Source organism: Stenotrophomonas sp. GD03958 (assembly GCF_029839005.1).
GTDB lineage: Bacteria > Pseudomonadota > Gammaproteobacteria > Xanthomonadales > Xanthomonadaceae > Stenotrophomonas > Stenotrophomonas hibiscicola.
This window is the reverse complement of the sequence record NZ_JAOBZT010000003.1, coordinates 1-57,671: the sequence shown is the minus strand read 5'-3', so window position 1 is coordinate 57,671 and position 57,671 is coordinate 1. Positions and strand designations below refer to the sequence as shown.

Annotated in this window: 46 protein-coding genes and 1 pseudogene; 24 read left to right on the top strand and 23 right to left on the bottom strand. The window is 67.4% G+C overall.

Features of this window, described 5'->3' with window-relative positions; translation table 11 throughout:
- Positions 1-150 precede the first annotated feature (150 nt).
- The 6 genes and pseudogenes from N5C25_RS01505 to N5C25_RS01480 form a co-directional block, all read right to left on the bottom strand.
- Positions 151-2,020: pseudogene (locus N5C25_RS01505) on the bottom strand (RHS repeat-associated core domain-containing protein); the annotation flags it as partial.
- 164 nt (positions 2,021-2,184) lie between these two features.
- On the bottom strand, positions 2,185-2,523 hold the full coding sequence (locus N5C25_RS01500) for a hypothetical protein (RefSeq protein ID WP_049451185.1): 339 nt from the start codon (positions 2,521-2,523) through the stop codon (positions 2,185-2,187).
- A gap of 56 nt (positions 2,524-2,579) precedes the next feature.
- Positions 2,580-7,268 carry an RHS repeat-associated core domain-containing protein gene (locus tag N5C25_RS01495; protein ID WP_279936200.1) on the bottom strand — a complete coding sequence of 1,563 codons (4,689 nt, stop codon included), beginning with the start codon at positions 7,266-7,268 and terminating at the stop codon, positions 2,580-2,582.
- 315 nt (positions 7,269-7,583) lie between these two features.
- Positions 7,584-8,939 carry a Gfo/Idh/MocA family oxidoreductase gene (locus N5C25_RS01490; RefSeq protein ID WP_279936199.1) on the bottom strand — a complete coding sequence of 452 codons (1,356 nt, stop codon included), beginning with the start codon at positions 8,937-8,939 and terminating at the stop codon, positions 7,584-7,586.
- Between the two features lie 65 nt (positions 8,940-9,004).
- A complete protein-coding gene (locus N5C25_RS01485) occupies positions 9,005-11,980 on the bottom strand; it encodes a TonB-dependent receptor (RefSeq protein ID WP_279936198.1) in 2,976 nt (991 codons plus the stop codon).
- A 133-nt stretch (positions 11,981-12,113) separates the two neighbouring features.
- Positions 12,114-15,473 carry a TIM-barrel domain-containing protein gene (locus N5C25_RS01480; protein WP_279936197.1) on the bottom strand — a complete coding sequence of 1,120 codons (3,360 nt, stop codon included), beginning with the start codon at positions 15,471-15,473 and terminating at the stop codon, positions 12,114-12,116.
- 322 nt (positions 15,474-15,795) lie between these two features.
- Between N5C25_RS01480 and N5C25_RS01475 the strand changes: the two genes are divergently transcribed.
- The 6 genes from N5C25_RS01475 (at position 15,796) to N5C25_RS01450 (ending at position 23,126) form a co-directional block, all read left to right on the top strand.
- Complete coding sequence (locus tag N5C25_RS01475; RefSeq protein WP_279936196.1) at positions 15,796-16,950, top strand: SIS domain-containing protein; 1,155 nt, start codon at positions 15,796-15,798, stop codon at positions 16,948-16,950.
- A complete protein-coding gene (locus N5C25_RS01470; protein ID WP_058979032.1) occupies positions 16,943-17,881 on the top strand; it encodes an ROK family protein in 939 nt (312 codons plus the stop codon). Before N5C25_RS01475 ends, N5C25_RS01470 begins: the two co-directional genes overlap by 8 nt.
- Before the next feature lie 17 nt (positions 17,882-17,898).
- A complete protein-coding gene (locus N5C25_RS01465; RefSeq protein ID WP_058979034.1) occupies positions 17,899-19,233 on the top strand; it encodes a D-tagatose-bisphosphate aldolase, class II, non-catalytic subunit in 1,335 nt (444 codons plus the stop codon).
- Positions 19,234-19,266: 33 nt separating this feature from the next.
- Positions 19,267-20,043 (top strand): DeoR family transcriptional regulator, encoded by a 777-nt coding sequence (locus tag N5C25_RS01460; protein ID WP_031270180.1) that lies wholly within the window; start codon positions 19,267-19,269, stop codon positions 20,041-20,043.
- Complete coding sequence (gene nagA, locus N5C25_RS01455) at positions 20,040-21,155, top strand: N-acetylglucosamine-6-phosphate deacetylase (protein ID WP_279936195.1); 1,116 nt, start codon at positions 20,040-20,042, stop codon at positions 21,153-21,155. Before N5C25_RS01460 ends, nagA begins: the two co-directional genes overlap by 4 nt.
- 192 nt (positions 21,156-21,347) lie before the next feature.
- On the top strand, positions 21,348-23,126 hold the full coding sequence (locus tag N5C25_RS01450) for an MFS transporter (protein ID WP_279936194.1): 1,779 nt from the start codon (positions 21,348-21,350) through the stop codon (positions 23,124-23,126).
- A gap of 51 nt (positions 23,127-23,177) precedes the next feature.
- On the opposite strand, the gene N5C25_RS01445 is transcribed toward N5C25_RS01450, so the two are convergent.
- The 5 genes from N5C25_RS01445 to N5C25_RS01425 form a co-directional block, all read right to left on the bottom strand.
- Positions 23,178-23,648, bottom strand: a complete 471-nt coding sequence (locus N5C25_RS01445) for a hypothetical protein (RefSeq protein WP_279936193.1) — start codon at positions 23,646-23,648, stop codon at positions 23,178-23,180.
- A complete protein-coding gene (locus N5C25_RS01440) occupies positions 23,645-24,196 on the bottom strand; it encodes an HdeD family acid-resistance protein (RefSeq protein WP_021203354.1) in 552 nt (183 codons plus the stop codon). Before N5C25_RS01440 ends, N5C25_RS01445 begins: the two co-directional genes overlap by 4 nt.
- 58 nt (positions 24,197-24,254) lie before the next feature.
- Positions 24,255-24,950: a ComF family protein gene (locus N5C25_RS01435; RefSeq protein ID WP_251102182.1), complete on the bottom strand. Its 696-nt coding sequence runs from the start codon at positions 24,948-24,950 to the stop codon at positions 24,255-24,257.
- A gap of 97 nt (positions 24,951-25,047) precedes the next feature.
- Positions 25,048-26,388 (bottom strand): chloride channel protein, encoded by a 1,341-nt coding sequence (locus N5C25_RS01430; protein ID WP_251102183.1) that lies wholly within the window; start codon positions 26,386-26,388, stop codon positions 25,048-25,050.
- 142 nt (positions 26,389-26,530) lie between these two features.
- Complete coding sequence (locus tag N5C25_RS01425) at positions 26,531-26,848, bottom strand: hypothetical protein (RefSeq protein ID WP_111098629.1); 318 nt, start codon at positions 26,846-26,848, stop codon at positions 26,531-26,533.
- Between the two features lie 299 nt (positions 26,849-27,147).
- Here N5C25_RS01425 and bioB point away from each other — a divergent pair, with 299 nt between their 5' ends.
- From bioB to bioC, 5 genes are all read left to right on the top strand, one after another.
- Complete coding sequence (bioB, locus tag N5C25_RS01420) at positions 27,148-28,191, top strand: biotin synthase BioB (protein ID WP_251102184.1); 1,044 nt, start codon at positions 27,148-27,150, stop codon at positions 28,189-28,191.
- A gap of 67 nt (positions 28,192-28,258) precedes the next feature.
- Positions 28,259-29,482, top strand: a complete 1,224-nt coding sequence (bioF, locus tag N5C25_RS01415; protein WP_279936192.1) for an 8-amino-7-oxononanoate synthase — start codon at positions 28,259-28,261, stop codon at positions 29,480-29,482.
- A gap of 18 nt (positions 29,483-29,500) precedes the next feature.
- A complete protein-coding gene (gene bioH / locus N5C25_RS01410) occupies positions 29,501-30,280 on the top strand; it encodes a pimeloyl-ACP methyl ester esterase BioH (protein ID WP_279936191.1) in 780 nt (259 codons plus the stop codon).
- Between the two features lie 29 nt (positions 30,281-30,309).
- Positions 30,310-31,089, top strand: a complete 780-nt coding sequence (locus tag N5C25_RS01405; protein WP_279936190.1) for an SDR family oxidoreductase — start codon at positions 30,310-30,312, stop codon at positions 31,087-31,089.
- A gap of 11 nt (positions 31,090-31,100) precedes the next feature.
- Positions 31,101-31,985, top strand: coding sequence for a malonyl-ACP O-methyltransferase BioC (gene bioC / locus N5C25_RS01400; protein ID WP_134735739.1), 885 nt, complete (start codon positions 31,101-31,103; stop codon positions 31,983-31,985).
- 114 nt (positions 31,986-32,099) lie between these two features.
- Here the strand turns inward: bioC and N5C25_RS01395 are convergent, their stop codons facing one another.
- Positions 32,100-32,744, bottom strand: a complete 645-nt coding sequence (locus N5C25_RS01395; RefSeq protein WP_058979308.1) for a YdcF family protein — start codon at positions 32,742-32,744, stop codon at positions 32,100-32,102.
- Complete coding sequence (locus N5C25_RS01390) at positions 32,729-33,691, bottom strand: pyridoxal-phosphate dependent enzyme (RefSeq protein WP_058979056.1); 963 nt, start codon at positions 33,689-33,691, stop codon at positions 32,729-32,731. The genes N5C25_RS01395 and N5C25_RS01390 overlap by 16 nt, the downstream gene beginning before the upstream one ends.
- Positions 33,692-33,850: 159 nt before the next feature.
- Here N5C25_RS01390 and N5C25_RS01385 point away from each other — a divergent pair, with 159 nt between their 5' ends.
- From N5C25_RS01385 to N5C25_RS01345, 9 genes are all read left to right on the top strand, one after another.
- Positions 33,851-34,327 (top strand): hypothetical protein, encoded by a 477-nt coding sequence (locus N5C25_RS01385; protein ID WP_279936189.1) that lies wholly within the window; start codon positions 33,851-33,853, stop codon positions 34,325-34,327.
- A 548-nt stretch (positions 34,328-34,875) separates the two neighbouring features.
- A complete protein-coding gene (gene mnmG, locus N5C25_RS01380) occupies positions 34,876-36,765 on the top strand; it encodes a tRNA uridine-5-carboxymethylaminomethyl(34) synthesis enzyme MnmG (RefSeq protein WP_058979060.1) in 1,890 nt (629 codons plus the stop codon).
- A 168-nt stretch (positions 36,766-36,933) separates the two neighbouring features.
- A complete protein-coding gene (locus tag N5C25_RS01375) occupies positions 36,934-37,464 on the top strand; it encodes a gamma carbonic anhydrase family protein (protein ID WP_019661650.1) in 531 nt (176 codons plus the stop codon).
- A 123-nt stretch (positions 37,465-37,587) separates the two neighbouring features.
- The gene (locus N5C25_RS01370) at positions 37,588-38,277 is read left to right on the top strand and encodes an RDD family protein (RefSeq protein WP_019661651.1); all 690 of its coding nucleotides are present in this window, start codon (positions 37,588-37,590) and stop codon (positions 38,275-38,277) included.
- Positions 38,274-39,266 carry a stage II sporulation protein M gene (locus N5C25_RS01365; protein ID WP_251102189.1) on the top strand — a complete coding sequence of 331 codons (993 nt, stop codon included), beginning with the start codon at positions 38,274-38,276 and terminating at the stop codon, positions 39,264-39,266. Before N5C25_RS01370 ends, N5C25_RS01365 begins: the two co-directional genes overlap by 4 nt.
- The gene (locus tag N5C25_RS01360; protein WP_279936188.1) at positions 39,256-40,878 is read left to right on the top strand and encodes a DUF4129 domain-containing protein; all 1,623 of its coding nucleotides are present in this window, start codon (positions 39,256-39,258) and stop codon (positions 40,876-40,878) included. The genes N5C25_RS01365 and N5C25_RS01360 overlap by 11 nt, the downstream gene beginning before the upstream one ends.
- Positions 40,875-42,059 (top strand): DUF4350 domain-containing protein, encoded by a 1,185-nt coding sequence (locus N5C25_RS01355; protein ID WP_279936187.1) that lies wholly within the window; start codon positions 40,875-40,877, stop codon positions 42,057-42,059. Before N5C25_RS01360 ends, N5C25_RS01355 begins: the two co-directional genes overlap by 4 nt.
- Positions 42,056-43,042 carry a MoxR family ATPase gene (locus tag N5C25_RS01350; RefSeq protein ID WP_014648782.1) on the top strand — a complete coding sequence of 329 codons (987 nt, stop codon included), beginning with the start codon at positions 42,056-42,058 and terminating at the stop codon, positions 43,040-43,042. The genes N5C25_RS01355 and N5C25_RS01350 overlap by 4 nt, the downstream gene beginning before the upstream one ends.
- Entirely contained in the window at positions 43,039-44,337 is a 1,299-nt protein-coding gene (locus N5C25_RS01345) for a DUF58 domain-containing protein (RefSeq protein WP_279936186.1), read from the top strand. The genes N5C25_RS01350 and N5C25_RS01345 overlap by 4 nt, the downstream gene beginning before the upstream one ends.
- Positions 44,338-44,422: 85 nt before the next feature.
- Here the strand turns inward: N5C25_RS01345 and N5C25_RS01340 are convergent, their stop codons facing one another.
- Genes N5C25_RS01340 through N5C25_RS01330 form a run of 3 tightly spaced genes read right to left on the bottom strand, consistent with a single transcriptional unit; the run spans position 44,423 to position 46,828 of the window.
- Positions 44,423-45,070 carry a hypothetical protein gene (locus N5C25_RS01340; RefSeq protein ID WP_058979069.1) on the bottom strand — a complete coding sequence of 216 codons (648 nt, stop codon included), beginning with the start codon at positions 45,068-45,070 and terminating at the stop codon, positions 44,423-44,425.
- The gene (locus tag N5C25_RS01335; protein ID WP_279936185.1) at positions 45,070-46,248 is read right to left on the bottom strand and encodes a glutathionylspermidine synthase family protein; all 1,179 of its coding nucleotides are present in this window, start codon (positions 46,246-46,248) and stop codon (positions 45,070-45,072) included. The genes N5C25_RS01340 and N5C25_RS01335 overlap by 1 nt, the downstream gene beginning before the upstream one ends.
- 7 nt (positions 46,249-46,255) lie before the next feature.
- Positions 46,256-46,828, bottom strand: a complete 573-nt coding sequence (locus tag N5C25_RS01330) for a DUF1190 domain-containing protein (protein WP_021203331.1) — start codon at positions 46,826-46,828, stop codon at positions 46,256-46,258.
- 446 nt (positions 46,829-47,274) lie between these two features.
- Here N5C25_RS01330 and ilvD point away from each other — a divergent pair, with 446 nt between their 5' ends.
- A complete protein-coding gene (ilvD, locus tag N5C25_RS01325) occupies positions 47,275-49,113 on the top strand; it encodes a dihydroxy-acid dehydratase (RefSeq protein WP_251102194.1) in 1,839 nt (612 codons plus the stop codon).
- Positions 49,114-49,126: 13 nt separating this feature from the next.
- Positions 49,127-49,861 carry a hypothetical protein gene (locus N5C25_RS01320; protein ID WP_345781903.1) on the top strand — a complete coding sequence of 245 codons (735 nt, stop codon included), beginning with the start codon at positions 49,127-49,129 and terminating at the stop codon, positions 49,859-49,861.
- A gap of 57 nt (positions 49,862-49,918) precedes the next feature.
- On the opposite strand, the gene dinG is transcribed toward N5C25_RS01320, so the two are convergent.
- From dinG to aroE, 3 genes are all read right to left on the bottom strand, one after another.
- Positions 49,919-51,994, bottom strand: coding sequence for an ATP-dependent DNA helicase DinG (dinG, locus tag N5C25_RS01315; RefSeq protein ID WP_251102197.1), 2,076 nt, complete (start codon positions 51,992-51,994; stop codon positions 49,919-49,921).
- A 182-nt stretch (positions 51,995-52,176) separates the two neighbouring features.
- The gene (locus tag N5C25_RS01310; protein WP_058979078.1) at positions 52,177-52,530 is read right to left on the bottom strand and encodes a hypothetical protein; all 354 of its coding nucleotides are present in this window, start codon (positions 52,528-52,530) and stop codon (positions 52,177-52,179) included.
- A 3-nt stretch (positions 52,531-52,533) separates the two neighbouring features.
- Positions 52,534-53,379, bottom strand: coding sequence for a shikimate dehydrogenase (aroE, locus tag N5C25_RS01305; RefSeq protein WP_019661661.1), 846 nt, complete (start codon positions 53,377-53,379; stop codon positions 52,534-52,536).
- Between the two features lie 48 nt (positions 53,380-53,427).
- Here aroE and N5C25_RS01300 point away from each other — a divergent pair, with 48 nt between their 5' ends.
- Entirely contained in the window at positions 53,428-54,291 is an 864-nt protein-coding gene (locus N5C25_RS01300; protein ID WP_058979080.1) for a PD40 domain-containing protein, read from the top strand.
- 118 nt (positions 54,292-54,409) lie between these two features.
- Here the strand turns inward: N5C25_RS01300 and N5C25_RS01295 are convergent, their stop codons facing one another.
- The 4 genes from N5C25_RS01295 to N5C25_RS01280 form a co-directional block, all read right to left on the bottom strand.
- Positions 54,410-54,679, bottom strand: coding sequence for a hypothetical protein (locus N5C25_RS01295; RefSeq protein ID WP_019661663.1), 270 nt, complete (start codon positions 54,677-54,679; stop codon positions 54,410-54,412).
- Positions 54,680-54,711: 32 nt separating this feature from the next.
- Positions 54,712-55,701 (bottom strand): porphobilinogen synthase, encoded by a 990-nt coding sequence (gene hemB / locus N5C25_RS01290; protein ID WP_058979084.1) that lies wholly within the window; start codon positions 55,699-55,701, stop codon positions 54,712-54,714.
- Positions 55,702-55,720: 19 nt separating this feature from the next.
- A complete protein-coding gene (locus N5C25_RS01285) occupies positions 55,721-56,638 on the bottom strand; it encodes a bestrophin family ion channel (RefSeq protein WP_019661664.1) in 918 nt (305 codons plus the stop codon).
- Positions 56,639-56,760: 122 nt separating this feature from the next.
- Positions 56,761-57,009 carry a hypothetical protein gene (locus N5C25_RS01280; protein ID WP_006475755.1) on the bottom strand — a complete coding sequence of 83 codons (249 nt, stop codon included), beginning with the start codon at positions 57,007-57,009 and terminating at the stop codon, positions 56,761-56,763.
- A 184-nt stretch (positions 57,010-57,193) separates the two neighbouring features.
- Between N5C25_RS01280 and N5C25_RS01275 the strand changes: the two genes are divergently transcribed.
- Positions 57,194-57,658, top strand: a complete 465-nt coding sequence (locus N5C25_RS01275) for a hypothetical protein (protein WP_014038879.1) — start codon at positions 57,194-57,196, stop codon at positions 57,656-57,658.
- The last annotated feature ends 13 nt before the right edge of the window (positions 57,659-57,671 follow it).

Sequence of the window (57,671 nt, the reverse complement as noted above, 5' to 3'; positions counted from 1 at the left end):
GATCACTCCGAAGTGTCGTGGAGTTCCCAGGAATGATCTCATCCGATGAAACATCCACCCAATCTGAACTCCATTCAGCGTGTTTGAACTGACTAGTGCTACAGCCTCCTAGCAATGGAAGAAGGAGCGCAGCCACGCGTAGATTCCCTATCATTTGCACCTCAATCTCTTCTTGATAGCGTCCCGAACCCTAGCGTCTGGAACGCCCAGATGCTCTGCCATGATGTTCCCCTCCCACCCCGGAACGGGCTTAGTAGAACGAGAGGGCGCCTGTGACACCACATCGTACATATCAAAACGACCATCGTACTTGAATTTCATCAAATGCTCTGCCTCGTGCGCAGCTGTCCACTCAGTGTTTCCTGCATACCATTTACCGACACTGCCTCCGGTTACAGTCGATACCCCCTTCCCCAGCGGAACCTCAACACGGTTTAACCGCCCTTTCTCCGGCTGGCTAACAGTGACTGTAAATCCGGGCGCAGACCAGGTCGATTCAATTGCATTTATTATTTTACTCAGAGTCTCAGGAGTAGCTCCCTCACCACCGAAACGAATAGGGATGTCGATCTGAACTCCGCCGTCCACACAAGTGCAATTGGCCAGCAGTCCGAGCGGATCAGCTGCCCGCACTGGATCAGCTGATACATAGGAGAAGGTGGACACTCCCCCATCCAACCCAATCGGATCACTCTGCGAATAACGGCCCACCGCCGGGTCGTATTCCCGCTGGTAGTTGTAGAACAACCCACTCGCATCCGTCGCCTGCTGGCCCGGGAATCGCAGCGCCAGTTCAAACGCCACGCCATCGCCGTCCGGATCGGCACTCGGAATCTGGTTGCCGAACACCTCGCTCTTGTTGCTCCACTCCCAGATCGAGACATTCCGTACCGGATCGATCACCCCGTACCGGATCGATCACCACGCGCGGCGTACCTAGGTGATCCGGCTGGACGTAGGCCAGTTCCGGCACGCCGGTACTCGGCACATTGATCAGCGCCACCGGGTAGTTGTCCAGCCAGATGGCCTGCTGCTGCGCCTGGCCCGTGGCCGAGTAGTTGCCCAGCCACTGCCCAGCCTCGTCGTACAACGTGATCTGCGCTGCGCCACCGGCCGGGGTACGCAGCACGCGCTCGCCGCGGTGGTTGTAACCGTAGCTCTCCAGTGGGGCGTTACCCTGCTTCACCGCGTTCATGCGATTGGCATCGCTGTAGGTGAACGTCTTGCTGCCGATACTGGTGGTATTGCCCACCGCGTCATGGTTGCGCGCCTCGCCATCCACTGCGGTCAGCCGGTGGCTGGTTGCGGGATAGGTGTAGTTGGCGGTGCTTGCCGAGGTGGTCAGCGCGGTGCGATTGCCGGTGGCGTCATAGGCATAGGTTTCGATCGGCGTGCCCGTCGTACCGTCCTGGGTCTGGGTCAGGCGGCCCAGCGTGTCGTAGGCGTACTTGGCCTGCACCGTCGAGCCCGCGCCGTTCTTCAGCTCGGTGATCGAACCGACCGGGTCGTAGCCGTAGCCCAATGGCAGGCCGCCCGCAGCCGGGTCGTGCACCGCCTGCGGGCGATAGTCCAAGTCCAGCGGACGCCGCAGCTGGCGGCCGTTGCCATAGGCCCAGCCGGTGGCCGGGCCGAAGGCCGCGTAGGTCACGTTGTTCACCACGATCTGGCGTGCCTGGCCGGGCCGGGTCAGGCCGATCTGGCTGACGCGCCCCTGGCTATCGCGTACATAGTCGGCCACACTGCCGTCGGGGTAGGTCAACGCAGTCAGGCGACCCGACTTGCTGTAGGCATAGCGCAGTGTGCTGGCCACACCATTGACGGTCTGCACCTTGCCGGTGACCTGGCCGAAACGGTCATGGCAGTACTGGGTGCTGCCATTGGCGTGCAGCACCTGCCCGAGGCGCCCCTTGGCAAAGCGCTCGTCGGCGGCACAGGCAGCCGGCGCCACATCATAGCTGTAGCCCACATCCAGATTGAGGTCCGGATAGGCGATGCCGATCAGGCGGTTCAGCGGATCGTACTGCTCGCTGGTCATCAGCCGCGGGGAGACGGTTACCTTCATGCGGGCCGACGCATGAACGGCGATTCTCTCAAGCCGTTCTATTCTTCCAACCCCTGAAGGAGCATTCCGGCAAGGCATTGCATTCATATAATCCCACAGGATCACCGCCTGCTTTGACTTATTCACCTCCCGCCTTGGTCCTCCATCCGCCTCGCAACAGCCAGATTCATGATCTTGGCGGGAACGACAAGAAGGAATAAATAGCCGCAGACAAGAAATGGAACAACCTGCCTATCAAGAAGACCCTGGAATCCCGAAAAGAGTACGGCCACCGTCCCTAGAAATCCGATCACCATTGTCCAGCGCTTGGAAAGGGCCACATCACTCAGGTGCTCGACCTCATTCATCATTGGCTTCACACCGCGCAGCAAACGCCAAGCCGAGATCAAATTAAGAAGAATCCCAGAAGTTACCAATAGGTATATCTCGCCGCCCGCAAGCCTCGGGATCATCAGAACCATGAAGTTAAGCGAAGCGACAGTAAAGCACGCTGTCAATCTACGCCTTGTATCTCTAATTATTTCGCTTTGCACATGCACTCCTCAGCTGCTTGAGAGAATTTTATGGTCTCAACGCCCACACTCAACAATCCCAAATTTCGACCAACCACACGCAAGAGTTGGTTTAGACCCTTGTTGGCCTGGATAGCTGTCCTCAGCGAAGCTTGCTCCTTGCGATTTCTCCCCCAGCGATTAAGCTCCTGAATCCTCGCATTTGAGGCCGCATCCGCCCTTTGCGTGTGCACTTCAGTTGCGGCAGCCGTCGTGCTCATCACTGCGGACATCGAATCCAGAGAGCTGGCGCCTTCAGTGAAGGCTTTGAGCGTCCCGACGCCGGGTGTCAAATTCAACGCAGAATCCAGAATCGCAGCATCCATGCACGCGTCTGAAGCCCAAGGCTCCCCTCCTATGTAAGCACCAGTGGGGCCAACGCTTTGAAGCCCCAAAGGGTCAACATAGCTCAGCGGATCTCCTTCTGCATAGGCATAGGTATTAATGCCCCCGTCCAACCCAATCGGATCACTCTGCGAGTACCGCCCCACCGCCGGGTCATACTCGCGCTGGTAGTTGTAGAACAACCCACTCGCAGCCGTCGCCTGCTGACCCGGGAAGCGCAGTGCCAGCTCGAATGCCACACCATCGCCATCCGGGTCGGCACTTGGAATCTGGTTGCCGAACACTTCGCTCTTGTTGCTCCACTCCCAGATCGCGACATCACGCACCGGATCGATCACCACGCGCGGTGTGCCCAGGTGATCCGGCTGCACGTAGGCCAGTTCCGGCACGCCGGTGGCCGGCATGTTGATCAACGCCACCGGGTAGTTGTCCAGCCAGATGGCCTGCTGTTGCGCCTGGCCCGTGGCCGAGTAATTGCCCAGCCACTGCCCTGCTTCGTCATACAGGGTGATCTGAGCCGCGCCACTGGCCGGGGTACGCAGCACGCGCTCACCGCGATGGTTGTAGGCGTAGCTTTCCAGTACAGCATCGCCCTGCTTCACTGCGTTCATGCGGTTGGCATCGTTGTAGGTGAACGTTTTGCCGCCGATGCTGGTGGTGTTGCCCACCGCGTCATGGTTGCGCGCCTCGCCATCCACGGCGGTCAGCCGGTGGCTGGTTGCGGGATAGGTGTAGCTGGCGGCGCCTGCTGAGGTAGTCAGCGCGGTGCGATTACCGGTGGCGTCATAGGCATAGGTTTCAATCGGGGTGCCGGTCGTGCCGTCCTGGGTCTGGGTCAGGCGACCCAGCGTGTCGTAGGCGTACTTGGCCAGCACCGACGAGCCTGCGCCGTTCTTCAGCTCGGTAATTGAACCGACCGGGTCGTAGCCGTAGCCCAGCGACAGGCCGCCTGCAGCCGGGTCGTGCACCGCCTGCGGGCGATGATCCAGATCCAACGGGCGCTGCAGCTGGCGACCATTGCCATAGGCCCAGCCGGTGGCCGGGCCGAAGGCCGCGTAGGTCACGTTGTTCACCACGATCTGGCGCGCCTGGCCGGGGCGGGTCAGGCCGATCTGGCTGATGCGGCCCTGGGTATCGCGCACGTAGTCGGCCACGCTGCCGTCGGGGTAGGTCAACGCAGTCAGGCGACCCGACTTGCTGTAGGCATAGCGCAGCGTGCTGGCGACACCGTTGACGGTCTGCACCTTGCGGGTGACCTGGCCGAAGCGGTCATGGCAGTACTGGGTGCTGGCATTGGCGTGCAGCACCTGCCCCAGGCGGCCCTTGGCGAAGCGCTCGTCGGCGGCACAGGCGGCCGGCGCCACGTCATAGCTGTAGCCCACGTCCAGATTGGGGTCCGGATAGGCAATGCCGATCAGGCGGTTGAGTGCATCGTAGTGATAGGTGGCGGTGACGCCGCGTGCATCGGTGGCCGTCTTGCGATTGCCGGCGGCATCCACGGTGAAGCTGCTGGCGCCACTGTCCGGGCTGACTTGCCCGGTCAGGTCACCGAACCCGTTGTAAGCATAGGTCGTATGCAGACCCTTCGGGTCGGTAACCTGGGTGACCTGGTCCAGCGCGTTGTACTGGCTGCGGATCTCCGCCGCAACGCCGCCGACGTCCTGCAGGGTCTGGGCCAGGCGGTTCAGCGGGTCGTACTGCTGGCTGGTCACGCGCTGCAGGGCGTCGGTGACCGTCTGCGGGTTGCCGTTGGCATCGTAGGCAAAGCCGGTAGCATGGTTGCCTGCGTCCTTCAATGCGGTCAGCTGGCCGAGCGTGTTGAACGTCCGTGCCAGGGTGCGGCGCAGGGTGCCGCCTGCATCCAGCGTGTCTTCCTTGAGGCGATTGCCGGCGTTGTCCAGCGTGTAGTGGATGGTGTTGCCAGCGCTGTCGGCGATGTCCGTCAGCCGCTGGGCGGCGTCGTAGACATAGGTAACGCTGCTGCCGTCAGGCTCGGTGACCTGTTGCACCTGGCCGGTCGGCCAGTAGCTGATCTGGGTCGCCCGATCCTCGGCTGTGGTGGCACCGCGCACGGTGACCGAGGTCGGCCAGCCGCGCGCATGGTAGGTGTAATCGGTGACCACGCCGTTGGCATCCTTGACCGACAACGGCCGCCCGAACGCGTCGTAGGCCAAGGTCTCGACCGTCTGGCCCAGCGCATTGGTCACGCTGCGCAGGTCGCCCTTGCGATAACTGCAGGCACCACTGGTCGCGCATCCCGCGTCGTCCGCGGTGTAGTAGGCATAGGTGGAGACATCCGCCACATCACTGCGTGGGCCATCCACGCTACGCAGCAGTCCCACCAGCGGGCACTCCGGCCCTTCGGCCTCACAGTAGGTCTGCGTGGTGATGCGGGTATCACCGGTCACCCTGTCGCGTACGGTGATGGTGGTCGGCTGGAGGCGTGCATTGCGTGCGATGCGGATCTCACGGTTACCGACGGTCTGCTGCACCAGCCGATTGCTGTCCATGGCCACGCGCGTTTCGCTGACGCGCTGATCCGGAGTACCGGCCGCTTCGGTGGTGGTGGTCACGCTGACGGCGCCTACGGCAGCATCGCTGGCCTCGGCATAGACGTAGCTGGTGACGACACCACGGCGATCGGTCACCGACTGCAGCCGACGCCGGAAATCGGTGCCCTCGGGCAGATAGGCGCGAGTGATGCTGCCGTTGCTTTCGGTGATGCCATTGACCTTGCGCGGAAGGCCGCTGGTACCGCTGGCGGTCAATGCGTACGTACTCTGCTTGCCCAGCGCGTCGGTGACGATGGTGGTGCCTGCCGGGGTGTACTCCAGGCGCACGCCATCGATGCCCACGTCGGCTTGGCTGCAGTCACCGGAATGGCGGCTGCAGGTGACCCGCCCTTGCGCGTCATAGCCGTACCAGCTGTAGCGCTGGTTGTCTTCGGCGGTAATGCCAGTCAGGTAACCCGGGAAGCGGGCGTCCTCATAGTGGTACGTACGACTGGCGCCGTCTGCGTAGGTCGCACGGATCAGTTCGCCGGCCGGTGAATAGGCGTAGTTCACCACAGGCTGGCCGGCGACCATCACAGCGGAGATCAGCGAGTCGTCACCTGGCAGGAGATACTGAATATCCAGACGCCGCCCGGTGGAATGGGTGATGCTGAGCAGGCGGCCACGGCTGTCGTGTGCATAGGTCAGCGACGTTCCGTCCTCGAAATCGCGACGCTGCATCAGACCGGTGGAACTGAACAGGATGCGCTCCCCGGCGCGTGAGAGCAGCCAGTTGGAACCTTGCTGCGTTACCCGCTCGCCGCTGCCGTCATTGGCTTCGTAGTAGGCGCCGCGCTTGGGGAAAGCGAGGTGCGTGCCGTCCTGACCGATCCGACCGACCTTCACCTCGGTGCCCGGTGGGAACGTGGTGCTGTCCACACCGACCGTCAACCGCAGGTTGTGCGAGTGCGTCCAACCCGTGCCCAAGGCGGCTCCAGGCGTGCTGGTCAACGAGTGGTAGTGACGGCGGAAGCTGATCCAGCCCAGATCGAAATCGGGTTCGGGCTGGGTCTTGTCGCCAGTTGTCGGGTCGCATGGATTTCCAGGTGCATCACACTGTTGCGCGATCATCGTGCTGTAATATCGACGGGTCATCGCCGCCGTCCCCGTCTCAAGCGCCGGGGGCATGCCGCACATCTGAAGATCTTCACGCCACTTCATGATGGTGCTGCTGGTATTGGGGCACTTCACTTCGCGTGTCCGCTGGACAGGACGTGGCGCTGTCATCGGCTCGCAGGTTGCACTGCCTGCGTTGAAGGAGTGGTAGGAAACGGTGGCCACGCCCCGCTCACCCACATTGCTGCCATCGGCGCCGGCACCTGCGCCACCGCCAGGGATCCCCGTCCATGCCTGCGTCATCGAAACCTGCGGCGCCGGGCAGGCGGGCTCCTTGGGCACCGTCAGCCTGAGCGCCTCGAACAGCGCCTCCTCGGAGCCATGCGCCTGGCTGTCGAAGCGGTATGTCCAATCGGTCTTGATCAGCTTCGCGGGCTTGATCGCGTAGTCATAGATGATCTTGTCGGTCAGGGTAGTGGTCCCCCGCATCTCCCAGCTGAAGGGGCCATAGGCCTGATGGGCGGCAAAGCGGGTTTCAATGTCCTTTTGTACCAGCTTCTCCGTCGCGCGGGGCTGGTTGCCGGACGCGAACGCGAACCACTGCTTCTTCACCTTCTGCGCCTGAACCGCAGAGGTGCCCATGCATCCCAGCGCGGCCATCGCCAGCACTGCGCTCGACAGATCCTTCAATCGCTTCAACATCCCTGTTCTCCTTCCTGGACGAACACAGCTCCGGCGGGAACGAGAACATGGGGCTAATGCCTGGCCACGTCATGCTTCGGATCGTCCCTGGTCCGGAATGCGGCCTGACCGCATGGAGGACGTCATCTCCGATGTGGTTTACACATTCAAGTCAGAAACTGTGGAGTGGGTCGGATTTCAGAGTTTTCTGATAAAGCGAGCGGCCGACCGAACAAGCAGCCGAGCGTGGGCTCGGCTCTACAAGGCGAATGCTTCCAGAAACAGAAACGCCGGGCATGGCCCGGCGTTTCCGTCACAGCAGGGAAGGGATAAACCTCAGTACCTGCCATCAAACGCGAAGATCGGCTTGCGCTGCTTCCACGCGCCAGCAGTAAAGTCCGGGAACTCCAGCGTCTGGAAACCGTTGGCGATCGACTGCTCGCTCAGCGGCGTGATCGCACTCCAGGTCACCGCATCGTAGATGTCGATCGGCATCGGCGCCTTGGCCTTCAGCGCTTCCACGAAGGCATGGATGACGAACCAGTCCATGCCACCGTGGCCGGCGCTGGCGGCGGTGTCGGCGTTCTGCTTCCACAGCGGGTGCTCGTACTCGTCCTGGTACTTCTTGAACTCTTCCCACTGGTGCGGCGGGCTGCGGCCTTCGATGTGGATCGAATGGTTCACGTCCATCCACAGGCCCTTGGTGCCCTGCACGCGGAAGCCCATCGAGTACGGGCGCGGCAACGAGGTGTCGTGCTGCAGCAGGATGGTCTCGCCATTCTCGCAGGCCAGCGTGGTGGTCACGATGTCGCCGAGCTTGAACTTCACCTTGGTGCTGGGGTGGGTGGTGCCGCCACTCTTGGCCACGGTGTATTCGTGCAGGCCACGCGCCTTGGTCGCGAAGGCATTGATGTGGGTGAAGCGGTTGCCACGGTTGATGCCGGTGTACATCGCGCACGGGCCGATGCCGTGGCTGGGGTACAGCTCGCCGTTGCGCTCCACCGAATGCTCGGTGCGCCAGCGCGCTTCGCTCCAGCCCTTGGGACCGAACTCCACGCCGCTGTCGTACGGCTGGTTGGGATCGCCAGAATTGAACTTCACGCCGCGCAGGTCGTGCTGGTAGCCGGCCTGCAGATGCACCAGCTCGCCGAACAGGCCCTGGCGCACCATCTGCAACGCCGCCATCACGTCGCGGCGGTAGCAGACGTTCTCCAGCAGCATGTACGGGGTACCGGTGCTCAGCTGGGTCTTCAACACGTCCCAGTGGTCCTGCAGGGTGATGCCGGCCACTACTTCGCAGCCCACGGCCACGCCGGCCTGCATCGCGGCAATCGCCATCGGCGCGTGGTACTCCCACGGCGTGGCGATGATCACGCCATCGATGCCCTTCTGATCCAGCAGGCGCTTCCAGGCATTGGTGTCGCGATCCTGGCCGTAGGTCTTCGGGGCCGGCTTGCCGGCCTTGGCCACCATGTCCATGGCGCGGCCGAGCATGATCGGCTCGATGTCGCACAACGCGACCACCTCGACATCGTCGCGGCGCACCAGCTCCTTCAGCAGCACCAGCCCACGCATCCCGGTGCCGATCATGGCCAGGCGCACCTTGCGCCCGCGTGCCCATGCCGGGGTCTGCGGCAGCAGGCTGCTGGCGGCGACAGCGGCACTGGCCGCGATGAATTCCCTACGCTTCATGGCAGACATCTCTCCTCTTGGCAGCGAGCCGGCCGTAGCCGGCCCGCCGGGTCACGCAAACGGAATTACTTGAATCGGTAGCCGATGGTCACACTGTAACCACGACCGAAGATGGTGGCGTAGTCACTGGAGTCACCCAGGAAGCTGTTCGGATCGTAGAACGGCAGGCGGTTGAACAGGTTCTTGACGGTGAAGCTCAGGTTCCACGCGTCATCCGGGCGCCAGGTGACGCTCATGTTGGCGGTCCACCACGACGGTGCACCATCGCACTTGCTCTTCTGCAGGGCCAGGTAGCCGCCGGTGCAGGTTTCCTTGTTGTTGCTCTCTTCGTCGATCTGGTCGGTGGCCCACTTGGTGCCGCCCACGTAGTTGACGAACATGCTGGTGGTGACCTGCTTGTAGGTCCAGTCGGCATTGAGCGTGGCACGCAGGCGCGGGTTGTTGTAGTAGCCCACCACGTCGCCGTAGTACCAGCCGTTCTCCGCGTCCATGTAGAAGCGGTTGCGGTTGGCGATGGTGGCGGCCAGGCCGATGTTCAGGTTGCCCCAGTCGCCCAGCGAGAAGCGGCTGCGCGCGTCGATGTCGAAGCCGTCGATCAGCGTCTTGCCGCGGTTCTTGTACTGGCCAACCACGCTGGCCACGTTGCCGGCGGAGTAGCCCGGCAGGGTGGCCGGGCAGCTCACGCCGCTGGCCGGGTCGGCGCACATCGCCGCCAACTGGGCAAGATTGGCACGGTCGCTGTCGGTGATCGGCGAGCGCGACATCGAAATGATGTCTTCCATGCGGCGGTAGTCCGGCGCGACGATTTCATTGTCACGGTAGATGAACCAGTAGTCGGCCGACACCGACAGCCAGGTTGCTGGCTCGTATACGAAGCCGAGGGTGGCGATCTTGGCCTTTTCCGGCTTCAGGTCCTTGTTCGGCTGGGTCATGCGCGCCACGGTGCGGCTGCAGTCGACGTTCAGCAGGTTCTTGCCGAGGTCGACGTCACCCGGCCGCTGCGACTTCAGCAGCAGGTTGGCGATGGCGTTGGTCTCGCCGCAGCGCAGCTCGTCACGGAAGCCACCGAGCTGTGCGAACACGCCGCCGTTGCCGGACTCGGCCAGGCTCGGTGCGCGGAAGCCGGTGGAATAGGTGCCGCGCAGCATCAGCTGGTCGAAGGCCTGGTACTTGAAGCCGATCTTCGGCGCCACGTTGGCACTGAAGTTCGGGTACTTGTCCACGCGCACCGCCGCATCCAGTTCCAGCTTGTCGGTGATCGGCGCCACGGTCTCGGCGAACAGCGCATAGGTGTTGCGCTTGCCATCGAACCACGAGCCACCCTGCTGGGTGATCAGGCCGTTGGCCGCATCCGCATTACCCGGGGTGTAGAAGGTCTCGCGGCTGGCGTTGAAGCCAAACGCGGCACGCATCTCACCGGCCGGCAGCTGGAACAGCGGTCCTTCGATCTTGCCGTCCAGGGTATGCAGGCGGGTCCACGACTGGATGTCGAAGGTCGGGAACGCTTCACGGATCAGCGCGGCGTTGGCTTCGCTGATCTCGCCGAACTTGTACGCCGGGTGGTCGGAGATGATCACCCGACCGGTACCCGGATCGATCGTGTACGGGCCGAAGGCCTTCTCGAAGCCCTTGGTGTTGACGTTGATCGTCTGGTAGGTGGTGGAGTGGGTACCGGCGCTGGCGAACGCGGTTTCCCAGTTCCAGTCACCGCGGTTGCCACGCGCACCGGCCAGCACGCGGTAGCTCTTGTCGGTGTTGCGCTGGCCGAAGTAGTTCGGGCCGGCATCCTGCAGCAGGTAGTTCAGGCCGACCACCCCGCCCATCAGTGCCTTCAGCTGCGGGCTGGCGTGGTTGTATTCGTTGTTCGGGCCCAGGAACGGGTACAGGAACTGGTTGACGGTGTTGCCGGTATTGCGCGAGAACCAGCTGGTCGGGTTGCCGGTGGTGGTGCCGTAGGTGCGCGGCGTGCCACCGTTGGCGCGCAGGTCGATGTCGGTGTAGGTCGCCTCGGCGAAGATCTCGGTGTTGTCACCGACCAGGAAGGTGCCGTTGAGGTAGGCGGTGTTGCGCTCGGACTTGGCGCCGGCATCGATCTCGTTGTTCATCCAGGTTTCCCAGACGCAACGCGGACCGGCCGCTTCACTGGTCAGCACGTTCTTGCAGCCCGGCGCGGCTTCCTGCACGCGGCGGCCGGTGACCGGATCGAAGGCGAAGTAAGTGCCCGGATTGAATTCACCCGGCTTGCTGCCCACGCCCAGGCGCAGGTTGTTGAGGTAGTTCGGATTGTTGACGTAGTACTGGTCGGGCCGCTTGTCGTAGAAATCGCTCAGCGGAATCGCGTCGCGGCGGTACATGTTGACCGCACCGTAGATGTTGAAGCGGTTCTCGGCCAGGTCACCGAAGCCGGCGGTGATGCTGGCCTGGCGCTCGCCGTAGGAGTCGATGCGCGAGGAGGTGTCGTTGGTGAAGCTGACCTCGGCGCCCTGGAAGTTGCGCTTGGTGATCACGTTGATCACGCCGGCCACCGCGTCGGTGCCGTACACCGCCGAAGCGCCGTCGGTCAGCACTTCCATGCGTTCGATGGCCGCAGCCGGGATCGCGTCGATGTTGACGAACTGGGTCTGGAAGCCGGCCGGTGCACCGTAGTACGACAGGCGACGACCATTCAGCAGCACCAGCGTTCCCTGGGCACCGAGGCCGCGCAGGTTGGCCTGCGAGGCACCGTCGGAACCGGTGAACAACGAACGCGCATCCTGCTGCGCCGGACGTGCGGCAGGTAGATTGTCGAGCACCTGCAACAGCGTGCGCGCACCCATGTTCTGGATGTCCTGCTTGCTGATTACCTGCACCGGCGAGGCGGTTTCAACGTCGGTGCGGCGGATGTTGGAACCGGTGACCTCGATGCGGGCCAGGTCGGTGGCTTTGTCCTTGCTCTCCTGGGCAACGGCGGGAGCGGCAATCGAGAACAGCGCGCCGGCGATGGCCAGCGTCAGCGGAGCGATCGAGCGACAGGGGGGGCGGTGGTGGCGGACGGGCAACATCGGGGTTCTCTCCTGGCAGGGGTGCGGCGCAACTGAGTGAGCGCGTGGGCGTTCGGCGGGCAAAACGCTCCCGGGCCACGGCCATGAGGGCCGTAGTCGGAATGGGCGGGGGAGGAGCGGTGTTACGAGGGGGTCATGGGGCGACGATGCTGGCGGAGTCGCCCTCCTGGCCGATCAGTACGGCATTGGCCCAGTTGGCGCAGACCTGGGCGGGTTGACTGCCCTGCGCACCCAGCGTGCGCAGGCTCAGGGTGGAAAGGCCACGGATGTCCAGCTCCGGCTTGACCACGCCGGGTGCCTTCACCAGGCCGCTGTCGTACAGCAGGCGGTTGTCACCCCAGACCTGGAACTGCAGGCCACCGGCGCTGCGGCAGGCGTCGTCGATGCCGAGGTCGGCACGCAGCAGGTGCCAGCCGCCCAGCAGGCGCAGGTCGATGCGGCTGTTGGCGCCGACGCCCAGGCCACGGCGGAACTGCAGGCCGTTCATGCGCATGCCGGCATCGCCACGGAACGACTGGTCGGCGCGCACCTGGCTGGCCAGCGCGGCCGGCACCGGCAGCTCGGAGAGATAGCGCTGCCGGGCCGGTCGCTCCGGTTCCTGGTGTTCGAGGATGTGGAAGGTGGACAGTGCGATCGGGCCGACGTCGCGCGGCTGCAGCGCATCGAAGGCGCGGGCACTGCCCCGTGCGGCGGTAACCATCGGATCGGTGCTGCTGGCACCATCGCCTTCCGGGTTCTGCACGCTCAGCACGCGGAAGCGCAGCAGGCGGCCGGCGTGGGCCGGGAAGTCGATGCGCTGCACGCCATCCTTCAACTGCAGGCGGCCGCGGGCGATCGGCTCGCCCCACTCACCGTTGCTGTCGCCCAGGTAGACCTCATAGTCACGTACCTGTCCGTGCTTCCAGTTCTTGTCATTGCGTGGCGCGATGTCGATGCCATCGATCATCTTCCGCTCGCCGAAGCCGATCACCCACTCGTGGGCGCCGGTGCGCACGGCCTGGTTGCGCACGCTGCGGAACCAGGTGCCCGGGTCATCATCGAAGGCATTTTCCAGCGCATGGCCGGGCTCTTCGGCCGGGCGGTTGACCACCAGCAGGCTGTCGGCCGGCAGTTCGCGGCCCAGCACCGGCGCGGCCGGATAGGCATCATCGGCGGCTGCGGCAGCGACTGCGAAGTCCAGCTGCAGCTGCAGCGGCTGGCGGATGTCCTGGGTAGCGGTACGTACGTGCAGCGTGCCACGGCGCTCCTTGGCATCGAAGTACCAGCCCTCAGCCGCACCGTTGAACGCCGCCGCATCGGCCAGCGCCGGCAACGCGCGGCCACCGGCCTGCACTGCACGTGGCGCCTGGCGGCTGAGCACGCGCAGGCCATAACGACGCTGCGCCAGCTGGCCGTTGTACTGGCCCTGCACCGCATCGATCTGCACCTGCACCGGGCCACTGCCCTGTGCCGGCGCCTGCACGCGGATTACCTGCGTGCTCGACTCACCCTGCTGGTAGCGGCGCGTGTTGCCATCGTCTTCGTACAGCGTGTACTGCGACTCGCCCTGCGGATACAGATCGAAGGTCACTTCATCGAGCGGCTTTTCGCCGTCGAACAGCATCGACGGGTACATCGGCAGGATCGCACCGGCACGCACGAACACCGGCAGTGTGGCCAGGTCCACCTGGCGGTCGAGCTGGCGGCCGTCGGCGCCGGCCTGCACGCGGCGGCCATCCCAGTAGTCGATCCAGCCGCCGGCCGGCAGGTGGATGTCGCGGCGCCAGCCACGGCTGGCGGCCTGGCTGCGGTACACCGGCGCCACCAGCAGGTCGCGGCCAAGCAGGAACTGGTACTTGTAGGTTTCATCCTGCGCATGCGGGTCGCGCGGGTTGTCCCACATCAGGCCGCGCACCGGCGGTGCACCGGTCTGCGCGGCCTCGTGCACCAGGCCGTACATGTACGGGGTCAGGCGCATCTTCAACTTCAGGTAATCGCGGTTGATGCTGCGATAGGGCTCGTCGTACCACCAGGGGTGCTTGCGTGCGTTCGACGACCAGCCGCTCATGCCCATCAGCACCGGGGTGAAGGCTTTCCACTGCAGGTCGCGGGTGAAGGTCTCGGCGCTGCCGCCGAAGATCGCATCCACATCGCCACTGGCGTAGGCCATGCCGGACAGGCCCGACCCGACCAGGGTCGGCACGTGCCAGCGGATGTAATCCCAGCTGCTGCTCTGGTCGCCGGTCCACGCTACGGCGTAGCGCTGGATGCCGGCCCAGCCCATCACCGTCCACAGGAACGGGCGCGAATCGGAATTGTCGAGGATGCCGTTGAACGCCTGGCGGTTGGCATCCATCGCGAACTGGTAGCCCTTGCCGGTCCAGGCCACGTCCAGCTTCTGCACGCGGCTGCCGGCCTTGCCCACTTCCCAGGCGATCTTGTCGACGCCGTTCTCGGTCCACAGACCGGTGCGGAAGCCGTACTTGGCCAAGCCCTGCACGGTTTCCGGCAGCTTCTTGTAACCGCAGCCGTAGCCATCGTTGGGCAGGATCCAGCCACCGGGCATGTCGTGGGCGCGGTACTGCTTGGCCACCGAGTCGATCACATCCGGCGTGGCGCCGGTCGGGCCGTCACTCCAGCCTTCGGGCACGGTGCCGGGCTTCCCGCTGTTGTCGCCGTCGTTGTAGCAATCGGCATCGCCGTAGGACAGCGCCCAGCGCGCGACCATGTTCGGGCGGCCGGTCAGCTGGGTGTAGCGCTCGATCAGTTTCGGCAGGTCGGCGCCGACGAAGTAATAGGCATCGAAGCGGTCTTCGCGATGCAGCAGCGTGGCCTGGTCGGCCTCGCGCAGATCGTAGCTGCCATCGCTCCAGGTGTTGCGCAGCATGCCCCAGCCACGGCTGCTCAGCAGCATCGGTGCAGGACTGGGGCGGTCGCCCTCTTCCCAGCCGCCGGAGTAGGACACCTCCAGCTCGCGGCCCTTGAACTGGTAGCGGCCGTTCTGCTGGCCGCCACCGAAGTAGCCTTCATCAGCCTGCGAGGACAACACCTGCACGCTCTGCGTGGCATCCAGGTCCAGCGGCTGCAGTTCCTGCCACAGCGCGGTGGGCTGGCCGTTGTCCAAGCGTTCCAGGCGCATGCGCAGCGGCTGCCGCTGTACATGCAGGACCAGTGCATCGGTGCGCACGCGGATTTCCTGTGCGTCTTCTTCCAGCTGCGCCTTCACGTTCGCCTTGGGCTGGGGCAGCACGATCGGTGCGGCCTTGTCGCCGGCACCGGTCAGCGTGCCGTTGCGGCCGGCCTGCACGCGGACGATGTCGGTGGCCGGCAGTTCGATGCGGATGCGCGCGCCCTTGTCGGTCTGCAGGTCCCAGCCCTGCACGCCGTCGCGGCTGGCGCTGGCGGCAACCGAACGCAGGTTGCCGACCGGCTCGGCGCGGGCCGTCATGGACGCCAGCATCAAGGCCGGCACCAGGGCCAGCATCAGCGGCGAGCGACGAACGCAGATTTCCACACGGACTCCCAACCCGTTCACCGGGCGTTTCGAAAGCGGTTGGGCCGACTCTAGGGCAGCGATTCGAAAGATGTCAACAAATTGAAAGGAAAAAGGAAGATATATTCCTTTGAAACGAAAGATGTTGCATTGCAATACTTTGTGTAAACGCTTGCAGCCGCCTGTTAAGCATTGTGCGATACGGCATTCGCCCCGTTCTTTCGTTTTTCCGAGCACTCGGCAGCAAGAAAAGTCATCACGCTGTTTTCTTTCTTTTTACTTTCGATGTTTGACATTTCGAAAGAAAACGCAGATGGTGCGCTGGCCCAACTGGAACCTCCGAATGGACGTCACCCTGCTTTCCGATGTGTCCGCCTGGCAGCGCCTGGGCGGAGCCGATACCGCTACCGAAATCGCCCAGCAGCCCGCGCTGTGGGAAGCCCTCGCCCAGGACCTGTCGCGTGCCCGCGACCGCCTGCAGGCCTTTCTTGGCAACAGCCTCAACGATCCCAACCAGCGCGTGCTGTTCACCGGCGCCGGCAGTTCGGGCTTCATCGCCGAAATGGTGGCCGACGCGATCAATGCGCAGTGGCCGGCCGAGGTGCGCGTGGTGCACACCACCAGCCTGCTGACCCATCCGGCACTGTACCTGCAGCGCGACCGCCCGACCCTGCTGGTGTCGTTCGGCCGCAGCGGTTCCAGCCCGGAAAGCGTGGCCGCGGTGGAGCGCGTGCGCAGCGATGTGGATGACGCGCGCTTCCTGGACATCACCTGCAACGCCGATGGCGAACTGGCCCGTCGTGGCGCTGGGCATGCCGATACCTGCACCCTGCTGATGCCGTCGGCCAGCTGCGACCGCGCCTTCGCAATGACCAGCAGCCTGACCTGCATGCTGCTGGCTGCGCTGACCGTGTTCGATCGTTCGCCGTGGGATGCGCGCGTGGCGCGCCTGAAGCAGATCGCCGCGCTGGCCCGCGAAGGCCAGGCGCAGTGGGACGCACCGGTGGCGGCGCTGGCGCAGCGCCCGTTCAACCGCATCATCTACCTCGGCAGCGGCCCGCTGGAAGCGCTGGCGCGCGAGTGCGCGCTGAAGGTGCTGGAGCTGACCGCCGGCCGCGTGCTGGCGTTGGCCAACACGCCATTGGGGTTCCGCCATGGCCCGAAGTCGACGCTGGACGGCAACACCCTGGTGGTGGTGCTGCGCAGCGTGCAGCCGCTGGCGCGCCGCTACGAACAGGACCTGCTGGAAGAACTGCGCCGCGACGGCGTGGCCGGCCAGGTGCTGGCGATCGGCCCGCATTCGGACATCGGCGCCGATGACGAATACACCCTCACCGTGCCGGCACTGGACGATCCGTGGCTGGCACCGGTGTGGCTGGGCTTCGCGCAGTTGTTCGCGCTGCAGCGCTCGGCCGCGCTGGGCCTGACCCCGGACAACCCGTTCCCGGACGGCACCGTCAACCGCGTCGTCAAGGGCGTCACCATCCACCATGGCTGAGCTGATCGCCCACGCCTGCTACGGCATCGACATCGGCGGCACCAAGATCGAGCTGGTGGCGTGCGATGCGGCGATGCAGGTCACCTGGCGCCGCCGCGTGGCCACCCCACAGGGTGATTACGACGGCTTCCTGCAGGCGGTGGTGGCGCTGGTCGCCGAGGCGGACGCCGCCCTCGGCCGCAGCGATGCGGCCATCGGCATCGCCCTGCCCGGCGTGCGCGACCGCCGCAGCGGCCGCCAACTCAGCGCGAACGTGCCTGCACTGACCGGCCAATGCGTGGCGCAGGATCTGCAGGCACGCCTGCAACGCCCGCTGCACTTCGGCAACGATCTGCAGTGCTTTGCCCTGTCTGAAGCGCACGGCGGCGCGGCTGACGGCTACCCCAGCATGTTCGGCGCCATTCTCGGCACTGGTGCCGGTGGTGGCTTCTGCCTGCAGGGCCGCCTGCTGACCGGTTTCAACGGGCTTGCCGGCGAATGGGGCCACTGGAGCGTGCCCGGTCATCTGCTGCAGCGCCACGGCCTGCCGCTGATCGACTGCGCCTGCGGCCTGCAGGGCTGCGTGGAGCGTTATGTGTCCGGCAGTGGCGTGGCGATGATCGAGCGCCACCTTGGTGGCAGCGCCGCCGACGCCAGCGCCGTGATCGCCCTGGCCGAAGCCGGTGATGCCCGCGCGCGCAAGGCGCTGGACATCCACCGCGACCTGCTCGGCCACAGCCTGGCCGCGCTGGTGCTGGCGCTGGACCCGCACGTGATCGTGCTCGGCGGCGGCCTTTCGCAGTACGCGCCGCTGTACCAGCAGCTCCCGGCGGCCATCGCCACCCATCTGTTCAACGGCGTGCAGGTCCCCCCGATCGTGCCCCCGCGCTTCGGCGATGCCGGTGGCGCACGTGGTGCCGCCCTGCTCGCCTGCCAGCCCTCGTTTTCCTGATTGACCGGAGCCTGACCATGTCCCCGTTGCAGACCCTGCTCGCCTCCCACCGCGCCGGTGCCAACGTCGGCCTGTACAGCGTCTGCTGCAGCAACGAGCAGGTGCTGCGTGCGGCCATGCACGTGGCGCTGGCGCACGGTACCGTGCTGCTGATCGAGGCCACCTCCAACCAGGTCGACCAGTTTGGCGGCTACACCGGGATGACCCCGCCGCAGTACCGCGATTACGTGGGCACGCTGGCCGATGAAGAAGGTTTCCCGCGCGAGCGGCTGATCCTGGGTGGCGACCACCTCGGCCCGAATGCCTGGCAGAAGCGCCCGGCGGCCGAAGCGATGACCCACGCGCGCGTGCTGATCGAAGCCTACGTCGCCGCCGGTTTCCACAAGATCCACCTCGATTGCAGCATGTCCTGCGCCGATGACCCGGTGCCGCTGCCCGACGCCATCGTCGCCGCGCGTTCGGCCGAGCTGGCCGAGATTGCCGAACGCACCGCCGCCGAACACGGCCTGCCGCCGCCGGTCTACGTGATCGGTACCGAGGTGCCGATTCCCGGGGGTGAAGCCTCGCTGGCCGAGGGCCTGCAGGTGACCACGCCCGCTGCTGCCGCGCAGACCCTGGCGATTCATCAGCAGGCGTTCGATACGCCGCAGCTGCGCGATGCGTGGCAGCGCGTGATCGCCATGGTGGTGCAACCGGGCGTGGACTTCGACCACAGCAGTGTGCACGAGTACGACCCAGCCGCCGCCAGCACGCTGGCCGACTTCCTCGAACAGCAGCCGCGCATCGTGTTCGAAGCGCATTCCACCGACTACCAGCGCGAAAGTGGCCTGCACGCCTTGGTGCGCGACCACTTCGCCATCCTCAAGGTCGGCCCGGCGGCGACCTTCGCCTACCGCGAAGCGCTGTTCGCGCTGGCCGCGATCGAGGCCGAACTGCTGCCGGCCGCACAGTGCTCGCGCCTGCCGCAGGTGCTGGATGAAGTGATGGTGGCGCAGCCGAAGTACTGGCAGTCCTACTACCAGGGCGATGAGGCAGCGCTGCGCCTGCTGCGCAGCTATTCCTTCAGCGACCGCTGCCGCTACTACTGGGGCGAGCCCGCGCTGGTGCAGGCGGTGCAGACCCTGTTCGCCAACCTGGAACAGCACGCGCCGCCACTGGTACTGCTCAGCCAGTACCTGCCGGAGCAGTACCGCGCCGTGCGTGAGGGCACGCTGGCCAACACGCCCACCGCGCTGGTGCAGCACCGCATCGGCCTGTGCCTGGGCGAGTACGCCCGTGCCTGCAGCGCCAACCAGGCCGGAACCCGCACGCATCACGCAGACGCGGCTGCCGCCGTTGCTGCGAACGGCTAATCTCTACCTTTCCCCGCGACACCGAGAATGGCCATGCGCAACACCCGCTCCCGCCGGCAACAGATCCTGCAGCTGCTGATCGAGCACGGCTCGGTGCAGGTGGCCGATCTGGTCGAGCGCTTCGGCGTGTCGGCGGTGACCATCCGTGCCGACCTGACCCACTTCGAATCGCAAGGCCTGGCCAATCGTACTCACGGCGGCGCCACGCTGGTGCGCACGCCGCCACAGGAACAGGACATCCACGAAAAGGACGCACTGAACCTGCCGCTGAAGGAATCGATCGGCGCGTGTGCCGCGCGCCTGGTGCGGCCCGGTGACAACATCATCATCGACTCCGGCTCGACCACGATGACCCTGGCCCGTCACTTGCGCACCCAGCGCGACGTGACGGTGATGACCAATGGGTTGAACATCGCCTGGGAACTGGCCAACGCGCCCGGCATCAACGTGCTGCTGACCGGTGGACTGCTGCGCCAGCAGTCGTTGTCGCTGCAGGGCAGCCAGGCCGAAGCCAGCCTCAACTCCTACAGCTTCGACACCCTGTTCCTGGGCGTGGACGGCCTGGACCTGCAGTTCGGCCTGACCACCCACGATGAAGCCGAAGCCCGCCTCAACCACCGCATGGTCGAGCGCGCGCGCCGCATCGTGGTGCTGACCGACGCCTCCAAGTTCGGCCGCGTCAGCCTGCACCGCATCGCACTTCTCGATCAGATCCACGCCATCATCACCGACGCCGGCATCGACGACGCAACCCGTGAAGGGCTGCAGCGGGTGGGCATCGAAGTGATCATCGCCGAGCCCACTGCATGACCGACACCCGCACCCTGCATGGCCGCATCCTCACCCCGCTGGGTTGGCGGCGTGGCCACGTCCACTTCGATTCGCACATCCGCCAGCTGCAGGTGGACGACCACAGCGGCGCTGACGACCTGCAGCTGCCGGTGATCCTGCCCGGCTTCATCGACCTGCACGTGCATGGTGCGGCCGGCGTCGACCTGATGCAGGGCGGCGACGTGGCCCGCACCATCGCCCGCACCCACCTGCGCTTCGGTACCACCACGCTGCTGGCAACCACCATGACCGCCGGGCTGGACGAGATCGCGCACGCGCTGGACGGCGTCGCTGCGGCGATGGCGGCGCCCGATGCCGACGCCGCCAGCATCGCCGGCGTGCATCTGGAAGGACCGTTCATCAGCCCGCAGCGGCTGGGCGCACAGCCCAATCGTACGATCGAGGCGACGGTGGCACTGGTGCAGCAGCTGCACGCGCTGGCGCCGATCCGGGTGATGACACTGGCGCCGGAAATCGGCGAGCACACCGCGCTGATTCCCGCGCTTTCGGCAATGGGCATCCGTGTGCAGCTTGGCCACAGCGCCGGCACTTACGAAGAAGGTGTTGCTGCGCTGCAGGCCGGGGCTTCCGGCTTCACCCATCTGTTCAACGGCATGACCGGCGTCGACCACTACCGGCCTGGCATCGCCGCAGCGGCGCTGGCACATGCGCAGTACGCCGAGATCATTCCCGACCTGCAGCACATCCATCCCGGCGTGATCCGCCTGGCCGCGCGCGCGATTCCGCGCCTGTACGCGGTGACCGACGCGACTGCCGCCACCGGCATGCCCGACGGCGAGTACGCGCTGGGCGAGCAGCGCGTGCACAAGTGCGGCGGCTGCGTGCGTCTGGCCACCGGTTCGCTGGCCGGCAGCGCGCTGACCATGGACCAGGCGCTGCGCAACCTGGTGCGTGTGGGACTGGAACTGGCCGATGCCTCGCATCGCGTGTCCACCTTCCCCGCCGATTACCTGGGCCTGGATGATCGCGGCCGCATTGCGCCCGACGCCCGTGCCGACCTGGTGGTGCTGGACGCCGAACTGCGCCTGCAGCAGGTGGTCATTGGTGGGCGCGTGGTCGATCTGACCTGACGCAAGCGATGCGGCCCGGATGCCGCGCGGGCTCCCTGTAGAGCCGAGCCATGCTCGGCTCACCGCGCGAAGCGCGGCATGGGGAACCTCGATATCGGAACGGAAAGCAGCCGAGCATGGCTCGGCTCTACAGAATGCACTCTGCGACGAACCGCCGCCGGGCCTGGCCCGGCGCTACCACAGGAACTGCCGATGACTGCAAGCACCGCCCCGCGCTGGCCCGTACGCTACCTGCTCTTCATCGGCGGCCTGGGGGGCCTGCTGTACGGCATCGACATCGGCATCATCGCCGGTGCCCTGCCCTATCTTGAAGCGACCGCCAGTCACGCCTGGCAGCTCAGCAGCCAGCAGCTCGGCTTCGTGGTGGCGGCGGTACTGCTGGGCAGCGTGCTGTCCTCGCTGTTCGCCGGCATGGTCGCCGACCTGATCGGTCGCCGCGGTGCGATGCTGCTGGCCGGCCTACTGTTCACCGCCTCGATTCCGATCATGGCGCTGGCCTCGGGCTACACGCCGCTGCTGCTCGGGCGGCTGCTGCAGGGCATCAGTGGCGGTTTGATCGGCGTGGTGATTCCGCTGTACCTGGCCGAAGTGCTCAGCCCCGAACGGCGCGGGCGCGGCGCGGCGATGTTCCAGCTGCTGCTGACCGTTGGCCTGGTGCTGGCAGCCCTGATCGGCCTGTACCACGCCCATGCCGTGGATGCCGCCGCCGAGGCCGTGCGCTCGCTGCCGGTCGCGCAGCAGGCGCAGGAACTGTTCACGGTGAAGGACCACGCCTGGCGCACCATCTTCTGGACCTGCCTGGCGCCCGGCCTGCTGTTCTGCGCCGGTATCTTCTGGCTGTCCGAATCGCCACGCTGGCTGGTGCGCCGCGGCCGCATCGATGAAGCCCGCCGCAGCCTGCAGCGGGTGCTGCCTGCCGCCGACGTGGAACCCACCCTTGCACAGATCCAGGCGCCGGAATCGAGCAGCAACGACGGCAAGCGCGACCCACTGCTCAGCCGCCGCTACGTGGTTCCGTTCGTGCTGGCCTGCGTGGTGCTGGCCTGCACCCAGGCCACCGGCATCAATTCGGTGCTGGCCTACGCGGTGAACATCCTCAACCAGGCCGGCCTGTCCGGCTCGGTGGCCAACGGCGCCGACGTGGCGATCAAGCTGCTGAATGCGGTGATGACCGTGGTCGCGCTGCTGCTGGTCGATCGCAAGGGCCGCAAATTCCTGCTGATGCTCGGCAGCGGCGGCATCTGCGTGGCCCTGCTGGGCGCGGCCACGCTGTTCTTCCAGGCCGAACGCGGCCGTACCGACGTGCAGCCGCAACTGCAGGCGGCGGTCAGCGGCGACGGCCTGCAGCTGGTGCTGGATGATGCGCAGTGGCAGCGCTTCGGCGCTGGCATCGACAGCGAAGGCCGGCCGCTGCAACTGACCGTGTCGTATGCCTACGGCGACTTCACCAATGTGCGCGCCCTGCGCAGCGACAACCTGATTGATCGCGAACTGCGCATCGAGCGCACCGGCACCGTGCAGCCGGACAGCGTGATCGGTGCGTTCTTCCGCAAACTCCACCTGAATCCATTTGCCGACCCGGCCAGCGCCAGCCAGGCGCCATTGCGCATCGAGCAGGCCCGCATTGGCCCGGTGCCGCCACCGGCACACGGCTGGGCCGTGGCCACCTGCATCCTGGTGTTCGTCGCGTTCTTCGCCGTCGGCCCCGGCGTGTGCGTGTGGCTGGCACTGTCGGAGCTGATGCCGAACCGCATCCGTTCCAATGGCATGAGCATCGCGCTGCTGATCAACCAGTTCGTGTCCACCACCATCGCCGCCATCTTCCTGCCCACCGTGGGCCACTACGGCTATGCGAGCATGTTCGTGTTCTGGGCGGCGTGTACCTTCGTGTTCTTCCTGGTGGCCGCATTCTGGCTGCCGGAGACCAAGGGCAAGTCGCTGGAAGAGATCGAGGCGCGGTTCGCCCGGTAGCGGTCGACCTTGGTCGACCTCCCCGCGCGCCGCGGGTTCATGGCGCGTCCGTCAGTCGCCAGTGATGTGCCTGGCCAGCGCCTGCGCCTCGGCAACGCTGGGCAACCCGCTCAGCATCATCGATTCGCCGAACGGTCCCTGCACCGTCGCCACCATCAGCACGCGGCCATCCACGCTGATCGCCGCCCGCTGACCGACTAGTGCTGTCGTGCCATCGTGGATGCGCTGGTGCGCTTCGTGTCGAAACCGGATCTGCAGGCCCGGCTGCTTGGCCTCGTCCAGCACGTAGCGCACATCGGCGATGTCGGCGCTGCCAGCGATCGGCGGCTCGCGCAGGGCGAGCGTTTCGCCCTGCCACTGCGCCTGCCTGCCCTTGCCGTCCGCATCGACCGCGCTCAGGCGTACATCCACACCCGCGCGCGGCGCATGATCCTTGCCTGCCAGCGCACCGGGCGTGGCACCCGGCATGCATCCGGCCAGCACCAGCGCTGCGCCCAGCAGGAACGGAAACGCGCCCCTCACTTCAGCTTCCGCAGCTTGAATGCCACCAGTACCTGCAGCAGCCCATACAGCAGGCTGCCGATGCCGATCCACAGCGTGGTCACCGCCACGCCTGCGTACGGGTTGGCCGCAAACAGCAGGCCCAGCACCACCGCAAGCACACCACTGAGTATCAGCAACCACTCGCCCTGGATCTGCTTGCGCACGCGGATCGCGAACACGATGCGATAGATGCCCGCCACCAGCAACCACGCTGCGAGGAACAACACCAGCACGCTGGCGGTGGCCAGCGGGTTGATCACCGCCAGGATGCCGAAGCCCAGCGAGGCGATGGCATACAGCGCCAGCCACCCACGCGAGGCACCACTGCCGCCGCTGATCAGTGCGAACAGGCTGATGACACCTTCAACGATGGCCATCACGCCCAGTGTCCACGCCAGCGCCATCGCTGCGGACAAGGGCCAGCCGATGGCAACGATGCCAAAACCCAGTGCGACAAGCCCGTACAGCAGCAGGATCCACCAGCTGCGGCCAACCGCCGACAGCAAGGGAGACAAGGGGGAATTCATGACCACTCCTTCGATCCGGAACCGGCCTCATCCTAGCCCCTGTGGATGAAGAGGGCGATCACGGCGCCCGCGCGCAGACCCACACGCGCACCTCCGCAGCGCCCACCAGGCGCAGCGTCTCGGCAACCTCCATCACCGTGCTGCCGGTGGTCATCACATCATCGACCACGGTCAGCCGCGTTGGCACCAAGCCACGCACATCGAACGCATCGAACAGATTTTCCCTGCGCTGTTCGGCCGTGCGCTCGGACTGCGGCGCGGTGTGGCGCCGCCGGTACAGCCCCTGCCAGACCGGCATCGGCAGCAGCCGGCACAGCTCGCCCGCCTGGTTGTAGCCGCGCTGGCGCAGCCGGCGATTGTGCAGCGGCACCGGCACCAGCGGTGGACACCACCACGGCGGCGGTGCGTGCTGCATAAGCTGCGCGAGCAGGCGTCCGGCTGCGAGATCCTGATGGAACTTGTAGCGGACCAGCAACTGGTCGACCGGTGGCAGGTACAGCAGGCTGGCGTGGGTAGCCGTCTGTGGCGGTACCTCCTCGCGGCAGCTGCCACAGACGATCAACGCGGTGTCGGGCAACGGCAAGGCGCAGCGCAGGCAGGCACGGCCTGCCCAAGGCAGATCGGCCAAGCAAGCACAGCACAGATCAAGATCATCGTGGCCCGGGTCGCCGCAGACCAGGCAGCGGAGCGGTAGCAGCACACCAAGCAGTGCGCGCGAGACACGGGTTGCCGAACGCAGGAGATCAGTACGCATCACCCAATACTTGATGGCGCACGCCGCGTGCGGCCATCGGCGAAGCACCGATTGCAGTGTCGGAACTGCCCTCAACTGCGACGGGGGCCGCCGCCCGTCAGGAAAGGCGTTCGCCCTGTCCGGTCGCCGGTGGCGTAGCGGTGGGCCCGATCAACAACTCCGCCAGCCCGCGATAGATCGGCACCCTGCACACCAGCCCGGACACGCCACGCGCGATCAGCACCGTGGCCAGTATCGGCAGCAGCAGGTCGCCGCTGTCGGTCAGTTCCAGCGAGATCACCGCCGACGTCAGCGGGGCCTGGGTAACGCCGGTGAGGTACGCACACATGCCCAGCAGCACGAACGCGCGCGGGTCCACGCCCGGCATCAGCACTGCCAGGTTGTGACCGAGTCCAGCGCCGACCGCCAACGCCGGCGAGAACAGGCCGCCGGGAATGCCCGCCACGTACGAGGCCAGATTGGCCAGCAGCTTCATCAACCCGAACTCGTGGCCGACCGCCGCCTGCCCCTGCACCAGGCTGCGCGCCTGCTCGTAGCCGGTGCCGAACGCGCCGTCACCGAAGACCAGGGCGAGCAGTACCACCGCCATGCCGCAGCCTGCGGCCAACAGGACCGGATGCCGCTGCCGCAGTTGCCCGAGCCAACGCGGGCGGCCCGCCGCACTGGCCAGCACCGCACGCGCGAACAGGCCGCCCAGCAGCCCTGCCACCACGCCGCAAAGCAGGATGGCCAGCCAGCCCTGGCCGAGCGGCAGGCGTGCACTCACATGGCCGAAGTAGGTGTAGTTGCCGAGCAGGCCCAGCGACACCACGCCGCCGACGATCACTGCGGTCAGCAGGGTGCCTGAGAAACGATGCTCGAAGCGGCCGCTGAGCTCCTCGATGGCGAAGACGATACCGGCCAGCGGCGTGTTGAAGGCCGCCGCAATGCCGGCCGCACCACCGGCCAACAGGAAGTGCGAGAGCTCGCGGGGATCCTTGAAGCCGAACCAGCGGCCGAATAGGTACATCAGGCTGGCGCCCACATGCACCGTGGGACCTTCGCGCCCGACCGACGCGCCGCCGAGCAGCGACAACGACGTCAATAGCAGCTTGCCGGCCGAGACCGCGGGCGAGAGATTGGTCCTGCGGAATGTCTCGTCCGGCTTGTCCAACGCGGCGATGACCTGCGGAATGCCGCTGCCCCGCGTGGGCTTCAGCACGCCGGAAGTGAGCCACGCCAGCAGCGCGAAGATGCCGGGCGTGAGCAGCAGGGCCCACCATGGCGAGTGTGACGTGATGCGCTGGAACAGATGGAAGGCCGCATCGCTGGCCTTGGCGAACAGGATGGCCACCAGCGCCACGGCCACGGCGCCGCCCCAGAGCGCGGCGCGGCGGCGCCAGGCTTCGCTGAGAACCAGCGCGGTGATGCGGCCGCGGAGGCGATGGAGATCGGTCATGAGTCAAAGTCTGCGCGCCAGCGCTTTGGTTAGACAGCGGCCACTGTGGCCGAAGGCCTTGCAGGATGCGGTGAAATGCACGTATGCCGCCAGAAGAGCGTCCTGAACTCGGGCAGATGCAGCGATCTGCGAGATCTGATGCTCAGATCACCAAACGATGGAGAATGTGGGTCAGCGTCAGCTGAGAACAGCCTTGGTTCGGCAACACACCATCCTCTCCCGGCGTGCCCATCTCGAATCCTTCCTCAACGTCCTCGTAGTACAGCAACCCGTCGGGCAGCTGTGCGACCGCCCAGACCCACTCAATCATGCCCAGCCTGTGCAACCGAACCGCATGGAATGGCACGCGCAGGGATTCGAAGGTGGCTCGTTGGACAGGTGAGCAATCCTGCAACTGCCGTGCGACCAGGGTTTCCAGTTCTTCCCGGGTGATCGGCTGCCAGTTGTCCGGATTGTCCATTGCAGCGCTGCCCGATTGAACGTGTGTGCTTGAGGTTACGTCCAACGCGCTGCGCGGGTCGATCCTGACGATGTTCGGGCCAAGCTCACCGCGCAGGCTGCCCCCGCTCCCGGCCCGAGGACGGGGTTCGCCGCGGCAGCAGCGATGCCCGCAATCGATGCAGCGCCATGGCCATCGCTTGTATGGGATTCCATTCCAGTCACAGCCAAGTAAACCAAAACATCAAACTAAAAGTTGACAGCCCGTGCCCCCCCCAGCCACACTGCCGCCCTCGCTCCATTCGTACCCAAGGCCCCGCCATGGCTGCTGCCATCCGCCACGACTGGCAACACGACGAACTGCAGGCGCTGTTCGATCTGCCGTTCCCCGAGCTGCTGTTCCGCGCCGCGGCAGTCCATCGCGAGCACTTCGACCCGTCGCAGGTGCAGGTGTCCACGCTGTTATCGGTGAAGACCGGCGGCTGCCCGGAAGACTGCGCGTACTGCCCGCAGGCGCAGCGCTACAGCACCGGGGTGAATGCGCAGAAGCTGATGGACACGGACGCGGTGCTGGCCAAGGCACGCCAGGCCAAGGCCGCCGGTGCGTCGCGCTTCTGCATGGGTGCCGCGTGGCGATCGCCAAAGGACCGCGACATTCCGAAGGTGGCGGCGATGATCGCCGGGGTGAAGGCGCTGGGCCTGGAGACCTGCGCCACGCTGGGCATGCTCAGCGGCGAGCAGGCACGTGCGCTGAAGGACGCGGGCCTGGACTACTACAACCACAACCTCGACACCGCGCCGGACTACTACGATTCGATCATCCACACGCGCCAGTACCAGGACCGCCTGGATACGCTGGAACACGTGCGCGATGCCGGCCTGAAGACCTGCTGTGGTGGCATCGTCGGCATGGGCGAGACGCGCGCGCAGCGCGTTGGCCTGCTGCTGGCACTGGCCACGCTGCCGGCACACCCCGATTCGGTGCCGATCAACAAGCTGGTGCAGGTAGTGGGCACGCCGCTGCACGGCAGTGCCGAGCTGGACCCGTTCGAGTTCGTGCGCATGATCGCGGTGGCCCGCATCGCCATGCCGCGCGCGATGGTGCGGCTGTCGGCCGGGCGCGAGGCGATGAGTGACGAACTGCAGGCGCTGTGTTTCCTGGCCGGCGCCAACTCCATCTTCTACGGCGACAAGCTGCTTACTACCGGCAACCCGGAAAGCGAGCGCGACCTGGCCCTGTTCGCTCGGCTGGGGTTGCAGCCGATGGCGGTGCAGGTGGATGCCGAAGGCCACGACCACGGCGGTACCGTGCACGCCGATATCAGTGCCGATACGCCCGGCTGTGGCTGCGCTCACGCGGCTTGAGACGGGCCGCAAGCAGGCGCCGCGGCAACGCGCTACCCTAGCCGCTCCGTCGACGCATTCAGCCACAATGGCCCGCCCCGACCTGACCGCCCGCCTCCACGCCCAGCGCGCTCTGCGCGATGCCCAAGGCCGTCGCCGCCCGCGACGCACGGTCACCCGTCGCGATGGCGTGCGCCTGGAAGTGGACGGCCAGTGGCTGACCGGCTTCTGCAGCAACGACTACCTCGGCTTGGCCCAGCAGTTCAGCGTGGTCAACGCGCTGCAGGACGCCGCCGCACGCGAAGGCGCTGGCGCCGGTGCCTCGCACCTGGTCTGCGGCCATCATGCCCTGCATGAGGCGCTGGAACGCGAGGTGGCCGAGTGGCTGGGCTATCCGCGTGCGCTGCTGTTCGGCAGTGGCTTCGCCGCCAATCTGGCGGTGCAGCAGGCACTGCTGAGCGAAGAGAACGACGTGTGCGTGCAGGACAAGCTCAACCACGCCAGCCTCCTTGATGCCACCCGGCTGGCCGGTGCGCGCCTGCGCCGCTACCCACACCTGGATGCGGAAGGCGCGATGCGCCAGCTCAAGCACGCGCCCGACGGCGCGGCAATGCTGGCCACCGATGGTGTCTTCAGCATGGACGGCGACATCGCACCGCTGCGTGCATTGTCGCTTGTGGCACGCCTGCAACAGGCGCTGTTCTATGTGGATGATGCGCACGGTGTAGGCGTGGTCGGTGATGGCCGTGGTGCCGTGGCCGCCGCCGGGCTGGGCGTGGACGATGTGCCGCTGCAGCTGGTCACGCTGGGCAAGGCACTGGGTGGTTCCGGCGCCTTGGTGCTCGGCCGCGACGACCTGATCGAACATCTGGCCGAAACCGCGCGCCCGTACATCTACACCACCGCCGTGCCACCGGCGATGGCCGCTGCTGCGCTTGAAGCAGTGCGCCTGGCGCGCCGCGACCACTGGCGTCGCACCAAGCTGACCGACCTGATCGCGCTGTTCCGCAGCGAAGCACGTCGCCATGGGCTGGACCTGATGGCTTCGGAGACGCCGATACAACCGCTGCTGTGTGGTGACGATCACCGCGCCGTGGCGATGTCCAAGGCGCTGGAACAGGCCGGTTGGCTGGTCGGCGCGATCCGTCCGCCCACGGTGCCCGAAGGCAAGGCGCGCCTGCGCATCACACTATCCGCGCTGCATACGCCGGAACAGGTGCGCGGCCTGGTGGAGGCTCTCGCCAGCGCGCGCGATCGCGTGACCCTGGCGGTGCGTGACGCCGCGCCACCGCCGTTGCCTGTCTTTGCCTGAGCCTGCTGTCGTTTTCCCATGCATATCGACGTCACCGGCCAAGGGCCGGACCTGGTACTGATCCATGGCTGGGCCCTGCAGGGCGGTGTGTTCGCGCCGCTGGTGCAGCGCTTGGCGGACCAGTTCACCCTGCACCTGGTCGACCTGCCCGGCCATGGCCACAGCCGCGAGGACACCACGCCGCTGCGCCTGCCGTTCGTGGTCAGTGCCATTGCCGCGGCCACACCGCCGGCGGTGTGGTGCGGCTGGTCGCTGGGCGGTCTGTTCGCGCTGCACGCTGCCGCGACGCTGCCGAAGGTGCGCGGGCTGGCGATGATCGCGGCCACGCCACGCTTCGTGCGTGGCGAAGACTGGCCGCATGCAGTGGAACCGGCGGTGTTCGAGCAGTTCGGGCGCGAGCTGGCCACCGACTTCGGCGGCACCCTGGAACGCTTCCTCGCGCTGGACGTGATGGGCTCGGCACACGCCCGCGAGGAGCTGCGCATCCTGCGGCAGCGCCTGGTCGAGCGCGGTGCGCCCACCGAACGCGCCCTGCTGGAAGGCCTGCGCCTGCTCGAAAGCACCGATCTGCGCGGCGCGCTGCCGACGCTGGGCAAGCCCAGCCTGTGGATCGCCGGCCAGCGAGACCGGTTGGTGTCTCCGGTGGCGATGCAGGCCGCCGCGGCGCTGGCCCCGGGCGCGCAGGCGCTGACGATCGCCCATGGTGGACATGCGCCTTTCCTCGGCCATGCCGATGAGGTGGCCGCCGCCCTGCAACACTTCGTTGCCGGCCTGTCACCGGCCGATGGCGGACAATGAGCCCCCTCCGAATTCCGCAGGATTGACGCATGGATCTGGGTATCAACGGCCGCTGGGCACTGGTCTGCGGCGCAAGCAAGGGGCTGGGCCTGGGCTGCGCGCGTGCGCTGGTGCGCGAGGGCGTCAACGTGGTGATCGTGGCTCGTGGCGAGGAGGCACTGCAGGTTGCCGCCGCAGGGCTGAGCGCCCTGCCCGGTGCCGCTGAGGTCCGCGCGGTCGCCGCCGACGTCACCACCGAGGCCGGCCGTGCTGCGGCGCTGGCCGCATGCCCGCAGGTGGACATCCTGGTCACCAATGCCGGTGGCCCGCCACCGGGCGACTTCCGCAATTTCGAGCGCGACGACTGGATCGCCGCGCTGGACGCCAACATGCTGGCGCCGATCGCGCTGATCCGCGCCACCGTCGACGCGATGATCGAGCGCGGCTTCGGCCGCATCGTCAACATCACCTCGTCGGCGGTGAAGGCACCGATCGACATCCTGGCGCTGTCCAACGGCGCGCGCAGTGGCCTGACCGGTTTCGTCGCCGGCCTGTCGCGCCGCACCGTGGCCCACAACGTCACCATCAACAACCTGCTGCCCGGCCAGTTCGACACCGACCGCCTGCGCGCCAACTTCGCCCACAGTGCGGGCAAGAACGGCGATGCTGGCGAAGTGGCCGAACGTCGCCGCCAGCAGATTCCCGCCGGCCGCTTCGGCACGCCGGACGAGTTCGGCGCCGCCTGCGCCTTCCTGTGCAGTGCGCAGGCCGGTTACCTCACCGGGCAGAACCTGCTGATCGACGGCGGCGCCTACCCCGGTACGTTCTAAGAGAGTTCGCAATGCCGTCCCACTTCGATGCCCGCCATGTCCGTCGCGCGTTCGCGCGTGCCGCCACCAGTTACGACGCTGCCGCCGCCCTGCAGCGCGAGGTGCAGTCGCGGCTGATCGAATCGCTGGACTACCTTGAGGCACGCAAGCCCGAGGTGGTGCTGGACATCGGCGCCGGCACCGGCCATGCAAGTGCGTTGATGAAGAAGCGCTGGCCGAAGGCGCAGGTGATCGCGCTGGACGTGGCGCTGCCGATGCTGGACCAGGCCAAGCGCCAGGCCGGCTGGTGGAAGCCGTTCCAGCGCCTGTGCGGCGACGCCGCTGCGCTGCCGCTGGCCGACAACAGCGTGGACGTGATCTTCAGCAACCTGTGCCTGCAGTGGGTGGACGACCTGCCGGCGGTGTTCGCCGGGTTCCGCCGTGTGCTCAAGCCCGGCGGCCTTCTGCTGTGCTCCACCTTCGGCCCGGAAACGCTGATCGAACTCAACGAAGCCTTCGCCGCCGCCGATGACCGCCCGCACGTCAGCCGCTTTGCACAGATCGCCCAGTTCGGTGATGCGCTGATGATGGCCGGCTTCCGTGACCCGGTGCTGGACCGCGATCTGTTCACCCTGACCTACGACGACCTGCCCTCGTTGATGCGCGAACTGCGCGCGATGGGCGCGACCAACGCGCGGGTGGACCGCCGCCATACGCTGACCGGGCGTAGCCGTTTCGCGGCGGCGGCAGCGGCGTATGAACCGATGCGGCGCAGCGACGGCAAGCTGCCCAGCAGCTGGGAAGTGATCTATGCCCACGCCTGGGCACCGGACCCGGGCGCGCCGATCCGCGAAGGCGGGCATGACGTCGCCTCGGTGCCGGTGTCGGCGATTCCAATCCGCCGCAAGCAGACCTGATCGTCTGGTAGTGCTGGCCGCTGGCCGGCAACCTCACGATTCCATGGTGGGCATCTGCCGGCCAGCGGCCGGCACTACCCAATGCGACGCCGCGCCCAACGCAGGCTTCCGCCCTCAGGTATTGGCCGGCGAGCTCAGCGGCGGGCGCACCAGGTCGCGGTGGAAGAAGTAGATTTCCTGCACCAGGAAGCGCCAGCTGGTGTGGAAGCTGCGGAAGCGCGTGCTGGGCGTGGACGAGGCCAGCGCATCGATGCCCAGTGCCTTGCTCAGGCGCAGCGCGCGCGCCATGTGCAGCGGGTCGCTGACGATGATCACCCGGTGCAGGTCGCGCTGGTCCATCAGTCGCTTGGCTTCCACCAGGTTCTGCACGGTGTTGCGCGACGCGGTCTCGATCAGGATCGCATCGTCCGGCACGCCATGCTTCAGCGCATAGCGCCGCGCCACCTGCGATTCGGAGAAGCGCGCACCGGTGCCACCATAGCCGCCGGTGAAGATCAGCAGCGGCGCGTACTGGGCCTCGTACAGGTCCAGTCCATGGCGGATGCGTTCTTCGAACACCGGTGACGGCTTGGCGTCATAGGCCGCCGCACCGAGCACGATGATGGCGTCGGCCTTGGCGGCCTGGTCGCGCTCACCCACCCAAACGATCCAGGCGGTCACGCCCAGCAGCCAGACCACCAGCAGCACGAACAGCCGCCACAGCCAGCCCAGCAGGCCGGTGCGGGGCCGGTGCCGGTCGCGGCTCATGGCGCGCCCCAGCGCAGCGCAGGCAGGTCGACATTGCCACCAGACAGCACCAGGCCCACGCGCAGGCCGGCGAAGCGCTGTGGCTGTGCCAGCACGGCAGCGAGCACGGTGGCCGACGACGGCTCGACCACCTGCTTGAGCACCTCCCACAGCAGGCGCATCGCCGCCATCGTCGCGGTGTCATCAACCACGATCACCTCGGCACCTGCCGCGCGCAGCAGTTCGAAATTCGGCGCGCCGATCAGGGTACGCAGTCCATCGCAGATCGTGTCCGGGGCGAACGCGCCCTGCCGCTCGCCAGCGGCCAGCGAGCGCGCGGTATCGTCGGCTCCGGCTGGCTCGGCCAGCACCAGGCGGGTCTGCGGGCTGGCGTGCTGCAGGGCCAGCGCGGTGCCGCTGGCCAGGCCACCGCCGCCGACCGGCACGACCAGCACGTCGAACGGGCCGTCGCTGTGCAGCAGCTCCAGCGCGGCGGTGCCCTGCCCCGCCATCACCGCCGGGTCGGTGTATGGATGGACGAGAGTCGCGCCGGTATCGGCCTGCACTTTGGCGCAGGCGGCCTCACGATCGGCGGTGGTCGGCGGGCAGCGCCAGAGGGTGGCGCCATGGCGCGCGATGTTGGCCAGCTTGGCCGCCACCGCGCCTTCCGGCACCACCACGTGACAGGGAATGCCACGCGTGCGCGCGGCCAGCGCCAAGGCGGCGCCATGATTGCCGGAGGAGTGCGTGACCACGCCGGCACTGGCGCGATCGGCCTCCAGCGACCACACCGCGTTGCAGGCACCACGGAACTTGAATGCGCCGCCGCGCTGCAGGTGCTCGGCCTTGAACGCGAGTTGCGCGCCGGCCAGCGCATCAAGCATGCGCGAGCGCAGTACCGGGGTCACGCTGGCATGCGGGGCAATCCTCGCCGCAGCAAGCAGGACGTCATCGGCGCGGGGCAACAGTGAATCGCTCATGACGCAAGATTAACGTATGGCTTCGCGCTGGCGACCGGGGCGCAGGTCATGCCAGCATGCAGGCCTACGCCTCCATTCATCCTGGCCGGCAGAATTAAGGGCCGATTCAACGCTGGCGCCCGAAGCTGACTGCACACCCGTCCTCTGGGGGGACCCACCATGAAAATGCGCCTGATGCTTGCCGGTGGCCTGCTGCTGGCCCTGACCGGCTGCACCACCTACGACTATGTCGGCGGCGGCCGCAGCGGCAGCTACTACCACGGTGCGCCGTCGGTGGAGTACCGCTACCCGGCCGGCTATCCCTACAACTACGGCCCCTACGGTGGCTATGGCGGCTACTACGGCGGCTACGGCAATCCGTATTACTCGCGCCCGATCTACCGCCCGCCGCACAACCATCGCCCGCCGCCGCGCCCGGGCAATGGTGGCGAGCACCGTCCGCCGCCCCCGTCGCGACCGTCGTACAACGGTGGTTCGCCGTGGCGGAACATGGACTCGATGCGCCGCCCGCCGCAGTCGAACGCACAGCCGCCGGCGCCCCAGGCCCGTCCGGCACCGGCACCGAGTGCGCCGAGGATGAACGGTTCCCCCTGGCGCAACATGGATCGTGCGACGCAGCGCACAGTTGAGCGCTGAACCGTCTTGCATTTCACACGGTCCAAGCCGCACTCTACGCGGACAGTGACGGCCCACGTCACAAAGTGACAAAAACGACACGGGCCGCCGCAAAAAGCTCTACGTCGATATCCGACAGGAACATCTGGATCCCCCCTGTTCCGGCCCTGTCGGATGTCGGCACCTCTGAAGGCAGACGGCCCCGCAATGCGGGGCCGTTTGTTTTGTCAGGTCGCCAACCGGCGAAAGCCCCAGCTTCAGTAGATCCACGCCATGCGTGGATGGCGCCTTCCCGACAGCCGCAAAAAAACAGGGCCGGACAGTCCCCCGACTGCCGGCCCTCTGCTCCCCCACCGTGCGCCTGTACCGGCCCCTGTTCCAATTCCGGTCACGGGCGCCTACGGCGCCAGCCACGATGGGTGCTATTGGGTTATCTGCAAAAATCCTGCCAACTTTAGGGCCGATTTCGCCGCCAACTGGCTGGCGCCGGCGTCCGGACCCCGAATGGCGCTAAAATCGCCACCCCGGCGCCGCCCCCGGCCGCGCCTGCCCCAAGCTGAACAGCCCCCATGAACCCGTCCTTCCATCGTTACGACGTCATCGTCATCGGCGGTGGCCACGCCGGCACCGAAGCCGCGCTGGCCGCGGCCCGCACCGGCGTGCGCACCCTGCTGCTGACCCACAACATCGAAACGGTGGGCGCGATGAGCTGCAACCCGGCCATCGGCGGCATCGGCAAGGGCCACCTGGTCAAGGAGATCGACGCCCTGGGCGGTGCGATGGCGCATGCCGCCGACCGCGCCGGCATCCAATGGCGCACGCTCAACGCATCGAAGGGCCCGGCCGTGCGTGCCACCCGCTGCCAGGCCGACCGCAACCTGTACCGCATGGCGATCCGCGCCATCGTCGAAGGCCAGGACAACCTGACGGTGTTCCAGGCCGCGGTCGATGACCTGGTCATCGAAGGCGATGCCGTGCGCGGGGTCATCACCCAGACCGGCCTGCGCTTCGATGCCGAGGCCGTGGTGCTGACCGCCGGCACCTTCCTGGCCGGCAAGATCCATGTCGGCCCGACCCAGTACGCCGCCGGCCGCATGGGCGACCCGCCGGCCACCACGCTGGCGGCGCGCCTGCGCGAGCGCCCGTTCCAGGTGGACCGCCTGAAGACCGGCACGCCGCCGCGCATCGACGGCCGCTCGCTGGACTACAGCGTGATGGATGAGCAGCCCGGCGACTCGCCGCGCCCGGTGATGTCCTTCCTGGGTTCGGTGGACGAGCATCCGCAGCAGGTCAGCTGCTGGATCACCCACACCACCGAACAGACCCACCAGATCATCCGCGACGCGCTGCACCGCTCGCCGCTGTACAGCGGCCAGATCGAGGGCATCGGCCCGCGCTACTGCCCGTCCATCGAAGACAAGGTGGTGCGCTTTGCCGAGAAGGCCAGCCACCAGATCTTCGTCGAACCCGAAGGCCTGGGCATCGTCGAGATCTACCCCAACGGCATCTCCACCTCGCTGCCGTTCGACGTGCAGCTGGAGATGGTGCGCAGCATCCGCGGTTTCGGCAACGCGCATATCACCCGCCCGGGCTACGCGATCGAGTACGACTTCTTCGATCCACGCGGGTTGAAGGCTTCGCTGGAAACCAAGCTGGTCAACGGCCTGTTCTTCGCCGGCCAGATCAACGGCACCACCGGCTATGAAGAAGCCGCCGCGCAGGGCCTGTTGGCCGGCCTCAACGCCGCACGCCAGGTGCGCGGGCTGGACGGCTGGTGCCCGCGTCGCGACGAGGCCTACCTGGGCGTGCTGGTGGATGACCTGATCACCCACGGTACCAACGAGCCGTACCGCATGTTCACCAGCCGCGCCGAATACCGCCTGCAGCTGCGCGAGGACAATGCCGACCAGCGCCTGACACCGGCCGGCCGCGAGATGGGCCTGGTGGATGACCGCCGCTGGAACGCGTTCGAGACCAAGCAGGCCGCTGTTGCTGCCGAACGCGCACGCTTGGGCGCGCTGTGGGCAACCCCGGCCAATGCGCTGGGCCGTGAAGTGCAGGACACGCTGGGTGTGGCGGTCAGCCGCGAGACCAACGTGCTGGACCTGATCAAGCGCCCCGAGCTGGATTACGCGCAGCTGATGCAGGTGCCATCGCTGGGGCCGGCCGTGGCCGACGCCAAGGTGGCCGAGCAGGTGGAGATCGGCGTGAAGTACGCCGGCTACCTGGACCGCCAGCGCGAGGAGATCGAGCGCCAGCAGCGGCATGAAGCCACGCCGATCGCCGAAGCCTTCGATTACGCGGCGGTGCGCGGGCTGTCGGCCGAAGCGCTGCAGAAGCTGGAGCGCGTGCGCCCGCAGACCATCGGCCAGGCGCAGCGCATTCCGGGCATGACCCCGGCGGCAATCTCGCTGCTTCTGGTGCACCTGGAGCGTGCACGCCGCGGCCGCGTGGCGTAACGCGGGATTGGTGGATGCCATCCACCAATGCGGCGCGCGATCCGTTCTGGCAGGTGTCGACCTTGGTCGACACGGATGCATGAGGCATTCCGGCAGTTGCGGGTGGCGGGGTCGCCATTGGCCGAGCGCGTATCATCGTCGCGGACGCCCTGATTTCCGGAGACATCGATGAACCCGCTGCGCCCCTTCCGCGACAAGATGCCCGTCCTCGGCGAGCGCGTGTACATCGACCCGTCGTGCACGATCATCGGTGACGTGGAGCTGGGCGAGGACGTCTCGGTGTGGCCGGGCACGATCATCCGCGGCGACGTCAACTACGTGCGCATCGGCGCACGCACCAACGTGCAGGACGGCACCATCATCCACGTCAGCCACCACAGCCCCTACAACAAGGCCGGCTACCCGACCCTGATCGGCGAAGGCGTGACCGTCGGCCACGGCTGCATCATCCACGCCTGCACCATCGGTGATTACAGCCTGATCGGCATGGGTGCCTGCATCCTCGACGGCGCGCGGGTCGAGCGCCATGGCTTCGTCGGCGCCGGTGCCGTGGTCGGCCCGGGCAAGGTGGTCGGCGAAGGCGAGCTGTGGGTGGGCAACCCGGCCCGCCCGGCACGCACGCTGAGCGACAAGGAAATCGAGGCGCTGCATTACTCGGCCGACCACTACGTGCGGCTGAAGGACGAATACCTGGGCTGAGCGCCCAACGCCGCCATGCGGCTCTGCTAAAGTCTGGGCCCGACCAGGACCTGTCGAGACCCCCATGCCTGTGGCTGCCTGCCGGAGAGGACTCCGGCGCCCACAACGAAGGCCATCACGCTGATGGCCGCACCGATGCTCGATACCTACCGCGAGGTGGTAACGCCGGAGGGTGTGCCGCTGCAGTTGCCTGCAGCCGGCCCGGTACCGAGGGCGATGGCCTGGCTGGTCGATCTCGGCGTGCGCATCGCGGCACTGGTGCTGATGTCGATTCCGCTGGCACTGCTGGACCAGTTCGGCTCCGGCCTCTACCTGGTGCTGATGTTCCTGGTTTACTGGGCCTACCCGATCGTCTGCGAAGCAGTGTGGGGACGCACCCTGGGCAAGCGTGCGCTGGGGCTGCGCGTGCTGTCCCGCGATGGCGCGCCGGCAGGCTGGATGGCGGCGATCACCCGCAACCTGCTGCGCACGGTGGACATGCTGCCCTTCGGCTATGCGCTGGGCCTGATCAGCAGCCTGTTCGATCCGCATGGCCGCCGTCTGGGCGACCTGGTGGCGGGCACTGTGGTGGTGCATGCACCCGCGCTGTACCTGCCACCGCCGCCGACCATCGGCAGCGTGCTGGCCCCGCCGCAGCCCCTGCGACCAGAGGAACAGGCCGCGCTGATGGCCTTCGCCGAGCGCGCGCCACGCTTGTCGGCGGCGCGCCAGCAGGAGCTGGCCGGTATTGCCGAGCCACTGACCGGCACCCACGGCCAGGTCGGCGTGTTGCGCCTGTATGCGATGGCCAACTGGCTGCTGGGGCGGCGATGAAACAGGAGCAATTCGTCGCCCGCTACCAGCAGGAATGGCAGGATCTGGAGCAGTGGCTGCTGCTGCGTGCCGGCGCCTCACGCCGCACGCGCCGCAAGGCCAGCGGCCTGGCACTGGACGACACTACCTTCCCGCAGCGCTACCGGCGGCTGTGCCAGCAGCTGGCGCTGGCCCGCGAGCGCGGCTACAGCCCGCAGCTGGTGCAACGCCTGCAACAGCTGATGCAGCAGGGCCACAGCGTGCTGTACCGCACGCCGCCAACGCGCTGGCGGCGTGCCCTGGAGTTCCTGGTGGCCGATTTTCCGCTGCTGGTGCGCAGCCAGGCGCGCAGCATGTGGGCGGCGCTGGCGATGTTCGCGCTGCCGGCGCTGGCCTGCTTCGTGCTGGTGCAGGTCTATCCGGACCTGATCCACATGCTGATGGACAACCGCCAGATCGCCGAGATGGAGCGCATGTACGATCCCGCCGCCGAGCGCCTGGGGCGTGACAGCGGCACCGACTGGATGATGTTCGGCCACTACATCATGAACAACATCAGCATCGCCCTGCGCGCCTTCGCCAGCGGGCTGCTGGCCGGGCTGGGCACGCTGCTGGTGCTGCTGTTCAACGGCGTGATCATCGGTTCAGTGGCAGGCCACCTGCAGCACATCGGCCATGGCGACCCGTTCTGGCGCTTCGTGGTCGGCCATGGCGCCTTCGAGCTGACTGCGATCGTGATCGCTGGCGGTGCCGGCCTGCAGCTGGGCATGAAGCTGCTGGCGCCGGGCCGGCGCAGCCGCCTGGATGCACTGGTCGACGGCGGCCGCATCGGCGCGCGGCTGTGCCTCGGCGTCGCCTTCATGCTGTTGGTGGCCGCCTTCATCGAAGCCTTCTGGTCATCGATCGCCGAAGTACCTGCATGGGGCAAGTTCAGCGTGGCCGGTGTGTTGTGGGCCGGCGTGCTGCTGTGGCTGTGGCGCGGCGGACGTGGAGCTGGCCATGCGCATTGACCACCTGGACGTGGCGCTGCGTGCCCGCAGTGGCTGGGAAGCGATGGAGCTGGGCACCGCGCTGTCCCGCCGTCACGCGCGCGCGCTGTGGGGCAGCTGGCTGCTGGCCAGTGCACCGCTGTTCGTGATCTTCAACGCGCTGGGCTGGTGCCTGGATGCCTTCGGCTGGGCCTGGCTGGCGATGTGGTGGTGCAAACCGCTGTTCGAACGTGCGCCGCTGTATGTGCTGTCGCGCGGCATCTTCGGTGAACCAGTCGGCACGCTGGCCGCGCTGCGTGCGCAACGTCACTGGGGCAACAGCGGCTTCTGGGGCTACCTGGGCTGGCGCCGCTTCAGCGTACTGCGCAGCCTGTGCCTGCCGGTGAACCTGCTGGAAGGCAACACACCAGACCAGCGCGGCCCACGCCGCCGTGCGGTGGCCGCCGGGGCTGCAGGCGCGGCACTGGTGCTGACCGTGAGCTGCATGGCCTTCGAAGTGGTACTGGTATCCGGCGCGATCGGTGCGGTGTTCATGTTCATGCCACTGGAGCTGATGTCCGAATCATGGCGCGCCGCATGGGACATGATCGGCCAGGACACACCCGCATGGGCACGGCTGGGCTTCAACCTGGCGTGCTGGCTGGCCTCGGTGCTGATCGGCCCGTTCTTCGTCGGTGCGGGCTTTGGCCTGTACTTGAACCGGCGCACGCAGATGGAAGCCTGGGATGTGGAGATCGCCCTGCGCCGCCTGCGCGAGCGGCTGCTGCCGGCGGCATCGACGCTGGCCCTGCTGCTGTGCCTGGCACTGCCGCTGGTCTCCGCACCGGTGCATGCGCAGGACACAGACGCCGAGCCCCAACGAGCCATAGGCAAGCCCAACGACCGTGGCATCGACGCCGAGGGAAGCGACGAAGCACCGACCATCGACCCGGCCAACACCCCGGCAACGATCTTCGGCGGTACGCCGGTGGACACCGCCGGTTTCCGTCAGGCAGTGAACCGCGCCTATGAAGACCCGCTGCAGCGCCCGACCCGCCAGGTCACCCGCTGGAAGCCGATCGAACAGGCCGAGGAAGAGAAGAAGGAAGACAAGCAGCTGCAGCGTGACACCAACAGCAACGGTGAACGCAAAGCGCGCAAGGACGGCATCGCCTGGCTGGCGCGGCTGGCCGAATGGGGCCTGTGGGGGCTGCTCGGCGTCCTGCTGCTGGTGCTGCTGCTGACCGCACGGCTGTGGCTGCCGTGGCTGCGGGGCAGCGGCCGACGCAAGGCCGAGGCCGCACCGCCGGTGGTGGAGGAACAGGTGGAGTTGCCGGTGGTGCTGCCGCCGGACGTGGCCACCCAGGCCGGCCTGCTCTGGGACCAGGGCCGGCCGCGGCAGGCGCTGGCCCTTCTGTACCGCGCCAGCGTGCGCACGGTGGGCGAGCGCAGCGGCATCGCGCTTCCACCCGGTGCCACCGAAGCGCAATGCCTGCGCGCGTCGCGGCGCATGCCCGAGGCCAGCGACCGTGACCTGTTCGCGCGCATCGTGCGCATGTGGCAGTACGCCGCCTACGGTGGCCGCCTGCCCAGCCGCGCCGATTTCGATGCGATGGCCGATGCCCTGCGCCAGCAGTACGGGTGGCAGGCATGAGTCCGCGCCTGTCCTGGTCGCTGCTGCTCGGTGCATTGGTGCTGCTCGGCGTACCGCTGGCGATCCTCTACCTGCGCACGCACGAGCGGGTAACCGAGACCATCCGGCTGCCGCCACGGGGCGAGGCGGCCTACAACCCGCTGTACGTGCTCGGCCAGGCCCTGCGCGCTGATGGCATCGCCGTGCACTCGCGGCCGCGGCTGGACCTGCAGCAGATGGCGCTGGGTCCGCACGACACGGTGGTGGTGCTGCAGGACAGCAGCGAACTGCCGGCGCCCGTTGCCAGCGCGCTGCTGGACTGGGTCGACCGTGGCGGCCACCTGCTTGTACGTACACCGCCGCCGGTCGAGGACGATGCCGGCAGCACGCAGGGCCCGCTGCTGGACCGGCTGGGCGTGGACAGCCTGTTCCAGCGCAGCGATTGCCAGCCGTTCCATGTCGACGACGATCCTGGCCACGTTGAATTCTGTGCTGGCCGCCGCTTCACCCTGGGTTTTGCCGCCAATGCGCAGGCCGAACGCCGCTGGGGCGGTGACCGTGACCTGGTGTTCGCGCGCCTGCGCCATGGCCAGGGCAAAGTGAGCGTGCTGGCGGACATGGAGTTCCTGCGCGGTGATGTCGACTCGGCTGCCGCGCGCCTGGCCGCGGCCGCCGGCGGTGCCAGCGATGGCCTGCACGACAAGGCTCACCGCGACCTGACCCGCTATCTGCTCGATCCGAACTACGGCAAGGGTGCGGTCTGGCTGATCTATGCCAGCCGCTCACCGTCGCTGTGGTCGCGCATGTTCTACCAGGGCTGGCCGCTGTGGGCGCCGCTGCTGCTGGCCCTGCTGGGCTGGTTGTGGGCCCGCTCGCAACGCTTCGGCAGCCTGCTGCCGTCACCGGTACTGGAACGCCGTTCGCTGCTGGAACACGTGCACGCCAGTGGTGAATTGCTGCTGCGTTTCGGCCACGGTACGCGCCTGTACGAGGCCGTTCTCGCCCTGTTCCTGCACCGCCTGCGCCTGCGCGCACCGGTGGCTGCCGCACTGGATGGTGCGCCACGCGAACAGGCCATCGCCGAACTGCTGAAGTGGCCGCAAGGCCGTGTTGCCGCCGCACTGACGCCACCTCCGCCGCACGATTCCTCCGCCCTGCGCGAGCGTATCCGCTTGCTGCTCCAGATGAGATCCCTGCTATGACCGAAGTCCCCGAGCTGCCGGCGGCCGCCAACGCCCGCCTGATCGAACGCGTCGATGCCATCCGCACCGCCGTTGGACACGCCTTCATCGGCCAGGCCGATGTACTGGACCAGATCCTGGTGGCGCTGCTGGCCGGTGGCCACGTGCTGATCGAGGGCGTGCCCGGGCTGGGCAAGACCCTGCTGGTGCGTGCACTGGCACAGGCCCTGGAGCTGGACTACGGGCGCGTGCAGTTCACCCCCGACCTGATGCCCAGCGACGTCAGCGGCCACGCGGTGTACGACCCGAAGAGCGAGAGCTTCAAGATCCGTCGCGGCCCGGTGTTCACCAACCTGCTGCTGGCCGACGAGATCAACCGTGCCCCGGCCAAGACCCAGTCGGCCCTGCTGGAAGTAATGCAGGAAGGCCAGGTGACCATTGAGGGCAAGGCCTTCACCCTGGCGCCGCCGTTCATGGCGCTGGCCACGCAGAACCCGCTGGAGCAGGAAGGCACCTACCCGCTGCCGGAAGCACAGCTGGACCGCTTCCTGCTGAAGGTGCTGATCGACTACCCCCAGCTGGAGGACGAGAAGCGCATGGTGACCGCGATCACCAGCGGCCGCGCTGCCAGCGATTTCGACCTGAGCCAGGTGCCGCGTGTGCTCGGTGCCGGCGAGCTGCTGGAACTGCAGCGTGCCACTGCGGCGATCACCGTCGATGACGAGGTGATCGACTACGCGGTGCGCATCGTCGCCGCCACCCGGCAGTGGCCGGGCATCGCCGTCGGCGCCGGTCCGCGCGGCAGCATCGCGCTGGTGCGTGCCTCGCGCGCACAGGCGGTGCTGGCCGGCCGCGACTTCGTCACGCCGGACGACGTGCGCGACATCGCCCGCCCGGCGCTGCGGCACCGCATCGCGCTGGCCCCGGAACTGCAGATTGAAGGCCAGGACGCCGACGATGTGCTGGGCGCACTGCTGGCCAAGGTGGAAGCACCGCGCCGATGAGGCCTGCCCCGCTGCTGCTGGCGCTGCTGCTGGCCTGGGCCGCCCTGGGCGGCCTGGTGCTGGGCGGGTTGCTGCCGCGCTGGAGCTGGGCGCTGGCCGCGGCGGCCATCGCGTTGCCTGCGCTGTTCGACCTGTGGCGGCAATCGCGGCGTCCGTCGCCGCAGGTACAGCGCGAACTGCCCGAAGCGCTGGCGCTGGGCGTGCGCCGCGAGGCGGCGTTGCGTCTGCAGGCCGAGCAATCGATGACGGTACAGGTGTTCGACCTGGTGCCCGGCGGCTGGCCGCTGGAAGCGCTGCCGCAGCGCGTGAGCCTGCAGGCCGGTACGGCGTCCACCCTGCACTACCACCTGCAGCCGCTGCAGCGTGGGCACTTCCGCTTCGAGGGGGTGCACCTGCGCATGCGTTCGCCGTGGCGCCTGTGGTGGCAGCAACGCACGCTGCCGCCGGCGCTGGAGGTGCGGGTCTATCCGAACTTCGTGCCGCTCACCCGCTTCGCATTGTTCAGTGCCGACCAGGCCTCGCGGCTGGTCGGTGCGCACGTGAAGCGCCGCCGTGGCGAAGGCACCGACTTTCACCAGATGCGCGAGTACCGCATCGGCGACAGCCTGCGCCAGCTGGACTGGAAGGCCACCGCACGTGCGCGCAAGCTGATCTCGCGCGAGTACCAGGACGAGAAGAACCAGCAGTTGCTGCTGATGCTCGACAGTGGCCGGCGCATGCTGGCCAGCGAAGGCGGGCTCTCGCACTTCGACCATGCCTTGAATGCCTCGCTGGTGGTGGCCTACCTGGCGCTGCGCCAGGGCGATGCCGCCGGCCTGTACGCTGCCGGGGGCGAACGCCGCTGGGTGGCACCACAGCGCGGCATGGGCACGGTCGAGCACCTGCTGCGCGCCAGCTACGACCTGCAGCCGCGCGCGGTGGCCACCGACTACCTGGCTGCGGCCACCGAAGTATCGCTGCGCCAGCGCCGGCGTGCGCTGGTGATGCTGGTCAGCAATGTGCGCGACGAGGACATCGAAGACCTGCTGGCCGCGGTGCGCCTGCTGCAGCAACGCCACCTGGTATGCGTGGCCAGCCTGCGCGAGCGCGAGCTGGATGGCGCGCTGGAGGGTGACGTGCAGACCCTGGAAGACGCCACCCAGGCCGGTGCCGCCGCGCTGTACCTGCAGCAGCGCGCGAAGGCGCACGAGGCACTGCGCAGCGAGAAGGTGATGGTGCTGGACGTGACCGCCGACGCCCTGCCCGGCGCGCTGGTGGAGCGCTACCTGGCGGTGAAGCGCGAAGGGCTGCTCTGAGCCGAGCGTGGGCTCGGCTCTACACGAATCGGGTTGTCTGTAGCGCCGAGCCCTTGCTCGGCTGCCGGCCAGCGGCCGGCACTACCTACCCCTGCAGCAAGCGCCGCTGCAACCGCTCCACCGCACGCTGCAGCAGCACCCGGTTGCGGGCCAGCTTCATCCACTGCGGCAGGCGCGAGAACATGGATCGATGATGGCCGCGGCCCTCGCGCAGCGTCGCGCCCGCGTATTCGTGCAGTGCCTGCAGATGTTCGGCGTTGTAGGCCCACAGCAGGCCCGCGCGGGTCGATTCGACCAGGCGCAGCGGCAGACCGAAATGCGGATCGGCAGGCTCGGCGTCACGCAGTGGGCGCATCGAGACCGCGACCTCGGTGCTGCGACCGCACTGTGCGCATCGGGCGGGGAAGGATGCCGGCGCGGGGATGCCGACGGGAATCGGTCGACACACATGCAGCCACTGATGCCCGCAGAATCCACAAGGTTGGCGGCCCAGCATGTAGACCGCACCGACCCAGTCACCACTATCCAACGCAGAACTGCAGCCGGTGCAGCGGAAACGCGCAGTCCATCGATAGGGTTTCCAGCTGGCGATAACCCAACCGGGGGTGTCGCAGCGATGGCAACGCACCGCGACGCGGTCCGCGAATGCCTGCAGGCTGCGCCCGTCATCGAAATGCCGACCCGGCACGGGCGTGGTACGCCCATGCCGGCCAGGCCAGCGCTGCACCGTCATCAGACGTAGATCCGCGTTGGCGCCTCATCTACGATCGCGTGCGGCACGAAGCGCGCACTGTCGCGGGTGATCGCGCTGTCGTCCTCGCGGATGCCGATGCCGCAGGCGTGGTCACCGATCACCCAGCTGCCGATCAGCGGATAGCCGCCTTCGAAGCGGGTCAGCGGATGTGCGCGCTGGATGATCGCCGGGCCATCGTAGGGACCGTCGCTGCGCTGGGTGCTGCCATCGGCCAGGTGCATCTCGATGTTGGCGCCCTCGCGCGAGAACAGCGGCTTGCGCACCCAGCCCGACGGCAGCGTGCTGCCGTCATCGAAGTGAGCCTCCAGCAGGTTCGGATGGCCCACGTTGCGCTGCCACAGCAGCGGCAGGATGCCCTTGTTGCTCAGCACCGCCTTCCAGGCCGGCTCCAGCAGCTGCACGCCGGAACCGGGCAGCGCGCGGCCAAACTCTTCAGCCATCAGGTCTTCCAACGGGTACAGCTTGAACAGCGTGCCGATCACCGAATCATCCAGCGCGGTGAAGCGGCCGTCCTCGGACAGGCCGATATCCTCGATGGCGATGGCCTGGCCATGCAGACCGGCCTGCGAGGCGCAGTCGCGCAGGTAATCGACAGTGCCACGGTCTTCTTCGGAGCTGCCCACCGCGCTGAAGAACAGCGGCGGCGGCAGCTGCGTGGCCAGTTCGCCGAAGCGCTCGACCAGCGCCTCATGGATCGCATTGAACTGGTCGGCATGCTGCGGCAGGCGGCCGGCGTTGCGCTGGTCTTCCAGCCACTGCCACTGGAAGAAGCTGGCCTCGAACAGCGAGGTCGGCGTGTCGTAATTCAGCTCGTACAGCTTGGCCGGGCCGGTGCCGTCGTAGGCCAGGTCCAGGCGGCCGTAGAGGTGCGGCTGGCGCTGGCGCCAGCTGTCGGCGATCCAGTCGCGGTAATGCGACGGAATCGCCAGCTGGTCCATCAGGCGCTCGCTGGCGATGACATCACCGACCAGGTCCATCGCCATCTGGTGCAGCTCGGCGCTGGGGTCTTCGATGTCCTGTTCGATCTGGCGCAGGGTGAACGCGTAGTACGCGCGTTCATCCCAGTACGGCTGGCCATCGATGGTATGGAAACGGAAACCCGCTTCCTCCGCGCGTGCCCGCCACTGGGCACGCTCGCCAATCCGGATACGCTGCATGGGTCGATCAGCCGCCGTAGCTGCCGCTGCTGCTGCGGCGCGCGCTGGTGTTGCCGAAGCCACCACGGCTGGCAGTGACCGCACGGTTCGGCTCGCTGGTGACCGGCGCCAGGCCGGCCTTGCCGGCACCGATGCCGCTGGCGGTGTTCAGGCCGCCGGTGCCGCCCGGTGCCGGGCGCGCCCAGCCAGCGTTCTTGTCCTGGTAAGCCGGTGACGACGCCGGCGCCTGCGGGGCGAGGCCGCCACGGTTGCTCAGCATCTGCGACATGAAGAAGCCCATCATCATCGGGCCGATGAACGAGGTACCGGCCGAGGTGTGCTGCTGCACGCACTGTTCCGGCTTGTAGTCCTTCTCGCAGGCTTCCTTGCTGGCGTACTTCGGTGCCGCATCGGCGGCCTGCTTCTGCGCTTCGGCAAAGGCATTGCGGCACGACGACGGATCACCGGTGGCCTCGGTGCAGGCCTCCACCGAGGTGTACAGGCCTTCCTGCACCTTCACCTCCGGCTCCTTCTGGCAGGCGGTGAACAGCAGCGGCGCGGCGCTCATCAGCAGCAGCGCGGTGGTGCGGGAACGTTTCATGGCCTCATGCCCTGTCGACGGATCAATGCCCCAATGATGCCAAATCCGGGCCAGCAACCGGAATCGGCAAAGTGCGAAAGATGAACGGCCTTTCATTTTCGTCGTTCCCCATCATCCGCGCATGACGTGGATCCACCGGTGTCGACCAAGGTCGAGACCTACCAACAGCCGCAGGAAACGTCGAAGGCGGGTGGGTCCGGTGGCAGGGGTGTGAGCCGCATGGATGCGGCGACCAAGCCCCCATGGACGGGTTAACGGCGTCCCCTGCCACCGGACCCACCCCGCCATCCCACGGAGCGCCCGCCTTTGACGTTGACGTGGACGTTGCCTCTGCGGGTGCCGGGCGCAGCCCGGCCGGACCATCTCCGGTGGTTGCAGCAGCAACCGAAAAAATTGGCCATGATCGGCTGACCCCCACGTCGTACGGCACGCCCGTTCCGCCCGCCATGCCCGAATACCGTTCCCGCACTTCCACCGCCGGCCGCAACATGGCCGGCGCCCGCGCCCTGTGGCGTGCCACCGGCATGAAAGACGGCGACTTCCACAAGCCGATCATCGCCATCGCCAACTCCTTCACCCAGTTCGTGCCCGGCCACGTGCACCTGAAGGACCTCGGCCAACTGGTCGCGCGCGAGATCGAACAGGTCGGCGGCGTCGCCAAGGAATTCAACACCATCGCCGTGGACGACGGCATCGCGATGGGCCACGACGGCATGCTGTATTCGCTGCCCAGCCGCGAGATCATCGCCGACGCCGTGGAGTACATGGTCAACGCGCATTGCGCCGACGCACTGGTGTGCATCAGCAACTGCGACAAGATCACCCCCGGCATGCTGATGGCCGCGCTGCGCCTGAACATCCCGGTGGTGTTCGTGTCCGGCGGGCCGATGGAAGCGGGCAAGACCAAGCTGTCCGAGCACAAGCTGGACCTGGTCGATGCAATGGTGGTGGCCGCCGATGACAGCGCCTCCGACGAGAAGGTGGCCTCGTTCGAGCGCAGCGCCTGCCCTACCTGCGGCTCCTGCTCGGGCATGTTCACCGCCAACTCGATGAACTGCCTGACCGAGGCGCTGGGCCTGTCACTGCCCGGCAACGGCACCACGTTGGCCACCCACGCCGACCGTGAGGCGCTGTTCCGCCGTGCCGGGCGCCTGATCGTCGAACTCTGCCATCGCTGGTATGGCGGCGAAGATGCGAGCGCGCTGCCGCGCGGGATCGCCACCCAGGCCGCGTTCGCCAACGCGATGACCCTGGACATCGCCATGGGCGGATCCACCAACACCATCCTGCACCTGCTGGCCGCAGCGCAGGAAGCGGAGGTCGACTTCGACCTGACCCACATCGACGCGCTGTCGCGACGCGTCCCGCAGCTGTGCAAGGTGGCGCCGAACACACCGAAGTACCACATCGAGGACGTGCACCGCGCCGGCGGCGTGTTCGGCATCCTCGGCGAGCTGGACCGCGCCGGCCTGCTCGATGCCTCGGTACCCACCGTGCACAGCGCCAGCCTGGCCGACGCACTGGAACGCTGGGACGTGGTGCGCAGTGACAACGACACCCTGCATACCTTCTTCAAGGCCGGCCCAGCCGGCATTCCCACCCAGGAGGCCTTCAGCCAGGCCACGCGCTGGCCCGCGCTGGACCTGGACCGCGCCGAGGGCTGCATCCGCTCGCTGCAACATGCGTATTCGCTGGAAGGTGGCCTGGCTGTGCTGCGAGGCAATCTGGCCGTCGATGGCTGCGTGGTGAAAACCGCCGGCGTGGATGAATCGATCCATGTGTTCGAAGGCCCCGCACGCGTCTACGAAAGCCAGGACGCCGCCGTCGCCGGCATCCTCGCCGACGAGGTGCAGCCGGGCGAGGTGGTGGTGATCCGCTACGAAGGGCCGAAGGGCGGCCCGGGCATGCAGGAGATGCTGTACCCGACCAGCTACCTGAAGTCGAAGGGACTGGGCAAGCAGTGCGCGCTGCTCACCGATGGCCGCTTCTCCGGTGGCACCTCGGGGTTGTCGATCGGCCACGTTTCGCCGGAAGCGGCCAGTGGCGGCGCGATCGGGCTTGTGGAAGACGGTGACCGCATCCGCATCGACATCCCGGCCCGCCGCATCGACCTGCTGCTGGATGAGGCCACGCTGGTCCAGCGCCACAGCGAGGCCGATGCACGCGGCTGGAAACCGCGTGCGCCGCGCCCGCGCAAGGTCACCAGCGCGTTGAAGGCCTACGCCCTGCTCGCCACCAGTGCCGACAAGGGCGCCGTACGCAACACCGCCCTGCTCGGCGATTGATCCCTGCGCGGTAGTGCCGGCCGCTGGCCGGCATCTGCACGCCGCGTCCCACATCATTGAGGTTGCCGGCCAGCGGCCGGCACTACCCGTCGTGATCCGTTATGGTGGCCAGGAGGTCATCAACACGGAGGTTGAGAGGATGTTGCTTTTCTTTGCACTGGCCGCTGCCATGGGCACGTCAGCAGAACCACCCAAAGCATCCGACTGCAGCTACGACCGTGCAGCGATGCTGGCGATGGAACCGGATGCGTTCGATCAGGACCTGGAAGGTGGCTGGCGCACGCTGGCCGACCGTGGCTGCCACCGTGAAGCCGCTGATCTGCTCGCCGCCTATGCTGTGCTGCCCAAGGCTGCGGGCAACACCATGATTCTGTGGCATGAAAGCCAGATGCGTGCGGAGGCGGGCCAGTACCCGGAGGCGGTGGCGCTGATGCAGCGCACCTACAAGCCCACCGCCACCGACCCCGGTTACTGGAACGCCTACGTGGACGGCACGATCGCCTTCCTGCAGCGTGATCGTGCGGCGCTGGAGAAAGCGCGAGCAAGGTTGATTGCGATTCCTGCGCCGGAGCAGATTGCCAAGGCGCTGAAGGATGGGCGTTATCATTTCACGACCGCCGGCGGGCAGAAGGTGGATGTGCCGTGGCCGCCCAACCTGGACGTGCTCGATGGCTTCCTGCGCTGCTTTGATCGCGATTACCACAATGCGATGGGCAACCAGGCCTGCCGGAATCCGGAGGGCGATTGAGCGACAGAGGGCGTGGTCGGGTCAGAGCCCTTCCTTCGGAAGGGATCCGACCCCGTCTCAGCCGATCACGCGCTTGAACGGCGGCAGCGCGTCGATGATGCGCTTGCCGTAGCGGCGGGTCAGCAGCCGCGAATCGAGAATGACCACGCGGCCGGTGTCGGTGGAGGTGCGGATCAGGCGGCCGGCGAACTGGGTCAGCGTGCGCAGCGCGTGCGGAATGGCGATCAGGTTGAAGGCATTCAACCCGCGCCCTTCGAACCACTCGCTGAGGGTGGCGGTCTGCGGGTCGGTCGGCACCGCGAACGGCACCTGGGTGATCACTACCGTGGTGCAGGCTTCGCCGGGCAGGTCGAGGCCTTCACCGAACGAGTTCAGTCCGAACAGCACCGAACCCTCGCCTGCGGCCACGCGGCGCAGGTGCTCGTCGATCAGCCGGGTCTTGGACATCTCGCCCTGCACCAGCACCTGCTTGCGGCGCGCGGCCGGCATCAGCCCGGCCACCTTCTCCATCTTCCAGCGCGAGGTGAACAGCACCATCGAACCCTTGGCCCAGTCCAGCTCGGTGTCCAGGTAGCGCGCCACTTCGCGGGGATGGCCTTCGCGATCGTCGGGGGTGACCGGAAACTTCGGCACGATCAGCTCGGCCTGGTTGGGCAGGTCGAACGGCGACGACAGCGAGACCATCTCGGCCTCTTCCGGAATGCCGTTGTCGATCGCCAGCGACTGGAAATCGCCACCGCCGGTCAGCGTCGCCGAGGTCATCACCACCGAGTCCACTTCATCCCATAGCAGCTTGCGCAGCACGTGCGCGGCCGACACCGGCGAGCCGTGCAGCACCAGGTCGCCGTCGCGGGTGGCGGTGACCCAGCGCGCCATCGGCGGCGCGCCGTCCTTGTCCTCGCGGCGCCAGGCCTGCCACAGGTTGTACTGCTGCTCGATCATTTCCAGCGCCATGCCCAGGTTGCGCTGCAGGCGCTCGCGCGCGGCATCGTCCGGCTTGCCCTTGGCGACCTGCGCGGTGGCGGCATGCGCCCAGTTGTAGAGGCTGCGGGTATCGTCAGCCAGCGCCTCGATCGGCTCGCGCCAGGCCTCGGGCAGTCGCCCATTGGCCGCGCGCCACATCGGCTCCTCGTCGGCCGGCGCCGGCATCCACACGCGCTCGACATGATCGCGGAACGCGCGCAACTGCTTGGCCACGTTGCTGGCCACTTCGATCGCTTCGTTCGGCAGCAGGTTGCCGAGGCGGTCCTTGTCGACCGCGCGGTAGGCACCGGCGATCAGGATCTGCAGGCGGCCGGTGCGCTTGGCCATTTCATCCAGCGCCAGGCTGGCCGCGCCCTGGTCGATCGCCACGTTGCCGATGTGATGGCCTTCGTCCAGCACCAGCAGCATGTCCGACGGCGGCGCGATCAACGGCTGGCCGTTGTCGCTATCGCCGATCGACAGTGCCGACAGCAGCAGCGCGTGGTTGGTAACGACGATCTGCGCATCACGCACGGTGTTGCGCGAACGCAGCACCGCACACTGCGCCGAATAGGCACAGCGGCGCCCGGCGCAGCCCGAGGCCGGCGTGGTGATGCGGCTGCGCAGGCCGGGGCTGATGGTCTCCGGTGCGTTGTCGATGTCGCCATCCCAGCTGCCGCTGGTGAAGGCGTCGGTCAGGCGCTTGGCGATGTCCATCTCGATCGGCGCCAGCGGCCGGTCGAACAGCGGCGCGTCATCCTCGAACATGCCGCCCTGCGAGCCCTCGCCCTGCGCCTCGGCCGCGTTGCGCGTGCACAGGTAGCGGGTACGGCCCTTGGCCAGCGCCACGGTTGCTTCCAGGCCGGTGGCCTTGAGGAAATTCGGGATATCGCGCTCGACCAGCTGCGATTGCAGCGCCACGGTGCCGGTGCTGATCACCAGCTTCTTCCTGGTGGCCAGCGCAATCGGTACGCCTGCGGTGAGGTAGCCCAAGCTCTTGCCGACGCCGGTGGGCGCCTCGACCACGCCGACGCCGCCACTTTTCGACAGCGCACGCGACACCACGCCGATCATCTGGCTCTGCGAGCGGCGGGTGGAGAAGCCGGGGGTATTGGCCTGCAGCGTGGTGTACGCCTTGCGGATCGCGTCCTTCAAGGCGTCATCGAGCATGCGCGGAGCGGCGACGGTTTCGGTCACGCCGGGAACTACCGTAGCTGGATCAGGCCGGTCATTGTCGCATGGCCGGCCACGACCGCCGCCGCTGCCTGCCTGAACAAGCCAGCGACGACACCCGGCGGCCGGATGAACACGCCGGACGCTACTGGGGACAGACCAGGGCCGTCACCGGGAGGTCACTGCACCACGTTGCCACGCAGCCGCAGCAGGCGCACCAGCGCCCACACCAGCAGCACCACGCCGATGGCTTCAACCATTGCCAGCGCGAAGTGCAGCACGCCGAGGATGGTGCCGATGCCCGACACGGCGCCGAAGTTACCGCTGCTGACCAGCCACATCGGCAGGATGCCCGCTGCCAGGCCGCCGAGACTGGACAGCAGCAACAGCAGCAGGCCGGCCAGGGCGCCGGTGCGGGTGGCATCGCGCGGCGCGCCGACCACCCAGACCAGGCCGATGCACAGCGCGATCAGCACCGGCAGGCGCACGCCCACCATGCTCAGCACGGTCACCAGCAGGGTTGCGCCGTCCATCGATCAGTCCTCGCCGGCCAGCACGGCCGAGCCCTGCCGCAGCGACTGGTAGACCTCATCGGTCTGCGGGCGCACGCCATGCCACTGCAGGAAGCTCTCGGCGGCCTGTTCGACCAGCATGCCCAGCCCATCCACGGTATTGCGGCAGTTGGACGCGCGTGCCCAGGCCAGGAAGGCGATGGCAGCCTCGCCGTAGTTGAGGTCGACGGCGGTGGTCATCGAGTTGACCAGCGACAGCGGCAGCTTGAACTCGACGTCGCGGTCGCGGCCGGCCGAGGTGGCATTGACGATCAGCTCGAAGTCACCCAGGTCACGCAGGTCTTCCCAGTAGCGGCTGATCGCGCGGCCTGGTTCGCCCATCGCGTCGATCAGTTCATCGGCGCGTTCCGGTGTGCGGTTGACCACCACCAGCTCGGTGATGCCGGCATCGAGCAGCGCCGGCGCGACGCTGCGCGCGGAACCGCCGGCGCCGATCAGCAGCACGCGGCGGCCACGCAGGTCCAGGCCATGGCGGTCGGTCAGGTCACGCACCAGGCCGATGCCATCGGTGGTATCGCCGTGCCAGCGGTCGCCCTTGCGCAGCAGCGTGTTGACCGAGCCGGCGCGGCGCGCGCGCGCGGTCAGGGTGGTGCACACCGAGAACGCGGCTTCCTTGTGCGGCGAGGTGACGTTGGCACCGACACCGCCTTCGGCGGCGAAGGCTTCCAGGCCGGCCAGGAACGCATCAGGGGCCAGGTCGATTGCACGGTAGTCGATGCTGATGCCTTCCTGGCGACCGAACGTCGCGTGGATCTGCGGCGACTTCGAGTGGGCAACGGGGTGTCCGAAGACGGCGTAACGGTCGGTCATGGAATCCTCAAGCTGGCTAGACTGATGCTCTTTCGTGCACGGACCCGGATGATGCGCATCACCCCGCCCCTGCTGGTGCTTGCCGCCAGTCTACTCTCTGCCCCCGTGGCGATGGCGTTGAACGAGTACGGCATCGAAGGCATGGGCGTGGTCTCCACCCGTGCCGACGAGGGCCGCGCCACGATCAGTCCCGATGGCCAGCGCATCGTCTTTGCCCGCCGCGGTGAGGCTGGCTGGGGCCTGTGGGAGGCGCGCGTGGTCGACGGCCGCTGGCAGCAGGCGCAGGCCCTGCCGGTAGGCGTGGCCGGTGAGGCCCGTGATCCCTACTTCAGCCGTGACGGCCGCTGGCTGCTGTTCGCGGCCGGCCGCGAGGGCGCACTGGCGTTGTACCGCGCCGCGTTGGCCGCCGACGGCCGGCTGGGCCCGGCGCAGCCGCTGGCCGGTGACGGCGGGCGCCGGGAAGAGCGCGGCCCGGCCCTGAGCGCGGACGGCAAGCAGCTGTTGTTTGCCCGCCAGCAAGGCCGTGGCGCCGGCTGGGACCTGTTCGTGGCGACGCTGGATGCGCAGGGCCTGCGCGGCCCGGCCAGCGCACTGAGCGCGTTGAACAGCGCCGACGACGAGACCGACGGCGACTGGCTCGGCCAGGACGGTGCCGTGGTGTTCAGCCGCGGCAGCGGCAGTACCGCGCAGGTCTGGAGCAGCGGCTGTGCGTGGAGCGGCGCGGCGCTGCAGCCGCTGGCGTTGTCGTTCAACCAGACCGGCGGCTGGACCGGCGCGCCGGTGATCGACAACGCCAAGCCAGGCGAGATGCTGGTCGCCAGCAGCGCGGCGAAGGCGCCGCGCGCCGGTGGCGTGGACGTGTACCGCTTGGCGGTGCCGAAGATGGCGGCGGTGGCCGGGTGCGCGCGGTAGATCCACGCCATGCGTGGATAGCCGTTTGGTAGATGCCAACCTTGGTTGGCATACGTGAAAGCGCCAACCAAGTTTGGCGACTACCAGTAGATCCACGCCACGTGGATGAAACGCCCCGTCAGCGAGACAACACCTTGGCGCGCTGCTGCTCGTACTCCAGCTCACTCAGCTGGCCGTTGTCCTTGCGCTGGTTCAACGCGGCCAGCTCGGCCTGCACGCTGTCCGGCAGCGCCTGCTCTCGGGCCACGTGGCGGGCAGCGGAGAGCTGCTCCGGCGGGCGCTTGCCGGCCCGCCAGGCGGCGATGAAGACACCGACGATGATGGCGCCGAACACCAGTGTTCCGGTGCCCCAGATCAGCCATTGCATCCATCCCAGTTCGGGTGCCATCGCGCAGTCCTCCGTCTATCGTGTCGCTATTGTCAGCGCTCGCGCAGCCATCGCGCCACCTGCGGCGCGAAATAGGTCAGTACGCCGTCGGCGCCGGCCCGCTTGAAGCCCAGCAGCGACTCCAGCACGCAGGCACGCTCGTCCAGCCAGCCATTGGCGAAGGCGGCCTTCATCATCGCGTACTCGCCACTGACCTGGTAGGCGAAGGTCGGCACGCCGAATTTCTCCTTCACCCGGCGCACCAGGTCCAGGTACGGCATGCCCGGCTTGACCATCACCATGTCGGCGCCTTCTTCCAGGTCCAGCGCGATCTCGCGCAGTGCCTCGTCGCCGTTTGCCGGGTCCATCTGGTAGGTCTTCTTGTCGGCCTTGCCGAGACTGGCCGCGCTGCCCACCGCATCACGGAATGGACCGTAGAACGCCGAGGCGTACTTGGCCGAGTAAGCCATGATGCGCACGTTGACGTGGTGGTCGGCATCCAGCGCGCGACGGATCGCGCCGATGCGGCCGTCCATCATGTCCGACGGCGAGACGATGTCGACCCCGGCTTCGGCGTGCGACACCGACTGCTTGACCAGCGCTTCCACGGTGATGTCGTTCAGCACGTAGCCCTTGTCATCGATGATGCCGTCCTGGCCGTGGGTGGTGTACGGGTCCAGCGCCACGTCGGTCATCACGCCCAGCTCCGGGAAGCGCGACTTCAGCGCGCGGATCGCACGCTGCGCCAGGCCGTCCTCGGCCCAGGCGGCCGATGCATCCAGCGACTTCAGCGACGGGTCGATCACCGGGAACAGGTCGATCACCGGAATGCCCAGCTCCAGCGCCTCTTCGGCCACCTTCAGCAGTTCTTCGATCGACAGCCGCTCCACGCCCGGCATCGACGGCACTGCGGTGCGGCCGGCCAGTTCGTGCACGAACACCGGGTAGATCAGGTCGTCGGTGGTCAGCGTGTTCTCGCGCATCAGGCGGCGCGAGAACTCGTCGTGGCGCATGCGGCGCGGGCGGTACAGCGGGTGGGACATGGCAGGCTCCGAGGAGTGGCTATTGCAACAGGTAGCCCTGCGGCAGCAGGGGTTCGGGCAACGGGCGTTCGCCGAGCGCATCGAGCTGGTCGATCTCGATCGTGCGCACCAGCGCGTCCAGCGGCAGATCGTTCGGCTCAAGGCCGAAGGGGTCTTCCATTTCTTCGCCCAGTTGGTCCAGGCCGAAGAAGGCATAAGCCAGCACCGCCGACAGCACCGGCGTGCCCCAGCCCAGCGAACTGGCCAGGCCGAACGGCAGCAGCACGCAGAACATCCACGCGCAGCGGTGCAGCAGCAGGGTGTAGGCGAACGGCAGCGGCGTGGTGAGGATGCGCTCGCAGCCGGCCTGGATCGACGACATCGCGTGCAGGCGCTCTTCCAGCTGGGTGTAGAGGATCGGATCGAGCTCACCGCTGCGCAGCGCCTGGGCCAGTTCGGCGGCGATCATCGCCAGCAGCGCGTCGGGCACGTTCTCGCGCTGGCCCAGCTGTTCGCGCTGGCGCTTGTCCAGCCACGGCAGGGCCATCAGCGCCACGATGCGCCCACGCAGGCGCCCGGCCAGGGCGTGGGCGAACGCGGTGGTGACGTAGGCGATGCGGCGACGGCGGCCGGTGTCATCGGCCAGCAGCAGGTTCACCTGGCGGGCCAGCGAACGCGATTCGTAGACCAGCTGGCCCCACAGCTTGCGGCCTTCCCACCAGCGCTCGTAGCAGGCGCTGTTGCGGAAGCTGAGGAAGATCGACAGCACCAAGCCGAGCAGGGTGAACGGCGTGACCGACACGCGTTCGATGCCGGTCGGCGGCGCCAGTTCCACCACCGCAGCCACGGCGATGGACAGGATCAGGATGGCCAGCACCTTGGGCGCGATCGCTTTGACGATCGAACCGCGCAGGATGTACAGCAGTTGCCAGCCGTGGGGACGGGGTCGGATGATCATGGGGCAGCCGCGCCGGGCGCGGATTCACAGGCACGCGGGGGGCTCGCGCAGCCATTCATTGTACGCCCCCGCCCGGCCATCGGCCGTGCGCCTGCGACGCCCTGTCGCACCCGGGCACGGGCTCAGATGACGCCACCACCCAGGCCGAGGCGGAGGATGCCCACCACCACCACGATGCCGTTCAGGACCAGGCCGGCCCAGGCCCGGCCACGCTTGCTCGGGTGGGTGAACAGGATGCCCAGCGCGGCGATGACCGCGCCCACCGCAGCGAACGGGATAAGGAACCAGTTGCCCCAGCCGAGCAGTGGAATCAGCGCCAGGATCATCCACAACAGCGCCAGTACTCCCCACAACAGACTGATCACGCCCATGCCACTCTCCCGCAGTTGGTTCCTGCCCCAACCATAGACGTTCCCGCTGCCGTCGCCTACTGCCGTTGGCGGGGCTGTCACCCCCGGCGTGCTAGCGTGCTGCTGTGCGTGCCCTGGCCCGGGTGTTGGCGCCGATTCAGAGTGGCCCGCCGATGATCGCAACCAGTCCTACAGGGGTCGTGCCATGAACATCCGTTGGGCCGCGTTGGCGGCCATCCTGCTGGTCGCCGCCGGCTGTGCCAGCACCTCCAAGGTGATGCTGGGCCGCGCCCGCGCACCCATCGATCCGGCACTGGTGCAGATCTATTCGACGCCTCCGGCCGGTTCGCAGGAAATCGCCCAGCTGGAATCGGCGTCCGCCGTCGGCTTCGGCACACAGGGCCAGACCGATGCCGCTGTGGCACGCCTGAAGCGCGAGGCCGCCGCGCTGGGCGCCAATGGCGTGGTGCTGATGGGCGTGGGCAGCAGTGGCTCGCCGGTGGGCATGTCGGTGGGCGCCGGCACGTTCGGCTCGCATGTGGGTGGCGGCGTCGGCATCGGTATTCCGACCACGCAGAAGCGCGCCGCCGGCGTCGCGATCTGGGTGCCGAATCCGGCACCGCCGGCGCGATTGCCGACACAGGTGATTACCCCGCAACCGCAGCGCTGACCCGGACGGGCCA

Excerpts from the sequence above, each read along its gene's own strand:
- N5C25_RS01495 (WP_279936200.1), bottom strand. The coding sequence starts at position 7,268 with ATGTTGAAGCGATTGAAGGATCTGTCGAGCGCAGTGCTGGCGATGGCC.
- N5C25_RS01310 (WP_058979078.1), bottom strand. The coding sequence starts at position 52,530 with ATGGACGGCGCAACCCTGCTGGTGACCGTGCTGAGCATGGTGGGCGTG.
- N5C25_RS01295 (WP_019661663.1), bottom strand. The coding sequence starts at position 54,679 with ATGGCACCCGAACTGGGATGGATGCAATGGCTGATCTGGGGCACCGGA.
- hemB (WP_058979084.1), bottom strand. The coding sequence starts at position 55,701 with ATGTCCCACCCGCTGTACCGCCCGCGCCGCATGCGCCACGACGAGTTC.
- N5C25_RS01460 (WP_031270180.1), top strand. The coding sequence starts at position 19,267 with ATGCGCAACACCCGCTCCCGCCGGCAACAGATCCTGCAGCTGCTGATC.
- N5C25_RS01490 (WP_279936199.1), bottom strand. The coding sequence starts at position 8,939 with ATGAAGCGTAGGGAATTCATCGCGGCCAGTGCCGCTGTCGCCGCCAGC.
- N5C25_RS01275 (WP_014038879.1), top strand. The coding sequence starts at position 57,194 with ATGAACATCCGTTGGGCCGCGTTGGCGGCCATCCTGCTGGTCGCCGCC.
- N5C25_RS01475 (WP_279936196.1), top strand. The coding sequence starts at position 15,796 with ATGGACGTCACCCTGCTTTCCGATGTGTCCGCCTGGCAGCGCCTGGGC.
- dinG (WP_251102197.1), bottom strand. The coding sequence starts at position 51,994 with ATGCTCGATGACGCCTTGAAGGACGCGATCCGCAAGGCGTACACCACG.
- bioC (WP_134735739.1), top strand. The coding sequence starts at position 31,101 with ATGCCGTCCCACTTCGATGCCCGCCATGTCCGTCGCGCGTTCGCGCGT.
- N5C25_RS01285 (WP_019661664.1), bottom strand. The coding sequence starts at position 56,638 with ATGATCATCCGACCCCGTCCCCACGGCTGGCAACTGCTGTACATCCTG.
- N5C25_RS01405 (WP_279936190.1), top strand. The coding sequence starts at position 30,310 with ATGGATCTGGGTATCAACGGCCGCTGGGCACTGGTCTGCGGCGCAAGC.
- N5C25_RS01440 (WP_021203354.1), bottom strand. The coding sequence starts at position 24,196 with ATGAATTCCCCCTTGTCTCCCTTGCTGTCGGCGGTTGGCCGCAGCTGG.
- aroE (WP_019661661.1), bottom strand. The coding sequence starts at position 53,379 with ATGACCGACCGTTACGCCGTCTTCGGACACCCCGTTGCCCACTCGAAG.
- N5C25_RS01375 (WP_019661650.1), top strand. The coding sequence starts at position 36,934 with ATGAACCCGCTGCGCCCCTTCCGCGACAAGATGCCCGTCCTCGGCGAG.
- N5C25_RS01500 (WP_049451185.1), bottom strand. The coding sequence starts at position 2,523 with ATGGTTCTGATGATCCCGAGGCTTGCGGGCGGCGAGATATACCTATTG.
- N5C25_RS01470 (WP_058979032.1), top strand. The coding sequence starts at position 16,943 with ATGGCTGAGCTGATCGCCCACGCCTGCTACGGCATCGACATCGGCGGC.
- N5C25_RS01350 (WP_014648782.1), top strand. The coding sequence starts at position 42,056 with ATGACCGAAGTCCCCGAGCTGCCGGCGGCCGCCAACGCCCGCCTGATC.
- N5C25_RS01385 (WP_279936189.1), top strand. The coding sequence starts at position 33,851 with ATGAAAATGCGCCTGATGCTTGCCGGTGGCCTGCTGCTGGCCCTGACC.
- N5C25_RS01450 (WP_279936194.1), top strand. The coding sequence starts at position 21,348 with ATGACTGCAAGCACCGCCCCGCGCTGGCCCGTACGCTACCTGCTCTTC.
- N5C25_RS01355 (WP_279936187.1), top strand. The coding sequence starts at position 40,875 with ATGAGTCCGCGCCTGTCCTGGTCGCTGCTGCTCGGTGCATTGGTGCTG.
- N5C25_RS01330 (WP_021203331.1), bottom strand. The coding sequence starts at position 46,828 with ATGAAACGTTCCCGCACCACCGCGCTGCTGCTGATGAGCGCCGCGCCG.
- N5C25_RS01360 (WP_279936188.1), top strand. The coding sequence starts at position 39,256 with ATGCGCATTGACCACCTGGACGTGGCGCTGCGTGCCCGCAGTGGCTGG.
- N5C25_RS01430 (WP_251102183.1), bottom strand. The coding sequence starts at position 26,388 with ATGACCGATCTCCATCGCCTCCGCGGCCGCATCACCGCGCTGGTTCTC.
- N5C25_RS01280 (WP_006475755.1), bottom strand. The coding sequence starts at position 57,009 with ATGGGCGTGATCAGTCTGTTGTGGGGAGTACTGGCGCTGTTGTGGATG.
- N5C25_RS01390 (WP_058979056.1), bottom strand. The coding sequence starts at position 33,691 with ATGAGCGATTCACTGTTGCCCCGCGCCGATGACGTCCTGCTTGCTGCG.
- N5C25_RS01485 (WP_279936198.1), bottom strand. The coding sequence starts at position 11,980 with ATGTTGCCCGTCCGCCACCACCGCCCCCCCTGTCGCTCGATCGCTCCG.
- mnmG (WP_058979060.1), top strand. The coding sequence starts at position 34,876 with ATGAACCCGTCCTTCCATCGTTACGACGTCATCGTCATCGGCGGTGGC.
- nagA (WP_279936195.1), top strand. The coding sequence starts at position 20,040 with ATGACCGACACCCGCACCCTGCATGGCCGCATCCTCACCCCGCTGGGT.
- N5C25_RS01365 (WP_251102189.1), top strand. The coding sequence starts at position 38,274 with ATGAAACAGGAGCAATTCGTCGCCCGCTACCAGCAGGAATGGCAGGAT.
- N5C25_RS01425 (WP_111098629.1), bottom strand. The coding sequence starts at position 26,848 with ATGGACAATCCGGACAACTGGCAGCCGATCACCCGGGAAGAACTGGAA.
- N5C25_RS01370 (WP_019661651.1), top strand. The coding sequence starts at position 37,588 with ATGGCCGCACCGATGCTCGATACCTACCGCGAGGTGGTAACGCCGGAG.
- N5C25_RS01435 (WP_251102182.1), bottom strand. The coding sequence starts at position 24,950 with ATGCGTACTGATCTCCTGCGTTCGGCAACCCGTGTCTCGCGCGCACTG.
- N5C25_RS01345 (WP_279936186.1), top strand. The coding sequence starts at position 43,039 with ATGAGGCCTGCCCCGCTGCTGCTGGCGCTGCTGCTGGCCTGGGCCGCC.
- N5C25_RS01340 (WP_058979069.1), bottom strand. The coding sequence starts at position 45,070 with ATGACGGTGCAGCGCTGGCCTGGCCGGCATGGGCGTACCACGCCCGTG.
- bioH (WP_279936191.1), top strand. The coding sequence starts at position 29,501 with ATGCATATCGACGTCACCGGCCAAGGGCCGGACCTGGTACTGATCCAT.
- N5C25_RS01335 (WP_279936185.1), bottom strand. The coding sequence starts at position 46,248 with ATGCAGCGTATCCGGATTGGCGAGCGTGCCCAGTGGCGGGCACGCGCG.
- ilvD (WP_251102194.1), top strand. The coding sequence starts at position 47,275 with ATGCCCGAATACCGTTCCCGCACTTCCACCGCCGGCCGCAACATGGCC.
- bioF (WP_279936192.1), top strand. The coding sequence starts at position 28,259 with ATGGCCCGCCCCGACCTGACCGCCCGCCTCCACGCCCAGCGCGCTCTG.
- N5C25_RS01300 (WP_058979080.1), top strand. The coding sequence starts at position 53,428 with ATGATGCGCATCACCCCGCCCCTGCTGGTGCTTGCCGCCAGTCTACTC.
- N5C25_RS01465 (WP_058979034.1), top strand. The coding sequence starts at position 17,899 with ATGTCCCCGTTGCAGACCCTGCTCGCCTCCCACCGCGCCGGTGCCAAC.
- bioB (WP_251102184.1), top strand. The coding sequence starts at position 27,148 with ATGGCTGCTGCCATCCGCCACGACTGGCAACACGACGAACTGCAGGCG.